The organism is Streptomyces mayonensis (assembly GCF_018982965.1).
Classification (GTDB): Bacteria; Actinomycetota; Actinomycetes; order Streptomycetales; family Streptomycetaceae; genus Streptomyces; species Streptomyces mayonensis.
Genome location: NZ_JACBYP010000070.1, coordinates 1 through 42,946 on the forward strand (window position 1 = coordinate 1; position 42,946 = coordinate 42,946).

At 73.2% G+C, this 42,946-nt stretch carries 35 protein-coding genes and 1 pseudogene; 19 read left to right on the top strand and 17 right to left on the bottom strand.

Translation table 11 applies throughout. The features are described from left to right. From HZS56_RS23920 to HZS56_RS23940, 5 genes are all read left to right on the top strand, one after another. The coding region (locus tag HZS56_RS23920) for a hypothetical protein (RefSeq protein WP_216722832.1) at positions 1 to 2,217 on the top strand (2,217 nt) is incomplete at its 5' end. Positions 2,218 to 2,373: 156 nt separating this feature from the next. Continuing rightward, entirely contained in the window at positions 2,374 to 3,087 is a 714-nt protein-coding gene (locus HZS56_RS23925) for an eCIS core domain-containing protein (RefSeq protein ID WP_308408144.1), read from the top strand. A 91-nt stretch (positions 3,088 to 3,178) separates the two neighbouring features. After that, entirely contained in the window at positions 3,179 to 4,597 is a 1,419-nt protein-coding gene (locus HZS56_RS23930; protein ID WP_216722833.1) for a hydrolase, read from the top strand. 103 nt (positions 4,598 to 4,700) lie between these two features. After that, a complete protein-coding gene (locus HZS56_RS23935; protein WP_216722834.1) occupies positions 4,701 to 6,125 on the top strand; it encodes an RICIN domain-containing protein in 1,425 nt (474 codons plus the stop codon). 158 nt (positions 6,126 to 6,283) lie between these two features. Then, a complete protein-coding gene (locus tag HZS56_RS23940; RefSeq protein WP_216722835.1) occupies positions 6,284 to 7,720 on the top strand; it encodes an RICIN domain-containing protein in 1,437 nt (478 codons plus the stop codon). Positions 7,721 to 7,777: 57 nt separating this feature from the next. Here HZS56_RS23940 and HZS56_RS23945 read toward each other — a convergent pair whose 3' ends face one another. The 3 genes from HZS56_RS23945 to HZS56_RS23955 form a co-directional block, all read right to left on the bottom strand. Continuing rightward, on the bottom strand, positions 7,778 to 9,814 hold the full coding sequence (locus HZS56_RS23945) for an ATP-binding protein (protein ID WP_308408148.1): 2,037 nt from the start codon (positions 9,812 to 9,814) through the stop codon (positions 7,778 to 7,780). A 338-nt stretch (positions 9,815 to 10,152) separates the two neighbouring features. Beyond that, on the bottom strand, positions 10,153 to 10,830 hold the full coding sequence (locus HZS56_RS23950) for a Pvc16 family protein (protein ID WP_216722836.1): 678 nt from the start codon (positions 10,828 to 10,830) through the stop codon (positions 10,153 to 10,155). A 172-nt stretch (positions 10,831 to 11,002) separates the two neighbouring features. Continuing rightward, positions 11,003 to 11,605: a helix-turn-helix transcriptional regulator gene (locus tag HZS56_RS23955; RefSeq protein WP_216722837.1), complete on the bottom strand. Its 603-nt coding sequence runs from the start codon at positions 11,603 to 11,605 to the stop codon at positions 11,003 to 11,005. 546 nt (positions 11,606 to 12,151) lie between these two features. On the opposite strand from HZS56_RS23955, the gene HZS56_RS23960 reads away from it, so the two are divergent. Then, complete coding sequence (locus tag HZS56_RS23960; protein WP_216722838.1) at positions 12,152 to 15,712, top strand: AAA family ATPase; 3,561 nt, start codon at positions 12,152 to 12,154, stop codon at positions 15,710 to 15,712. 22 nt (positions 15,713 to 15,734) lie between these two features. On the opposite strand, the gene HZS56_RS23965 is transcribed toward HZS56_RS23960, so the two are convergent. Then, positions 15,735 to 16,616 (bottom strand): aminoglycoside phosphotransferase family protein, encoded by an 882-nt coding sequence (locus HZS56_RS23965; protein ID WP_216722839.1) that lies wholly within the window; start codon positions 16,614 to 16,616, stop codon positions 15,735 to 15,737. 197 nt (positions 16,617 to 16,813) lie between these two features. Between HZS56_RS23965 and HZS56_RS38430 the strand changes: the two genes are divergently transcribed. Further along, a complete protein-coding gene (locus HZS56_RS38430; RefSeq protein ID WP_253914764.1) occupies positions 16,814 to 16,954 on the top strand; it encodes a hypothetical protein in 141 nt (46 codons plus the stop codon). 24 nt (positions 16,955 to 16,978) lie between these two features. Here the strand turns inward: HZS56_RS38430 and HZS56_RS23975 are convergent, their stop codons facing one another. Both HZS56_RS23975 and HZS56_RS23980 read right to left on the bottom strand, forming a co-directional pair. Then, positions 16,979 to 17,833 carry an NAD(P)H-binding protein gene (locus HZS56_RS23975; RefSeq protein ID WP_216722840.1) on the bottom strand — a complete coding sequence of 285 codons (855 nt, stop codon included), beginning with the start codon at positions 17,831 to 17,833 and terminating at the stop codon, positions 16,979 to 16,981. Beyond that, entirely contained in the window at positions 17,830 to 18,270 is a 441-nt protein-coding gene (locus HZS56_RS23980) for a nuclear transport factor 2 family protein (RefSeq protein WP_308408145.1), read from the bottom strand. Before HZS56_RS23980 ends, HZS56_RS23975 begins: the two co-directional genes overlap by 4 nt. Positions 18,271 to 18,360: 90 nt before the next feature. On the opposite strand from HZS56_RS23980, the gene HZS56_RS23985 reads away from it, so the two are divergent. Further along, entirely contained in the window at positions 18,361 to 18,942 is a 582-nt protein-coding gene (locus HZS56_RS23985) for a TetR/AcrR family transcriptional regulator (RefSeq protein WP_216722842.1), read from the top strand. A gap of 88 nt (positions 18,943 to 19,030) precedes the next feature. Here the strand turns inward: HZS56_RS23985 and HZS56_RS23990 are convergent, their stop codons facing one another. The 3 genes from HZS56_RS23990 to HZS56_RS24000 all read right to left on the bottom strand — a co-directional run bounded on the left by HZS56_RS23990 (position 19,031) and on the right by HZS56_RS24000 (position 22,981). Then, positions 19,031 to 20,533 (bottom strand): MFS transporter, encoded by a 1,503-nt coding sequence (locus tag HZS56_RS23990; protein WP_216722843.1) that lies wholly within the window; start codon positions 20,531 to 20,533, stop codon positions 19,031 to 19,033. A gap of 218 nt (positions 20,534 to 20,751) precedes the next feature. After that, positions 20,752 to 21,732 carry a zinc-binding dehydrogenase gene (locus HZS56_RS23995; RefSeq protein ID WP_216722844.1) on the bottom strand — a complete coding sequence of 327 codons (981 nt, stop codon included), beginning with the start codon at positions 21,730 to 21,732 and terminating at the stop codon, positions 20,752 to 20,754. An 88-nt stretch (positions 21,733 to 21,820) separates the two neighbouring features. Beyond that, entirely contained in the window at positions 21,821 to 22,981 is a 1,161-nt protein-coding gene (locus HZS56_RS24000) for an FAD-dependent oxidoreductase (protein WP_216722845.1), read from the bottom strand. Positions 22,982 to 23,122: 141 nt separating this feature from the next. On the opposite strand from HZS56_RS24000, the gene HZS56_RS24005 reads away from it, so the two are divergent. Further along, positions 23,123 to 23,848, top strand: a complete 726-nt coding sequence (locus tag HZS56_RS24005; protein WP_216722846.1) for a pentapeptide repeat-containing protein — start codon at positions 23,123 to 23,125, stop codon at positions 23,846 to 23,848. 134 nt (positions 23,849 to 23,982) lie between these two features. Then, positions 23,983 to 24,507 (top strand): hypothetical protein, encoded by a 525-nt coding sequence (locus HZS56_RS24010; protein ID WP_216722847.1) that lies wholly within the window; start codon positions 23,983 to 23,985, stop codon positions 24,505 to 24,507. Between the two features lie 22 nt (positions 24,508 to 24,529). Here the strand turns inward: HZS56_RS24010 and HZS56_RS24015 are convergent, their stop codons facing one another. Next, complete coding sequence (locus tag HZS56_RS24015; protein ID WP_216722848.1) at positions 24,530 to 25,030, bottom strand: hypothetical protein; 501 nt, start codon at positions 25,028 to 25,030, stop codon at positions 24,530 to 24,532. A 260-nt stretch (positions 25,031 to 25,290) separates the two neighbouring features. Between HZS56_RS24015 and HZS56_RS24020 the strand changes: the two genes are divergently transcribed. Further along, complete coding sequence (locus HZS56_RS24020; protein ID WP_216722849.1) at positions 25,291 to 27,051, top strand: protein kinase domain-containing protein; 1,761 nt, start codon at positions 25,291 to 25,293, stop codon at positions 27,049 to 27,051. A 93-nt stretch (positions 27,052 to 27,144) separates the two neighbouring features. Here HZS56_RS24020 and HZS56_RS24025 read toward each other — a convergent pair whose 3' ends face one another. After that, complete coding sequence (locus tag HZS56_RS24025; protein WP_374201199.1) at positions 27,145 to 27,741, bottom strand: TetR/AcrR family transcriptional regulator; 597 nt, start codon at positions 27,739 to 27,741, stop codon at positions 27,145 to 27,147. 108 nt (positions 27,742 to 27,849) lie between these two features. Between HZS56_RS24025 and HZS56_RS24030 the strand changes: the two genes are divergently transcribed. Further along, entirely contained in the window at positions 27,850 to 28,944 is a 1,095-nt protein-coding gene (locus HZS56_RS24030) for an NAD(P)-dependent alcohol dehydrogenase (RefSeq protein WP_216722850.1), read from the top strand. A gap of 19 nt (positions 28,945 to 28,963) precedes the next feature. Here the strand turns inward: HZS56_RS24030 and HZS56_RS24035 are convergent, their stop codons facing one another. Further along, positions 28,964 to 30,376: a M1 family metallopeptidase gene (locus tag HZS56_RS24035; protein ID WP_216722851.1), complete on the bottom strand. Its 1,413-nt coding sequence runs from the start codon at positions 30,374 to 30,376 to the stop codon at positions 28,964 to 28,966. Between the two features lie 161 nt (positions 30,377 to 30,537). Continuing rightward, positions 30,538 to 31,113 carry a TerD family protein gene (locus HZS56_RS24040; RefSeq protein WP_216722852.1) on the bottom strand — a complete coding sequence of 192 codons (576 nt, stop codon included), beginning with the start codon at positions 31,111 to 31,113 and terminating at the stop codon, positions 30,538 to 30,540. A 212-nt stretch (positions 31,114 to 31,325) separates the two neighbouring features. Here HZS56_RS24040 and arfB point away from each other — a divergent pair, with 212 nt between their 5' ends. After that, positions 31,326 to 31,763, top strand: a complete 438-nt coding sequence (gene arfB, locus HZS56_RS24045) for an alternative ribosome rescue aminoacyl-tRNA hydrolase ArfB (RefSeq protein WP_216722853.1) — start codon at positions 31,326 to 31,328, stop codon at positions 31,761 to 31,763. Positions 31,764 to 32,027: 264 nt separating this feature from the next. On the opposite strand, the gene HZS56_RS24050 is transcribed toward arfB, so the two are convergent. Then, positions 32,028 to 32,627 carry a flavin reductase family protein gene (locus HZS56_RS24050; RefSeq protein ID WP_308408146.1) on the bottom strand — a complete coding sequence of 200 codons (600 nt, stop codon included), beginning with the start codon at positions 32,625 to 32,627 and terminating at the stop codon, positions 32,028 to 32,030. A 367-nt stretch (positions 32,628 to 32,994) separates the two neighbouring features. Between HZS56_RS24050 and cdgB the strand changes: the two genes are divergently transcribed. Continuing rightward, entirely contained in the window at positions 32,995 to 34,659 is a 1,665-nt protein-coding gene (gene cdgB / locus HZS56_RS24055; protein WP_216722855.1) for a diguanylate cyclase CdgB, read from the top strand. Positions 34,660 to 34,780: 121 nt separating this feature from the next. Then, complete coding sequence (locus HZS56_RS24060) at positions 34,781 to 35,758, top strand: CBM35 domain-containing protein (protein WP_216722856.1); 978 nt, start codon at positions 34,781 to 34,783, stop codon at positions 35,756 to 35,758. 286 nt (positions 35,759 to 36,044) lie between these two features. On the opposite strand, the gene HZS56_RS24065 is transcribed toward HZS56_RS24060, so the two are convergent. The 3 genes and pseudogenes from HZS56_RS24065 to HZS56_RS24075 form a co-directional block, all read right to left on the bottom strand. Further along, positions 36,045 to 36,977, bottom strand: a complete 933-nt coding sequence (locus HZS56_RS24065) for a 1-phosphofructokinase family hexose kinase (protein ID WP_216722857.1) — start codon at positions 36,975 to 36,977, stop codon at positions 36,045 to 36,047. A 168-nt stretch (positions 36,978 to 37,145) separates the two neighbouring features. Next, positions 37,146 to 38,291 (bottom strand): N-acetylglucosamine-6-phosphate deacetylase, encoded by a 1,146-nt coding sequence (gene nagA / locus HZS56_RS24070; RefSeq protein WP_216722858.1) that lies wholly within the window; start codon positions 38,289 to 38,291, stop codon positions 37,146 to 37,148. 221 nt (positions 38,292 to 38,512) lie between these two features. Beyond that, positions 38,513 to 39,439 (bottom strand): annotated as a pseudogene (locus tag HZS56_RS24075) (ROK family protein); the annotation flags it as partial. 111 nt (positions 39,440 to 39,550) lie between these two features. On the opposite strand from HZS56_RS24075, the gene HZS56_RS24080 reads away from it, so the two are divergent. From HZS56_RS24080 to HZS56_RS24095, 4 genes are all read left to right on the top strand, one after another. Beyond that, positions 39,551 to 40,816, top strand: a complete 1,266-nt coding sequence (locus HZS56_RS24080) for an ABC transporter substrate-binding protein (RefSeq protein ID WP_308408147.1) — start codon at positions 39,551 to 39,553, stop codon at positions 40,814 to 40,816. Positions 40,817 to 40,900: 84 nt separating this feature from the next. After that, the gene (locus HZS56_RS24085) at positions 40,901 to 41,134 is read left to right on the top strand and encodes a DUF3263 domain-containing protein (RefSeq protein ID WP_216722859.1); all 234 of its coding nucleotides are present in this window, start codon (positions 40,901 to 40,903) and stop codon (positions 41,132 to 41,134) included. Positions 41,135 to 41,368: 234 nt separating this feature from the next. Next, positions 41,369 to 42,250, top strand: coding sequence for a trehalose-phosphatase (gene otsB / locus HZS56_RS24090; protein ID WP_216722860.1), 882 nt, complete (start codon positions 41,369 to 41,371; stop codon positions 42,248 to 42,250). A 137-nt stretch (positions 42,251 to 42,387) separates the two neighbouring features. Next, positions 42,388 to 42,870, top strand: coding sequence for a hypothetical protein (locus tag HZS56_RS24095; protein WP_216722861.1), 483 nt, complete (start codon positions 42,388 to 42,390; stop codon positions 42,868 to 42,870). The last annotated feature ends 76 nt before the right edge of the window (positions 42,871 to 42,946 follow it).

A 42,946-nucleotide genomic window follows, 5' to 3' on the forward strand; every position in this document is an offset into this window, starting at 1 on the left:
GAGCAGCGCCTGAGGCTGACGGCGGGTGGGACACGGCGGAACTCCGTGGACGGCAGCAGCAAGGGGAGGCCCGCGGGGCCGGCCGGCCGTGGGCGGTCCGGGTCCGTCTCGGAGGGCGTGGGCACGGAGGGCGCCGTGCCCGCGGGCGCCGAGCGGGAGCAGTGGGCGCGTTGGCAGGAGGAGGCCGAGGCCACCCGGCAGCGTGAGGAGGCGGAGGCGCAGCGGCTGCGGGACGAGGCGGAGGCGAAGGAGCAGCGCCTGAGGCTGACGGCGGGTGGGACACGGCGGAACTCCGTGGACGGCAGCAGCAAGGGGAGGCCCGCGGGACCGGCCGGCCGTGGGCGGTCCGGCTCCCTCTCCGAGGGCGCGGGCACGGAGGCCGCTGCGCGGCCGGGAGACGGCCGGGAGCAGTTGGCCCGCTGGCGTGAGGAGCGCGAGGAGGCGAGGCGACAGGAGGAGGCCGCGGCGGCGGCCCGGCAGCGGGAGGAAGCCGAAGCCGCCCGGCAGCGGGAGGAGGCCGAAGCCGCGAGGCGGCGGGAGGAGGCCGAAGCCGCGAGGCGGCGGGAGGAGGCCGAAGCCGCGAGGCGGCGGGAGGAGCCCGCGGCGTCACCGCAGCAGCAGGAGCAAACGGCGGCCCCGCAGCAGCGGGTGTCGGCCGAAACCACCAGGCAGCGGGAGCCGGCCGAAGTTGCGAGGCAGCGTGAGGAGGCCGAGGCGGCGGCCCGGCAGCAGGAGGAGGCCCGGGCGGCCCGGCAGCGGGAGGAAGCCGAAGCGGCCCGGCAGCGGGAGGCGGACGAGGCACGGACCGCGGAGACGGAGCAGGCCGAGCAGACCGAGCAGGCGGAGCAGACCGAAGCGGCCGCGGAGGCGCACCAGTCGCAGGAACAGGCGAAGACCGGTGCGAACGAGACGATGAAGAAGATCAAGCAGATCTTCAGTGTCACCAACTTCAAGAAGAGGATCGACCCCGTCGACACGGCCGTCCTCCGCGGCAGTGCGCCGGTCGGCAGCGGACTGCGCTCGGACGGGCACAACACCGCGGCCCAGGGCCAGTTCGAGACCGGCGTCAACATGCTCAGCACCGGGGCGGGACTCTTCAACGACGTGCGCGGCTTCATAGCCGCCGTCAAGGACCGCAAGAAGACGGGGCCGGAGGGCCACCAGGCCGACAAGGACATCAAGGGCAAGTCCGCGGGCGCGGTGACGAACACCCTGATGGGTACGGGTGACGTCTCGAAGGCGACCGACAACGGCCTGCGCAACTCCGGCGCGGCCCTGGACGGCGTCGACGCGCTCGCCGGTGTCGCCGGCGGCACCTCCGTGGCGTTCTCCGGGATCATCATGGGACGCGACGGCGCCGTGATCGGGAAGACCGTCCAGAAGTGGAAGCAGCTCGAACAGCACGCCCGTGACAACTCCCAGAACGTGACCGCGGGCCGGCAGTTGATCCTCGAGGTGGTCCTCAACGACCTGGGGAGCGCGAAGACCAGGCTGGACGAGGAGAACGCCAAGCTCGCGGCGGCGGCCGCGGAGTCGGACGAGGCGAGAGCGGCGCAGGGCGCCGTTCAGCAGCTCCAGAACGAGATCGACGTCCGCAAGGAGATGCTGAGGGGCCACCTCGCGGCCCTGAACCAGTACGTGATCGGCAAGCAGAAGAACAAGATCATGAAGCGCTCGGTCAACATGGGCGGAAACCTGGTGCGCGCCGTGGGCGGTGTCCTCACGATCGTGACCCTCGCCGGGGCGATGGGCGGTCCGGCCGCCCCCATCACGGGCGGCGTGGCGGCGGGCATCATCGGCGGAGTCGCCGTCTACAAGGGAGTGAAGGGAGGCACCAAGCGCTACAACTCGGTGCGGCATCCCGACCAGTACGCCAGGACCACCGCCGCCCAGGAGGGCAAGGAGCAGCCCGTCAAGCCCGACAACGCCCGACGGCGCGACGGAATGCTGGAGGCCGTGAAGGTGACGAAATCCGTCGAGCAGGGCGAACGCCAGCTCATGGCGCAGGAACTCTATGCGCTCGCGGCGGGGCCGAACGTCCCCGTGGGCGCCAACGTCCCCCCGGAGATCCGTGCGTCGGCACGCGACCTGCTCGTCAAGATCAAGTGCGGCCCGGAGAAGCACCGGCAGACCCAGGAGCAGTGGGACGAGTCCCTCAACGACCCCGAACGGCAGGACACCTGGGAGAAGACCATCGCCAAGCAGATCGCCTCGTGACCGCGCGCCCTCCCCGGCGCCCGCCGGCGGCGTGGCCCCGGGCGTCGCGCCGGGCGTTGCCCCCTGGTCTTCCCGCGGCGGCCCTGCCCCCCGTGTTGCCCTCGGGGACCTGACGGCGGGTGCGTCGATCCGGTAAGGCTGGTGGACACACGTCCGGTGTCGAAGGGAACCACGGTGCACGCCCACGAGGAAGCTGGCGACCAGAAGGCCGCGAAGAGCGGTCGGGTGCCGCACCGGGCCGTGAGCGGACCCGCCGCGGCGACCGCGGGCCGGGCAGCCGGAGCGAGTGGGGCCCCGATGACCCCGGCGGCCGTCCTGGCCCTCCAGAGCTCCGCCGGCAACAACGCCGTCCAGCGCCTCATCAACCAGGACGAGCACCAGCACGGTGCCGGCTGCGGGCACGACGGGTTCGACGACAAGAGCCCCGAGGGGCAGAGCCAGCTCCTGGCCGCCGCCAAGGAAACGCCGAGCTCGCCGCTCCCCGGGGCCTTCCTCTCCAGGGCGACGTCGTTCTTCCAGAACCCGAACATCGCCGCCGGCCGCGTCCATTCGGACCCCGTCGCCCAGCGCGCGACGGCGGCCATGGGCGCCGAGGCCATGACGGTCGGCATGGACGTGTTCCTCGGCCCGAACGCCATCGGCAACGAGGAGATCCTCGCCCACGAGGCCAGCCACCTCGACAAGAACAGCAGGGGAATCCAGGAAACGGGCAGCCACAGCGGCGCGGGCGGCCCCGCCGTCACCGACCCGGGGCAGAACTCCGAGGTCGCGGCGGTGAACGACGGCGCGGCCTTCAAGTCCGGTGCCGACGTCGCCCCGTCCGTCGTCGCCCAGCGGTCCGTGGCCGACCACGCGGACGAGGCGGAGTAGCGCGCCCGCGCCACGCCGCCGGTCCGTCGGGGCAACGTGTCCTGCCCGAAAGTGCCCTGACATGCCGTCGACTCGTCCGTATTTTTACGACGTGAGCCTGTGGACCTCTCTGGAGCCCGCGTCCGCGACGGTGGACCCTGGCAGTAGTACGCGTGTGCGCCTGAGGGTGCGTAATACCGGTGACGTGGTGGATGAGTACCGGTTCGAGCCGTTCGGGGAGGTGGCGCCCTGGACGACGATCGAGCCGCAGATGCTGCGTCTGTACCCGGGGACGACGGGCACGGTGGAGCTGACCTTCGCCCCGCCCCGTACCTCGGACGCGGTGGCGGGTCCGAACCCCTACGCGGTGCGGATCACGCCCACGGAGCATCCGGATGCGGTGACGGTGCCGGAGGGGAATCTGACGATCACTCCGTTCACCGAGGTGCGTGCGGAGTTGGTGCCGCCAACGGTGAAGGGCCGTTTCCGGGGGCGTCCGCGGCTGGCGGTCGACAACGTGGGCAATACGAAGGTCACGGCGTCGATCGGGGGCAGTGACAACGGCGATCACCTGTCGTATGAGATCCGTCCGGGGAATGTGCAGATCGAGCCGGGGCGTGCGGCGTTCGTCGAGACGACGTTGAAGCCGAAGCAGGTGATCTGGTTCGGGTCGAAGGAGGAGCGGCCGTACACGCTGGCGGTGCGGCGGTCGGGTGTGGATCCGACGGAGGTTGAGGGGACGTACGTTCAGCGTGGTTTTCTGCCGCGGTGGCTGGCGACGTTCTTCGGGATCGGGCTCGCGTTGAGTCTGGCGTTTGTGATGATCTGGATCGCGTACAAGCCGCAGGTCTCCTCGAAGGCGACCGAGCAGACCGAGCAGGCCGGTGCCGCGCTCGCCCCCAGCCCCAGCGCCGAACCGGAGACCCTCCCCAGCGCGGCCGATACCGCTCCCGCCGAGACGCCCGAGCCGCAGCCGGTCACCCAGGAACCCAAGGACGACGGCGGCGGCGACAAGGGCGACGCGGACAAGGGCGGCGGCGAGGCCAAGCCTTCCAAGCCGCCCGTGCGCACCGCGGCCACCGCGGTGAAGGAGGTCGCCGCCCGCAGCGAGGGCCGGCACGTCTGCTACCGCGCCTACGTGGCGGACCAGGGCTGGCAGGACCCGGTGTGCGACGGCGCCGAGGCCGGCACCGTCGGCAAGGGGCTGCCGATCAAGAAGCTCAACATCGCCGTGGCCAGGACCGGGGGAGTACACGGCAACGGGGCCCATGTCGTCGAGGGGTGGCTGACCGGAAGCAAATGGTCGAGCGCCGACGACAAGGACGACATGTACCTCGGCAGTACCAAGGAGGCCGTCTCGCCCCTGGAGGGGTTCACGCTCGCTACCGGGGACGGCGTCATCTGTGTGGACACCAACGTCAAGGACAAGGGCTGGCTCGGCCAGGGCTGCACCAAGCCGGAATGGCGGTATTTCGGCAGCAACATGGAGAACGACAAGCTCCAGCTGGAAGCGGTGCGCCTCACCGTCTGAACGTCTCGAGGGTGACGGCTGACGGCTGACGGCGTGTGCAAGGGCAACCGTGTTTGCCCTTGCGTCTCCTGACGTCGAGCTCGCCGACAACTAGCCTCGCGGCGTGAGCCTTTGGACTTCCCTGGAGCCCGCGTCCGCCACCGTCGACCCCGGCAGCACCACTCGTGTGCGCCTGAGGGTGCGTAACACCGGTGACGTGGTGGATGAGTACCGCTTCGAGCCGTACGGGGACGTGGCGCCCTGGACGACGATCGAGCCCCAGACGCTGCGTCTGTACCCGGGGACGACGGGCACGGTGGAGCTGACCTTCGCCCCGCCCCGCACCTCGGACGCGGTGGCGGGTCCGAACCCCTACGCGGTGCGGATCACGCCCACGGAGCACCCCGACGCCGTGACGGTGCCGGAGGGGAATCTGACGATCACCCCGTTCACCGAGGTGCGTGCCGAGCTGGTGCCGCCGACGGTGAAGGGCCGTTTCCGGGGGCGTCCGCGGCTGGCGGTGGACAACGTCGGCAACACCAAGGTCACCGCCTCGATCGGGGGCAGTGACAACGGCGATCACCTCTCGTACGAGATCCGTCCGGGGAACGTGCAGATCGAGCCGGGGCGTGCGGCGTTCGTCGAGACGACGCTGAAGCCGAAGCGTGTGATCTGGTTCGGATCGAAGGAGGAACGGCCGTACACGCTCGGGGTGCGGCGTTCCGGCGTCGACCCGACGGAGGTTGAGGGGACGTACATCCAGCGTGGGTTCCTGCCGCGCTGGCTGGCGACGTTCTTCGGGATCGCGCTCGCACTGAGCCTGGCGTTCGTGATGATCTGGATCGCGTACAAGCCGCAGGTCACCTCGAAGGCGACCGAGCAGACCGAGCAGGCCGGCGCCGCGCTCGCCCCCAGCCCCAGCGCCGAACCGGAGACCCTCCCCAGTGCCGGAGAGTCCGAGGCCGCCGAGTCACCGGAACCGGACTCCTCCAAGGACGCCGACGGCGACGGCAAGGGAGACGGCGGCGGTGGCGGAGGCGGGGAGTCGGAGAAGCCCAAGACGAAGTCCGTGCTGCCGGCCATGAACATCATGCTCTTCAACCCCACCACCAAGATGTGCGCGGACATCCCCGGATTCGGCAAGGGGAAGATCAACGGCCGGGTCCAGCAGGCCAACTGCCACCCCAAGGGTGACAACGAGCGCTGGAACCTGGAAGTGAAGTACGAGAAGGGCGGCCCGCAGGGCGCCAAGCTGTTCCAGATCCGCAATGTCACCGACAAACTCTGCATGGACCTCGGCGAGTACGGGGCCCGTCCCGTGGGAACGCCCATCATCGAGTTCCACTGCGACGGCACCACCGCGGACAACCAGCTCTGGTGGCTCGACAAGCAGGAGAGCGGCGACTACTGGATCCGCAACTTCGCCAGCAACAACAAGTGCCTGAACGTGAAGGGCAAGGACGCTCCGACCGAGACCACCCTGAACATCTCCGACTGCACCAACCTCGACGACCAGGAGTGGCGGATCGTCAACCCGAAGGAGGAGTGACAGCAGGGGAGTGACGGCAGGGGAGTGACAGCAGGAAGGACGGGAGCGGGAAGGGCGGCAGCAGAGGGCCGGGAAGCCTTCCCGTCAAGCACCTCGGGGCACGCAGTACTGCCCCGGGGTTCGCTGACGTTCCACGGGATCATCTCTAGCCTCGCCCCGTGAGCCTGTGGACTTCCCTGGAGCCCGCGTCCGCGACGGTGGACCCTGGCAGTAGTACGCGTGTGCGCCTGAGGGTGCGTAATACCGGTGACGTGGTGGATGAGTACCGGTTCGAGCCGTTCGGGGAGGTGGCGCCCTGGACGACGATCGAGCCGCAGATGCTGCGTCTGTACCCGGGGACGACGGGCACGGTGGAGCTGACCTTCGCCCCGCCCCGTACCTCGGACGCGGTGGCGGGTCCGAACCCCTACGCGGTGCGGATCACGCCCACGGAGCATCCGGATGCGGTGACGGTGCCGGAGGGGAATCTGACGATCACTCCGTTCACCGAGGTGCGTGCGGAGTTGGTGCCGCCAACGGTGAAGGGCCGTTTCCGGGGGCGTCCGCGGCTGGCGGTCGACAACGTGGGCAATACGAAGGTCACGGCGTCGATCGGGGGCAGTGACAACGGCGATCACCTGTCGTATGAGATCCGTCCGGGGAATGTGCAGATCGAGCCGGGGCGTGCGGCGTTCGTCGAGACGACGTTGAAGCCGAAGCAGGTGATCTGGTTCGGGTCGAAGGAGGAGCGGCCGTACACGCTGGCGGTGCGGCGGTCGGGTGTGGATCCGACGGAGGTTGAGGGGACGTACGTTCAGCGTGGTTTTCTGCCGCGGTGGCTGGCGACGTTCTTCGGGATCGGGCTCGCGTTGAGTCTGGCGTTTGTGATGATCTGGATCGCGTACAAGCCGCAGGTCTCCTCGAAGGCGACCGAGCAGACCGAGCAGGCCGGTGCCGCGCTCGCCCCCAGCCCCAGCGCCGAACCGGAGACCCTCCCCAGCGCGGCCGATACCGCTCCCGCCGACCGTCCCGAGCCGGAGGCCTCCAAGGAGCCGGAGGCCGAGAAGAGCGCGGGCGGTGGGGACGGCGGTGATGGTGGCGGGGAGTCCAAGAAGCCCGAGCCGAAGTCCGTCGTGCCGGCCATGAACGTGCTGCTGCGCAACACCACCAGCCACATGTGCGCCGAGCTGCCCGGCCGGGAGAAGGGCACGCTCGACGGCCCCGTTCAGCAGGCGGTCTGCGACGACACCGACGGGGACAACCAGATCTGGAACCTGGAAGTGAAGTACGAGAACGGCGGTCCGGGCGGGGCCGCGCTCTTCCAGATCCGGAACATCAAGGACAAGTACTGCATGGACCTCCCCTACTACGGAGCCCAGCCCGTCCAGTCGCCGGTCACCGAGTTCCACTGCGACGGGACCAAGGGGGACAACCAGCTCTGGTGGGTCGACAAGCAGGAGAGCGGCGCCCACTGGATCCGCAACTTCGCCAGCAACAACAAGTGCCTGAGCGTGGACGGTGAGAACGGCGGCCAGCTCTTCTCCAAGCTGACCATCGACGACTGCACGAACATCGACGACCAGGAGTGGGAGATCATCAGCCCGAAGAAGGACTGATCAGAAGGACTGGTCAGAAGGGCTGGCAGACAGGACCGGCAGAGGGACTGCGGCCCGTCACCAGCCGCCTTCGCCGGGCACCAGCCGCCCGGCCTTGCGGTACTCACGGCGGGCGCCCTCGAGGAGGTCGTCCGCCGTCACCGTGTCGTCGCGTCCGGCGGCGAGGTAGGCGGCGGTGACCACCGCGCTGCGGATCGAACCGCCGGCCAGCTCGAACTCCCGGGCCAGCGGCTCCGGGTCGATGCCCTCGGCGGACGGGACCCGGGACAGGCAGTGCCGCCACAGCGCCAGGCGCTGGTCGGGGTCCGGGAACGGGAAGTCGACCACCAGGTCCAGACGCCGCGTGAACGCCTCGTCGATGTTGGCGCGCAGGTTGGTGGTGAGCAGGGCGATGCCGTCGAAGGACTCCAGCCGCTGGAGCAGGTAGGCGCTCTCCATGTTGGCGTACTTGTCGTGTGCGTCCTTGACCTCGGAACGCTTGCCGAAGACGGCGTCGGCCTCGTCGAAGAGGAGTACGGCGTCGGTGCGGTCGGCCTCCGTGAAGATCCGTTCGAGGTTCTTCTCCGTCTCGCCGACGTACTTGTCGACGACCGACGACAGCTGGACCACGTAGAGGTCGAGGCCGAGGTCGGCGGCGACCACCTCCGCCGACAGGGTCTTGCCCGTGCCGGACTCGCCCGCGAACAGGCCGAGGACGCCCCGGCCCCGTCCGCCGCCCGCGCTCAGCCGCCAGTCGCCGAGCACCCGGTCCCGGTGGCGGGCCCGCAGGGCCAGCTCGCGGAGCTGCACCAGGGGCTTGTCGGGCAGGACCAGGTCCCCCCAGTCCACGTCGGGACGGATCCGCCGGGCATGGCTCTCCAGGCCGGACGCCGACTGCCGGCGGGCGGCGAGCCGCACGTGGTCGGCGGTGAGCGGAACACCGTCGAAGGCGGCGAGGGCGCGGGCGGTGTGTGCGGCCCGCTGGATGCGGTCCCCGCCGAGCCGGTACGGCGCGACGGCCGAGGCCAGGTCGAACCCGTCGGCGTCCGGGCCCAGCGCCGCCCGCCACACGGCGGCGCCACCGGCCCGGCGGCCCGGCGCGTCCAGGACCAGCGGGTCGTCCGGGGCCCAGTGCGGGTCGTAGGGGCGTGGGTCGGTCAGCAGCACGGTCACGTCCGTCGCCGCGGTCAGCGCGCGCACCAGCGGCCCCGGCTTCTCGGGCAGGCCCGGCACCACGACCGCCCGGCCGCTGAGGCGGGCCTCGCGGAGCAGTTCGGGCACGTGGTCCTCGGCCTCGGAGCAGCGCAGCGCGGCCAGGCCGGCGGCGTCCAGGACGGAGGCCAGCGCGGCCAGGCCGTCGCCCTCGCGCGGCTCGCGCAGGTAGGCGGTGAGCGGGCCCTCCTTCAGCCGCGCGGCCAGTCGCCGTACGAAGTCGTCGGCGCCGGTCTGGGGCAGCGCGTCCGGCATCGGGCGCAGCAGTCCGAGGAGCGCCGGGTCCGGGGTGTCGTCGCCGAGGAGGTGGCCGATCAGCCGGTCCGGGACCCGCAGCGAGCGGGTGAGGAAGGGCCGCTCCGGGTCCTCCACCTCCAGCAGGCCGAGGGCGCGCAGCGGCGCCGAGGCGTGGAACCGGCCGCGGGCCGCCGCCAGGTGGGCGGGCACCCCGCACAGTTCGAGGGCGAGGCTCACGGTGGCGCGCCGGCGGCTGACGTCGTTGTTGAGGTAGCCGTAGAGCGGTTCGAAGGTGCGGTCGACGTCCGGGGCCAGGGCGATGAGCAGGACGGCCGTGTCCAGCTCCGTCAGGTTCGTCCGGCCGGCCAGCCGCGCCAGCCGGTCGGCGGAGCCGGTGTGGTGATCGGCAGAGGCCGGTGCTGTGGAGGCCGGTTCGGCGGAGACCGAGCCGGTGGAGGCCGAGCCGGAGGAGGGGGGTGCGGTGGGAATCCGTCCGGCGGGCGACTGCTCGTCGCCGGACGGCCAGGTGCGCAGCAGGTGCTGGACGGCCTCGTCGGACAGGTACAGGCCGCGCAGCGGGTCGTCGGCCGTGGGGTCGGCGTCGGCCCGCTGCTCGACCAGCGCGGCCACCGGCTCGCGCAGCGCGGCGAGGCGGGCGGACAGCACTTGGGCGGGGTCGCCGTACGGGCCGCGCTCCGGGACGGGCCGCGGGCCGGGTTCGGCGCCGGGTTCCAGGGCGGGCTCCAGGCCGGGATGCGGAGCGGGCTGTGGGCCGGGTGCCGGAACGGGCTGTGGGCCCGGTTCCGGGAGGGGCTCCGGGAGGGGCTCCGGGTCGTATGGCGAGGCGTTCTCCGGTGCGTCGTGCTGTGGTGTGTCGTGCTGTGCCGCGTCGTGCCGCCGGTCGTCGTGCCGCCGGTCGTCCTGCCGCAGGCCGTCGTGCTGTGGTGCGTCGTGCCGCGGTGCGTCGGGGGCCGCGGTGCCCGGTGGTTCGGTGCGGGGAGCGTTCACAGCCGTCCCGTACCGCGGTCCGCCTGGCCCTTGCGGGCGGCGCGGGCCGCCGCCACCTGGTGCGGCCGGTGCGAGCGTCCCTCGGCCATCGGCGGGTCGCCCTCCATGCCGCCCACCCGGACGGTCGCGCCCTCGGTGACCGGGGGACCGACGTCGTACTCCGGGAAGGCCGGGAAGGGCGCGGTCACCACCAGGTCCAGGGAGGGCTTCAGTTCGCCGCCCAGGGCGGACCAGATCTCGGCGAGGGAGCGGGCCTCGGTCTGGATGCCGGCCACCGTCAGCGGCACGGACAGGCCCAGCGCGCCCAGCGAGCCGGGGAGTTCGGAGGGGGACAGGAGCTCGCGCGGCAGCAGCGTCGCCATCACCGCGGACAGCAGCCGGTGTTCGTCCTGCGGGGTCTTCGTCCAGGCCGTCACCAGGTACGACAGCCGGAACCAGCGCGGCGGCTGACGTCGCTTGACGACGATGGCGTCCTCGTCGCGCACGGCCATCTGCCCGCGCTGACGCCGGTTCACGTCCTCACGGATGTCGTACAGATAGGTGTTGACCACGGGTGCGTTGCGCCGGGCAGCCCAGTCGCGGGTCGGCGCCTCGAAGGCCACGTCGATGCCCGAGCCCGTCAACGCCCCGCCTTTGAGGAGGGTTTTGAGGACCTCGTCCACCTCGTGGATCACGCTCGCGCTCCTGCCCTGCCCGCACTCGAGTACCGGTCGGCCCGTACGGGACCGTCCCTGTCACCGATCGTGCCCCGGGTGCCGTCCCGTCCGCAGGCGCGTCGGGGACGGCGGCCGGGCAGGAGAGCCTGCCCTCGCGGTCCCAGGGGTCCCCGCTCGATTGCCCGTTCGGTCAGATGTAGCCTTCCCTGAGGGCATAGGCCACGGCGTGTGCGCGGTTGCGCAGATGGAGTCGTGTGGTGAGTCCGTGCATGACGTTCTTGACGGTGCGTTCGGAGTAGGACAACTTGCCGGCGATCTCTCCGGTGTCGAGACCCTCGGCGACCAGGCGAAGGACGTCCACCTCCCGGGGCGCGAGGCCCAGTGAGGGGGCGCCCGGGCGGCCTGCCGCGCCGCGGTGCAGCGTGCCCACCTGGCTGATGAGCCGGCCCAGCAGGTCGGCCGGCAGGTCGCCGTCGCCGCGGGAGGCGGCCAGTACCGCCTGCACCAGCCGGTGCGCGGTGGCCTCGTGCCGCCAGACGATGGCGCCGACGCCGCACTCGACGACGTCGAGCAGTTCGCTCTCGCGGATCGTGCCGGTCACGAGCACGGCGCGCGCGCCCTCGCTGCGCACGATCCGGCGCAGCCGGGTCAGTGCCGCGTCGTCGAGCGCGTCCTCGATGAGCAGGGCCACCGTGCCGGGCCCGGTCTCCTCGCGGAGGTCGATCTCCGGGTGTCTGCGCAACTGGCTGATCGCGCCCTCGCGGCTGATCGGGTCCGGGGCGGTGACCGCCACCGGTACGCGCCGGTCGGTGACACCGGGGGTCCGGCCGAGTTCGCGAGCGGTCGCACCGGTCGGCGCTGCCGGCCGGGTCGGTCCGGATGCACCGGTCGTACCGGATGCGCGGACGGACGCAGCGGTTGGAGCGGACGTAACGGGTGTAGCGGATGTAGCGGATGCGGTGGTGTCCCGGGGTGAGTTGAGCAACCGTTTCCCCCCTGTTCACGAGCCCGTTGCCTGGCACAGGCCAGTAGCGGATGTGCATGTTCCACACTTCTGTGACTGGTGGGACTTCGCAATCGTGGACCACCACGAGGCACACCACGAGACCGGCGCCGCAGTCGCCACAAGCGGCCTGCCGACGGGTGTTCCAGCAGGTCAGGAGGGTGCGCGCAAGGAGGCGCGGGCCTGCGGGGACGGCCGGGCACCACCGTGAGCCCCGCCACAGCCGTCGTCCGTCCCCGGGAGGATTTTCCCGGAGCCGGGCCGGTTCATGCAGCCCAACCGCAGAATCACACGTCTCAATGGCCGGGGGAGCACCATCCACCACAGGAGGCACCGATGACCGGACCGCTCCGGGAACGCGACGACGCCCACGCGCTGTTGGCGGCCGAGATGGAGCGGGCTCTGGCCGGCACCGGCGGCCTCGTCCTCGTGCGCGGCGCCAGCGGTACCGGCCGGACCGCCGTGCTGGAGTCGGCCGCCCGGTGCGCGGCGGACCGCGGGCTGCGGCTGCTGCGGGTGCGCTGCTCCCCGGAGGACACCGCGGTCCCCTTCTCCACGGTGCTTCAGCTGCTCGGCCCGGTACCGGAGTTCACGGACCTGGCACCCGGCGACGACGACCGGGGCAGCGCCGCCCGGCTGTGGCGGGTGCTGCGCTCCTACGCGGCCGAGAGCCCGCTCCTGGTGGCGGTGGACGACGTCCACCTCGCCGACGAACCCTCGCGGCGCTGGCTGGCGGAGGCGGCCCGGCGCATCGACCGATTACCGGTACTCCTGGTCGCCACCGAGCGCAGCCAGTACGACATAGACCCGCGGCCCGCCGGACTCACCCAGGAGCTGTCCCCCTCCCTCGTGCGCACCCACACCCTCGCCCCGCTCAGCGACCGGGCGGCGGCCGGGCTGGTCCGCGACGCCTTCCCCGAGGCGTGTGCGACGTGGGCCGCCGAGTGCGTACGGGCCGGCGCGGGGAGCCCGCTGCTCCTGCACGCCCTGCTGGACGACCTCGGCGGCACCCCGCACCCCGGCGGACCCCCGCCGGTGCCGGACACCTGCGCGTCGCTGTATCCGGGGTCCTATCCGGCTGCCGTCTCGTGGTGGCTCAAGAGCGCGGGTGCCGCCACGGCCGAGGTGGCCCGCAGCCTCGCCGCCCTGGAGCAGGCCTGGCCCTCGGGCCCGGCGCCCCGCCGGGGCGAGTACCGGCATGCCTTCCCGCACCCGGAGACGGCACCGCCCGTCACGGCGTACGGGCCGGTGCCCGAGACACCGGCGGCGCGTGCGCGCAGGGCCGGTGACACCGCCCCGGGCTGCCGTGACGTCCGGAGCGCGGAGCACGACACGGACACGGGCCCCGGGGACGCAGGCGCCCCGGCGGAGCCCGGCGGCGCGGGCCGGAACACGCCGGACGCGTCCCTGCCGGTGCCGGGCGCGCCGTCGTACGGGCGGGGGGAGTCGCCGTACGGGCGGGAGGTGGCGCCGTACGGGCGGGAGGTGGCGCCGTACGGGCGGGAGGGATCGTCGTACGGGCGGGAAGGGTCGCCGTACGGGTGGGACGTTTCGTCGTATCCGGAGGACGTGTCGCGGTACCCGGACGACGCGTCGCCCTACGGAACACCCGCTCCGCCGTACGGAACGGCGGCCGTCGGCCCCGGCGTACCGGACCCGGACCCGTGCGCGGAGCCTCCGGGGCCGCATCCGCACCCCGCGGAACCCGCCGACGCGGTGCGGGACTCGGCGTACCAGCGGCACCAGCAGTACCCCCGGCACCAGCAGCACCAGCAGTACCCGCGCTACCCGTGGTACCCCTTCACCGCCCCGAACGAAGGCCGGCCGTCCCCCGCGTCCGACGCCGCCCGCGGCCCCTCGGGACCGCCCCCGTACGGGCCGGACCGCACGCCGCGGTGGCACACCCCTGCTCCGTCGGCTGCGTCGGCTCCGCCGCCGGCCGGGGAAGGGGCCGGGGATCCGGTCGACGTGCTGGCCGAGGCCGTCGGGGCCGATCCCGCGCGGATCGCCGGCTGGCTCGCCGCCATGACACGGCTCGGTCTGCTGCGCCCCGACGCAGGCGGCCGGCCGCGCTTCGCGCACCCGCTGCTGCGCGACGCCGTACTCACCGGCTGGCCCCGGCCGCGCCGGGAGGCCGTGCACCGGGCGGCGGCGGAGGCGATGCTGCGCCGCGGCGACCGGGTCGAGGCGATCGCCCGGCACCTGCTGCGCACCCCCGCCGTCCGCCTGCCCTGGGCCCTGCGTGTCCTGCGGGACGCCGTGACCGTCGCCGTGCACGACGCCCGGCCCGCCGACGCCGTCGCCTACCTGCGCCGCGCCCTGGACGAGCCGGTCTCCGACGGCCTGCGCCAGCGGCTGCTGACCGAACTGGGCTCCCTGGAGTACGCGTCGGCGGACACGCCCGCCGCCATCGCCCGCCTCGCCGAGGCCCAGCACCTGCCGGCCGACCCCCGCAACCGGGTGCGCACGGCCGTCGCGCTCGGCACCGCTCTGGCCGGACGCGGCGAGATCCGCACGGCGATGGAGGTGCTGCGCCGCACGGAGGGCCGGCTGGCCGGACACCCGGACCTGGCCCGCACGGTGCAGACGGCCGGCGCACTGCTCTCCGACGAGGACGTCGCCACCCGGCGGGAGGTGTACCGGTGGCTGTCCGAGGCCGGCCGGAACTCCCCGGAACTGCTCGGCACCGCCGGGCAGGCGCTGTTGGTGCGGTACGCGGCGACGGCCGCGCTGATCTCCGCCGACGAGGCGATGGCGCGGGTACGGGACCTGCTCGCGCAGCCAGGCGACCCGCTCGCCGAGCCGTTCCTGCTGGGCACGGCCGCCTCCGTCGCCCAGTGGGCCGACCAACTCGACGAGGCCGACCGGCTCGTGGAGCGCGGTCTGGCCGGGCAGCACCCCGCCCTGCTGCACCCGATGCAGCACGCGCTCCTCAACACCCGCGCCGACATCGCCGCCGCCCGCGGCGACCACACCCGCCTGCTCGCCGTCGCCGGACACGGATCCGGACACGGATCCGGTCCCGGCGCCGGGCCCACCAACCGGGACGCCCACGCCCTGATGGCTTTCGTCCACACCGGCCGCACCGACGAGGCGCTGCGCTTCGCCGACCGGTTCGACCTGCGGGAGGTGCCGGAGACCTGGGAGCTGAACCGCTACCTGTACGCGCGGGGCGTCCTGCGCGCCGCCACCGGCGACCCGGCGGGCGCCCTGCACGACTTCCTGGAGTGCGGGCGGCGCCAGGGGGCCCGCGAGGTGGTCAGCCCGGTCGTCACCCCGTGGCGTACGGCGGTCGCCGAGTGCCGGCTGGCGCTGGGCGGCGGCCCGGAGGCGCTGGCCCTGGCCGCGGAGGAGCTGCGGCTGGCCAGGGTGTGGAACACGCCGCGCACCGTGGGCCGCGCCCTGCGCGTGCTCGGCACGGCGACCGGGGGCCGCCGCGGCCTCGAACTGGCCGAGGAGGCCGTACGGATGCTGCGCGACGCGCCCGCCGGCACCGACATGGAGCTGATCCCGGCGCTGCTCGCCCAGGGCCGGCTGCTCCTGGCCGCCGGGGACCGCAGCCACGCCCGCGCCCGCCTGCGCGAGGCGGCGGAACTCGCCGAACGCAAGGGGGCCCTGCGCTGGCTCGCCGAGGCCGACCGGTCCCTGCGCGAGGGCGGCGCCCGCCGTCCCGTCGCCACCCGCACGGGTGCCGGGGCGCTGACCGGCAGCGAGCGCCGGATCGCCGAACTGGCCGCCGACGGACGTACCAACACCGAGATAGCCGACCTGCTGCACCTGGCCCGCCGCACCGTCGAGACCCACCTGACGAGCACCTACCGCAAGCTGCGGATACGCCGCAGAACGGAACTGCCCGGAGCACTGCGGCACGAGGCCCATCCCAACCCGCAGTGCTGATGCGACGTCCCGGGCCGGCGGCTCATCCGCCGAGCAGCAGCCGCCCGATCTCCAACTGCTCGGTCTCCAGCGGGTCGCCGTCCTCGACGTTCCACAGGCAGTTCTGCAGGACCCGCCCGAGGGTCCAGGCGCGGGCGCGCTCCCGGTCGAGCCCGAGGACGTCCGTCATGGCGTCGAAGCGCCACCGGGTCTCGCCCGGGTCGTACCGGTTGTGCAGCGCGGGCAGCACGTCGAAGCCGGGGTCACCGGCCAGCGGTTTGGGATCGATGGCGAGCCAGGGCGCCCGCTCGGAGGCCAGGACGTTCTCGAAGTGCAGGTCCCAGTGGAGCAGCCGGTCGCCGGGCTCGGCGGCCACCTCGCGCACGGCGGCGGCGCAGTCGGCGACCAGCCGCCGGTCCGCCGGGTCCGCGATGCGCTCCAGGACGTGGGGCGTGCGCTCCAGCATGCGCGGCGCGATGTCGGCGAGGCGGCGCATGCCGGTCGGTGCCGGGCACGCGGTGAGGCGGGCGAGCAGCCGGGCGATGACGAGCACGGCCTCCCGGGAGTCCTCGACGTGACGGAGCGAGCGGCCCGGATCCAGCCGCTCCAGCAGCATGGTGCCGGTGTCCGCGTCGTGGTCGAGCAGCCGCACCGCCCCGTCCCCGTCCCATGCCCGCAGGGCGAGCGGCTCGCCCGCGCTCTCCTCGTCGCGGATCTGGAGCTTCAGCACGGCGGGAGCGCCGTCGCGGCGCACGACCGGCAGCACCAGCGCCGTCCACCCGTGCATCGACGGCCCGTCGAGCCGCAGCCCCCACCGCCGGAGGAACCCGGCCGCCAGCTCCGGCAGCCCGTCGACGAACGCCCGCCCCGCCGCCCCGTTGTACTTCACCTGCGTCGCCACAAGCCCGTCCGGAACCTCGATCATGCGCCCCGACGGTACCGGGCGGCCCGCCTCCGGTCACTCCCACGTGAGCCGCTGTCCGTCGGGGCGCTCAACAGGTCGGCGCGTTTCCAAACTGCTTGGAAGGACGGGTAGTTGAACGCATAATCGAACCATCGGCGCAGTCGAACGGTGAGTCCTCGAACGGCCTTGAGCGGTTCGGGCGCGAGGTGGAATCCGCCTTGGCGCACAAGGGAGCGAACCAACGCCAACTGGCCGACGCCACCGGCTGCAAGGAGACGTACGTCTCCAAGGAGCCGTACGTCTCCAAGGTCAAACACGGCAGGGCCCTGCCGTCGCGGTACGCCAAGCACCACGGGTGATCAGCGGTCGCGCATCCCTGAGCGTCAGAGTTGCCGGCGGGACTGTCGGGCGTCCTCGAAGTGCGCCCGGAAGCTGCGCGGTGCCTGCCCGGTGACGCGCCGGACGGTGTCCGTGACGCGGTCCTCCGCCCCGGCGGCGATGGCACTGTCCAGTCCGGCCAGCAGCTCGGCGAACCGGGCCGGGACCTCTCCCGCAAGGTGCTCGGCCAACTGCTCCACGGACAGCCGGCGGTGGACCACGGGCCGGCCGGTGACCTCGGTGGCGATCGCGGCGATGTCGTCGTGACTGAGCGTCTCGGGCCCGGTGAGGACGAGATCGGTGCCGGGGACCCGGGCGTCGGTCAGGGCGCGGACGGCGACGGCGGCGATGTCCCCGGCGTCGACGAAGCCGACCCGGCCGTCCCCGGCGGCGGTGCGGACGACGCCCTCGTCGCGGATGCCGCGGGCGTGCGCGTGCGTGCCGGTGAAGTTCTGCATGAACCACGAGGGCCGCAGGACCGCCCACTGCTCGAAAAGACCGGGCAGGGCCTGGTGCACCGCGCCCACCGCCGGGCCGCCCGCGGGGACGGCCGAGGAGCTGAGCAGCACCGCGCGGCGCACGCCGGCGGCGCGGGCCTGCCGCAGGAACGGCAGCATGACGGCCGCGGGTTCGGGGTCGCCCACGGGCGGTACGAGGTAGACGCGGTCGGCGCCGTCGAGGGCGGCCGGGTGGGTGGCGGGCTCGTACCAGTCGAAGGCGACCGGTTCGGCTCCGGCGACCGGCGTCGCCCGCCGGCTGGCGGCTCTGACCCGGTGCCCGGCGGCCGTCAGACCCGCGGCGGTGCGGCTTCCGGTGGTGCCGGTGGCGCCGATGACCAGGGTGGCGCCGGCGGCCGTCACCGGGCGCTCCCGGTGAAGTCGGCACCGGGCTCCTGGACGCCGAGCGGGTTCCAGTAGTCGCGGCAGGAGGCGATGCGCCCGTCCCGGACGGTCATGACCTGGACGTACCGCATCTCGAAGGGGGCGCCGGTCTTCACCAGGCTTCCCACACCGCGCAGTTCGGCGACGACGGTCTGCGGGTCGGTCGTCTCGTGGATCCGCACGTCGGGGAAGTCCCGCAGGTCGATGTGGTCGGGGTAGTGGCGCAGGTACGCCGCGACGGCCTCCCTGCCCTCCAGCCGCCGGGGCCAGCCCTCGGGGGCGAAGGGGAACTCCATGAGCGCGTCCTCGGCCCACAGGCCGGCGAAGGCGGACATGTCCTTGTCGAGCAGCAGGCGCAGGCCGTGGCGGAGGAGTTCCGCCGGGGAGGCCGGTGCGTTCGGTGCGGGTGCGGACACGGGTATCCTCCGGTTCATAGAATGCGGACCTGGGGTCCGTTTCGACAGACGATACGGACTGAGGGTCCGTTTTGCAAAGGGAGGAGCAGCATGCCGGAGCACAGGTCCCGCAAGGACGCCGCACGCAACCGGGAGGCCGTCCTCGCGGCCGCCGACGCCCTCTTCGCCCGGCGCGGGAGTGCCGAGGACGTCACCACGGCCGAGGTCGCGGCGGAGGCCGGGGTCGGCAAGGGCACGCTCTTCCGGGCCTTCGGCGACCGTGCGGGGCTGCTCCGCGCGCTGTACGAGGCACGGCTCGCACCGGTCAGGGAGGCCGTCGAGTCCGGCCCGCCGCCCCTGGGGCCCGCGACGCCGCCGCGGGAGCGCGTGCCCGCCCTGCTCGACGCGGTCCTGTGCTTCAAGCTCGACAACCGGCGCCTCGTGGTGGCCCTGGAGGAGAGCGCGAACGGGAGCGCCAGCCCCTATCAGGCGTCGCACTATGAGTGGCTGCACCGGCTGCTCCGGGACGTGCTGGAGCAGATCCCGGGCACGCCCGGCAGCGACTTCACCGCCCACGCCCTGCTCGCCGCCACGCGGGCCGACCTGGTCGAGCACCTGGCGGGCAGGGAGGGCGTACCGCGCGAGACCCTGCGGGCACAGCTCGCGGACTTCACCGCCGGGCTCCTGGACTGACCGGGACCGGGACCGGCACGGGGCCAGGACCGACCGACACAGAGGCAGGACCGGTACCGGACCGGCACCGGCAAGGGCCCGGCTGCCCTCAGGACACCGGTTCCGGCACCGGCCGGTCGGCGGGGGTGCCGTGCTTCGGGGCCTTGGCCGTCACCATCAGGCCCGCGACCAGGCCCGCAAGCAGCATGACCCCCGCGGCCACCCAGATGGCGACGGTGTAGCCGTGGACGATGCCCTCCCGTACGACCCGCTCGCGCTGGGAGGGGTCGGTGAGGTGGGCGGTGATCCAGGACGCGCTGGTGCTGGTCGCGATGGTGTTGAGCAGCGCCGTACCGATGGAACCGCCCACCTGCTGCGAGGTGTTGACGGTCGCGGAGGTCACCCCGGAGTCCCGCGGGGCGACGCCCGCGGTGGCGGTGGAGAAGACCGGCATGAAGGTCAGGCCCATGCCGAGGCCCATCAGCAGCAGCGCGGGCAGGATCTCGGAGACGTACTCCGAGCGCACGGTCATCTGCGTGAGGATCACCATGCCGCCGGACGCCAGCAGCATCCCCGGCACCATCAGCATCCGCGGGCTCACGTGCGGCAGCAGCCGGGCCGCGATCTGGGTGGAGCCGACGATGATCGCGACGGTCATCGGCAGGAACGCCAGCCCGGTCCGCACCGGCGAGTAGCCGAGGATGACCTGGAGGTAGTACGTCATGAACAGGAAGAGGCCGAACATGCCGATGACGGCCAGCATCATCGTCAGGAAGCACCCGGCGCGGTCGCGGTCGCGGATGATGTGCAGCGGCAGCAGCGGCATCGGTGCGCGGGTCTGCCACCACACGAAGGCGGCCAGCAGGACCACCGCCAGGGCGAACAGCGCAAGGACCAGGGCGTCGGTCCAGCCGCGGGGCTGCGCCTCGCTGAAGCCGTAGACGAGGGCGACCAGGCCGCCGCAGCCCAGGATCACCCCGGGCACGTCGAGGCGGGCACCGGCGTGGCCGGGGCGGTCGTGCAGCAGGAGCAGGGCACCGATCACGGCGACGACGGCGACCGGGACGTTGACGTACAGGCACCAGCGCCAGTTCAGGTACTCGGTGAGCACGCCGCCGACGATGAAGCCGATCGCGGAGCCGCTGCCGGCCAGCGCGCCGTAGATGCCGAACGCCTTCCCGCGTTCCTTCGGGTCGGTGAAGGTGGTCGTCAGCAGGGACAGCGCGGACGGCGCGAGGACGGCGGCGAAGACGCCCTGGAGGGCGCGGGCGCCGAAGAGCATCATCGAATTGACGGCGGCGCCGCCGATCGCGGAGGCGGCGGCGAAGCCGACCAGCCCGATGACGAACGTGCGTTTGCGCCCCACGAGGTCCGCGACCCGGCCGCCGAGCAGCAGGAGCCCGCCGAACGCGAGGGTGTACGCGGTGATCACCCACTGGCGGTTGCCGTCGGACATGTCCAGATCGCGCTGCGCGGAGGGCAGCGCGATGTTCACGATCGTCGCGTCGAGGACGACCATCAGCTGGGCGAGGGCGATCACCACCAGTCCCCACCAGCGGTGGGGATCGGCGTCGCCGGGCGCGGCCGGGTCACCTGTCCGGGTGGAACTCACCCGGACAGAAGACCATGAATCGGTACGTATCGCATCCTGCGTCCCGCGCCTCCCCGTGTTCCCGCGCCCCGTGTCCCGCTGCCCGGTCCGGCGCCGTCCGCTCCGCTCGCGTGCTCCGGTCGCGTGCTGTGGTCGTGTGCTGCGGTCGCCTGCTTCGCTCGCCTGCCCTGCCCGTGCTCCGGACGCACCAACAGCGTCCGTGCTCCGGCCGGGGCGCGTCACGGCTCCAGGACCACCTTTCCGGTCGTCCCCCGGTTCTCCAGCGCGCGGTGCGCGGCGGCCGCGTCGGCGAGCGGGAAGCGCTGCACGGCCGGAACGAGCCGGCCCTCGGCCGCCTGCGCCAGGGCCCGCAGTTCCAGGGTGCGTACGGGATCGGCGCCGCCGGCCCGCTCCATCATCACCGGACCCAGGACCTGCTCGGACACGCCGTCGACGAGGTACGGGGCGCCGTCGTGCAGGCCCTGGCCCGACCAGCCGAAGACCACGTGCCGGCCGCCGGGCCCGAGCAGGGCGACGGCCTCGCGGGCGACGTCCCCGCCGACGCCGTCGAAGACGACGGTGGCGGCTCCGGCACCCAGGTGGGCGCGGACCTTCGCGGGCCACCCGGGGTCCCGGTAGTCGACGGCGAGATCGGCGCCGTTCGCGGCGACACGGGCGGTCTTCTCCGGTCCGCCCGCGAGGCCGACCACCGTGGCACCGGCGTTCTTCGCGTACTGCACCAGCAGCGTGCCGATGCCGCCCGCGGCGGCCGGGACCACGGCCACGGAGCCGGGGCCCAGGTCGGCGAACTGCACGATCCCCATCGCCGTACGCCCCGTGCCGATCATGGCGACGGCCTCCGCGAAGTCCAGGCCGGCCGGGATCCCGTGCAGGCGGGAGAGATCGGCGACGGCGAGTTCGGCGTAGCCGCCGGGCGCGAAACCGAGGTGGGTGACGACCCTGCGCCCCAGCCACTCCTGCGGCGTGTCCGGTCCGAGCGCGTCGACGACCCCGGCGACCTCGCGTCCGGGAATCGTGGGCAGTTCGACGGGCGCGGGCATCGGGCCCCGCAGGCCCTCGCGCAGGGCGGTGTCCAGGAGGTGGACGCCCGCCGCGCGGACGGCGATCCGGACCTGGCCGGGTCCGGGTGCCGGGTCCCCGACCTCCTCCAGGACGAGGTTCTCGGCAGGTCCGAAGGCGTGCAGACGGATGGCGAGCATGGGAACTCCACGAGGTGTCGGCCGGACCGGGACGGGTGTGTCCCCCGGACCCGGAAACCGCTGGTCGCTACGCACCCACCCAACGGCCTCAAGCGCGCTTGAGGTCAAGTTCCCTGCGGCCGAGGGCGAGGGAGACCGCCGTCAGGGCGCTGTTGAAGGAGACCTCGGAGAGGAGCCCCGGCGCGGCCACCTGGTCACCGGCCAGGTACACCCCGTCGCCCCGGTCCACGGCCGGCCGGTCGCGCCAGGTGGTGCCGGGCGGGTCGACGGCGCCGGTACGGCCGTTCGCCACCGCCTCGCGCCGCCAGGTCAGCCGCCCGCGCCAGCCGGGAAACCCCAGGTCGAGCAGGTCCTCGGCGCGGGCGACACCGTCGGCCTTCGACTCGTGGGGCGCGATCGGCACCTGTCCCTGGATCAGCTGTTCGCCCGTGGGTGCGAGCGTCCGGTCCTGCGCGGTGAACCGTTCGATCCAGCCCGGTGCGTCCAGGTCGGAGACCGCGAAGGCGTCGCCGCGCCGGGTCCGTACGGCCAGGTCGATCAGGGCGGTGCGGCCGCTCGGCCAGGTCAGCGCCGGGTCGTCCAGCAGGCGGCGGGCCGCGTCGAGGGAGGTGGCGACGACGACCGGGGTGCCGGTGGGCAGCGCGTCGACGCGGGACAGGGTCTCCACCCGCACCCCGAGGTTCCAGGCCCTGGCCGCCATCCGGTCCACCACCCCCTCCCAGCCGCCGCGCGGGTAGCGCGCCTCGGGCGGCAGCTTGGCGGCCCGGCGCAGCCGTTCCTGCACGAAGGCGGCGGACAGCGAACCGGGGTCGTGGTGGAACAGGGCCACGGCGCAGTAGTGGGCGGCCGCTTGCGCGCCCTCCTCGCCCGCGACGCCCCTCGCCCAGGTCAGGAAGTCGGTGTCGACGGGCGCCGGTCCGACACCCCGGCGCAGCAGCCTGAGCATGGCCAGGGGCGGGGTACGGCGCAGCACGCCCCGGTACCTCAGCCGCAGCCGCGCCGCGTCCAGCGCCGGGACGGGCGCGATCGGGCCGATCAGATCGCGCTGCGCGAGCCACGACCAGTGCGGGCCGCCCCGGTAGAGGGCGTGGGGGCCGTCGTTGGTCCGGTAGGGGCCCTCGGCCGTCCGGGCGCGGCCGCCGAGCGTGTGGTGGGCCTCGTACACGGTGACCTTGGTGCCCGCCTCGGCGGCGGTGATCGCGGCGGTCAGTCCGGCGAGGCCGCCGCCGACGACGGTGATGCGATGCATGGCTCGGGGTCTCCCTCGGGTCGGGGTCGCCTGTCGTGAGTACGACGTCCGGGGGTGGCCGGAATGTGACACGCCGCCGGTGGGCCGGGCGTTCGCACAGGTCAGAGCCCGTTGTCGGTGGCGGGGTGCAGCATGGGGGGCATGGTGAGGAGAGCGGCGGGCGGCGGCGGTGCGGGTACGGGTACGGGCAGAGGCACGGGGGCGGCGAAGGTGCGGGCGCCGCGGCGCCCCGGACTGCGCCTGCCTCCGCTGGAGCCGTACGAGGAGGCCGGCCGGCTGGAGCCGGACGGGGACTACGACGCGCTGGAGTTCCGGGAGACGGACCTGTCCGGTCAGGACGGTGCGGGCGCCCGCTTCATGGACTGCGCGCTGACGGGCTGTGTGCTGGACGAGGCGTCGCTGCGCCGCGCCCGGCTGCTCGACTCGCTCCTGACCGGCGTCCGCGGGGTGGGCACGGATCTGGCGGAGGCGACCCTGCGCGACGTCGAGCTGCACGACGCCCGCCTGGGCGGCACCCAGTTGCACGGCGCCGTGCTGGAGCGGGTCCTGGTCCGCGGCGGCAAGATCGACTATCTGAACCTGCGCCGGTCCCGGCTCAAGGACGTCGTTTTCGAGGGCTGCGTCCTGGTCGAGCCGGACTTCGGGGGCGCCCGCCTGGAGCGGGTCGCGTTCGTCGACTGCGCCCTGAAGCAGGCGGACCTCAGCGCGGCCACCCTCACCGACGTCGACCTGCGCGGCGCCGCCCCGCTCGACGTCACCCGCGGTGTCGACCGACTCGCGGGCGCCGTGATCAGTCCGTCCCAACTTCTCGACCTGGCACCGGTACTGGCGGCGGAGTTGGGGGTGCGGGTGCAGGGGACGGATTGAAAACCCTTGGAAGACGGGGCGGGAGTTTCCGAAGAACGAGAAGTGGCGCTCGGTACAACCCTTCTCCCGCGCCGTCTGTCTTCCCTACTGAAATCGGCCCTCGGCCGGTATCCATCAACTCAAGGGAAATGCTTATGCGTTCACGCCGGATTGTCACGGCGGCCATTGCCGCGGCCTTCGTCATGCTCCCGGCCGGCACCGCTCTGGCCGGCAGCGGACCCGCACCCGCACCTTCCGACCGTGCCGCGTCGAAGTCCACCGCAGCCGCCCCCGCAGGCAATCCCCTGAGCGTGAGGGCGCAGGCCTCCGGCGTCTGCGACGACGCCCACCAGATCGGGGAGACCGCCTACATCAGGTACAACGCCGAGCCCATCGCCTCGGTGAAGCAGTTCTACTCGCCCAAGTGCAAGGAGAACTACAGCTACATCTGGCTCTGGCAGTCCTTCATCGACGAGGAGGACGACTACCTGGTCGCCGCCAAGATCTGGAGCTATGACCAGAAGGAGGAGTTCGGCAGGAAGGTCTGGCTCGAGGACAACGGCCAGGAGTACTGGTCCGAAGGTACCGACACCGTGCAGGAGTGCACCTCCGCCATGGGCACCGTGGAGCCCAAGGACTCCCACCTGACGCTCACGGTGACCTCCGAAATGCGCTGCTGAGGCCCGGACTCCGAAGGGCCTGTCACGCAACCCGCGGAAAGCGGGCCTGCAAGGTCCAGATCGCCGGGTTGTGGGACAGGCCCTCGTGGAGATCCGTGAGGTCGGCGAGCAGGTCCTGGAGGAAGTCGCGGGCCTCCCGGCGCAGTTCGGTGTGGGAGAAGGACAGCGGGGGCTCGGAGGCCGGCAGCCACTCCGCCTCGATGTCGACCCAGCCGAAGCGCCGCTCGAAGAGCAGGCGGTCGGTGGACTCGGTGAAGTCCAGCTCCGCCCGCTGCGGCCGGGCGGCCCGGGACCCCGCCGGGTCCCGGTCGACCTGCTCCACGATGTCGCACAGCGCCCACGCGAAGTCGAGCACCGGCACCCATCCCCAGGCTGTGGACAGCTCCCGGTCCGCCCTGGCGTCGGCGAGGTACACGTCCCCGCAGAACAGGTCGTGCCGCAGGGCACGGACGTCCGCGCGGCGGTAGTCCGTCTGGGGAGGGTCCGGGAAACGGGTGGAGAGGGCGTAGCCGATGTCGAGCACGCGGTGATGGTGTCACGGACGCCGGGCCGGACGCCGACGCGGAGGGCGGGGGCCGTTCGCGGCGCGGCTGGCCGGGAGTGCGGTGGCCGTTCACGGCCCGGGTGGCCGGGAGCGCGGGGGCCGTTCACGGCGCCGGTGGCCGGGAGTGGACGAGCGGCTCAACCGTCCCGGGCGTACCGGGTTTTCCACAGTTAACTCCTGTCCCTATCCTCGTGCGTAATCCTGGTGCGCACGGTGTCGCCGGGGGAGAGGGAGCAAGCATGGACGGGTTGATACCGGGCGATCCCGAACGGATCGGCAGGTACCGGCTGCTCGGCAGACTCGGCGAGGGCGGGATGGGCCGGGTGTACCTGGCGCGCTCCGACCGGGGCCGGACGGTGGCTGTCAAGACCGTCCGGGAGGAGCTGGCCCGCATGCCGGACTTCCGGCGGCGCTTCGCCCAGGAGGTGAAGGCGGCGCAGCGCGTCGGCGGCGAGTGGACCGCGCCCGTGCTGGACGCCGACACCGAGGCGTCGACCCCGTGGGTCGCCACCGGATACGTCGCCGGGCCCTCGCTCGCCGAGGTCGTCGACCGGCAGTACGGGCCGCTGCCCGCCGCCACCCTGCGGGTGCTTGCCGCGGGGCTGGTGCGGGCGCTGCAGGCCATCCACGCCGCCGGCCTCGTGCACCGCGACCTCAAGCCCTCCAACGTCCTGGTGACCATCGACGGCCCCCGCGTCATCGACTTCGGCATCGCCCGCGCGCTGGACGTGTCCACGCAGTCCGCGGAGGGACTCACCGCGGCCGGTGCCGTCGTGGGCTCTCCCGGCTTCATGTCGCCCGAGCAGGTGCGCGGGGAGAAGGTGTCCTACGCGAGTGACGTCTTCTGCCTCGGCGCGGTGCTGGCCTACGCCGCCACCGGCCGGATGCCCTTCGGCACCGACGAGAGCGGGATGCACGCGCTGCTCTTCCGCATCGCGACCGAAGAGGCGAACCTGACCGGGATCTCCGAGCCCTGGCAGGGACTGATCGCGGGCTGCCTGGCCAAGGACCCCGAGAAGCGCACCACGCTGGACGACTTGCTGACGGCGATCGAGGACATGGAGGGCGCGGAGGCCGCACAGGGGCGTGCCTGGCTGCCCGGCGAGGTGCTGGCCGAGCTGGGCCGGCACGCCGTCCAGCTCCTGGACAGCGAGGACCCGGAGGACCGGGTCCCGGTCGGGGCGCCCGCCGGGGGCTTCGGCCCACCGCCCTCGCCCTACAGCCCGTCGACGCCGCCGCCGTGGCAGGGGCCCTCGCCGTACGCCGCCGGCCCCGCGGCCGCCCAGCCGTCGCCGTACTCCACCCCGCCCCCCGGGCCCGGCCGGGCCGCCACTCCCTCGCCGTACGCCTCGCCGGCGGCCGTGCGCTCGGCGAAGCCGCTCGCCACGGCGCTGCAGGTGCTGCTCATCCTGTACACCGGGCTGGCCCTGGCCCGGTTCAACCTCCTCACCGAGACCTACAGCCGGCTCAACGGGCTGCCCGGCGGGTCCCGCACCAACGCCGTCGGCAACTTCACGTCGCTGCGGGCCCTGAGCTACTCGGCCGACATCCTGATCGGGATACTGCTCTTCGCGGTGGTGGTCGTGTGGGTGCTGTGGTTCCGCCGCGTGCGGCGGAACGCCGAGACCTTCGCGCCGGGCCGCATCCGCTACCGGCCCGGTCTGGCGGTGGGCTCCTGGTTCATCCCCTTCGCCAACCTGTTCATGCCCAAGCAGATCGCCAACGACATCTGGACGGCGACGACGGGCAGTCCGACGGGCGCCGGGCGGTGGCTGGTCCACGCCTGGTGGTGGCTGTGGCTCGTCGAGTTCCTGACGGAGCTGAACGACTACCGCAGCTGGGACGAGGCGCAGTACGCCCGGGACGCCATGTCGAGTGCCCTCAGCGGTCAGGTCAACAGCGCCGTCGGCGTCGCGAGCGCCGTCTTCGCCGTGCTCTTCGTCACCCGGCTCACCGCGCTCCAGCGCAAGCGCGCCGCCGGGACTGCCGGGACCGGCTGAGCGCCCCACGCGCGCCCCCGGGCCATGCGTGCCGCGCCGCCCGTCATGTGCCGGTGCGTCACGCGGCGTGCGGCGCGCGGGACGCGGAGGGTTTCAGTCCGGCGCCGTGGCGCGCCGGACCGCGTCGCGGAGCAGGGCGCGGCGGCGTTCGTGCACTTCGGCGGGTTCACCGGCGGTCGCCGTGTAGACGTTGCTGACCGGTGACCAGGCCATGGACATGGCGATGACGACCGCCATCACGTCGAACGGGTCCCCCGGGCGCACCCGCCCCGCCGCCTGGGCCTCGGCGATGGCGCGCAGCTTGGCGTCGTCACGGCGGTCGGCGTCGTCGACCAGATGCCCGGCCGGACGCCGCTCCAGCCGCGCCCAGGTGGCCAGCCGGATGAGGTCGGGGCGGCGCAGGTACTCGTCGTAGAGGCGTACGGCCCAGTCCGCCAGGTCGTCGGCGTCGATCGGGACGACGTTCACGATCCGGTCCAGCGAGGCGAAGAAGATCGCGTCGAAGAGCCCGTCCTTGCTGCCGAAGTAGGCGTAGAGCTGCGCCTTGTTGGTGCGCGCGGCGGCCACGATCCGCTCGATCCGCGCCCCCGCGATCCCGTGCTCGGCGAACTCCCGCGTCGCGACGTCGAGGATGCGCCGGTGGGTGGCGGCTCCGCGTGAGGTCAGGGGCTGGTCAGGCAGGTCAGGCATGCCCGCAGGCTACCGCACGGTCAAACAGAACAGTTGGTTTGCTTTCCCCGGTGAGCGCGCTACTCTCGAATAGACCGACTGGTCTGTCTGGAGAGCGGGAGAGACGTCATGAGGACCACTGCGGGCTGGCAGGCGAAGAGGACGGACGGTGCGGCGACGACCTTGCGGCGGACGTCGCTGGAGCGGCGCGACCTGCGCCCCGACGACATCGCCGTACGGGTGGACCACTGCGGTGTCTGCCACACGGACCTGCACGCCGTCCGGAGCCGCGACGCCGACGGCGGCCAGGACGGCCCGCTCGTCCCCGGCCACGAGTTCACCGGTGTGGTGACCGCCACGGGACCCGAGGTCACCGGCTTCCGCCCGGGTGACCCGGTCGCGGTCGGCAACATCGTCGACTCCTGCGGCACCTGCGCGATGTGCCGGGTCGGTCAGGAGAACTTCTGCCACGCCTTCCCGACCCTGACCTACGGCGGGACCGACCGCGTCGACGGCTCCACCACCCTCGGCGGCTACTCCCGCGAGTACGTCGTCCGCGAGCGGTTCGCGTACGCCCTCCCCGCCGGCCTCGACCCGGCCGGCGCCGCGCCCCTGCTGTGTGCCGGCGTCACCGTCTGGGAGCCCCTGCGGGCCCTCGGCGCCGGACCCGGCACCCGGGTCGCCGTGGCGGGGCTCGGCGGACTGGGCCACCTCGCGGTGAAGCTCGCCGTCGCCCTCGGCGCCGACACCACCGTGATCACCCGCTCACCGGACAAGGCGGAGGACGCGCGCCAACTCGGCGCCCACTCGGTCGTCGTCTCCACCGACCCGGAGCAGATGGCCGCCGCCCGCGACCGGTTCGACATCCTCGTCGACACCGTCCCCGCCGCGCACGACCTCGGCCCCTACCTCCGCCTGGTGGCCCTGGACGGCACCCTCAGCAGCGTCGGACACCTCGGGCCGGTCACCGTCGAGACCTTCGACCTGCTGGCGGGCCGCAAGAAGCTCAGCTCCGCGGGCAGCGGCGGCACCGGCTCCACCGCGGCCATGCTGGCCTTCTGCGCGGCACACGGCATCACGGCCGACATCGAACTCCTCCCCTCCGCCCGCGTGAACGAGGCCCTCGACCGCCTGAGCCGCGGCGACGTACGCCACCGCTTCGTGCTCGATCTGTCCGACCTGGACGACCTGTCCGACCTGGACGATCTGTCCGACCTGGACTGACCGTGCGAGGCCGCCGTGCTCACGGCCGCCGGGGGCGGCCCTCGCCCCGCAGCCAGGTCCGCCAGATCTCCGTGAAGTCCTCGTCCGGCGCCGACTTCTCCACGTACGCCGTGAAGTCGGCGGTGTCCGCGTTGCCGTGCCGGTGGGCGTCGGCCCAGCCCCGCAGGAGCGAGCGGAAGGCGTCGTCGCCGACGGCCTGGCGGATCTTGTGGAGGACCATCGCGCCGCGCTGGTAGACCGGGCTCGCGGAGATGTGCGCGGCGTCCGGCGGGTCGGCGGGCGGGAAGGACCAGACAGCGTCGTTCGCGGCCTCGTCCGGGTAGTACGTCCCGTCGTGGAGCGCGTCGAACGTCTTCTGGGCGCTGTCGCCGCCGTGGTCCTCCTGCCACAGCCACTCCGCGTAGGTGGCGAAGCCCTCGTTCAGCCACATGTCCCGCCAGGTCTTCGGGCTGACGGAGTTCCCGTACCACTCGTGGGTGAGCTCGTGGACGAGCAGCACCGTGTCGGGGGCACCGGGGAAGTAGGGGCGGTTCTGGGTCTCCAGGGCGTACCCGGCGTCCTCGGGGCGGTCGACGATCGCGCCGGTGGAGGAGAAGGGGTACGGGCCGAAGTACTCCTGCGCCCAGTCGATGATCTCGGGGATCCGCGCCAGGGCCGCCCGGCCCGCGTCGGCCTGCTGCGGGTCGACGGCCGTGTGGACCGGCAGACCGTCGGCGGTGCGGGAGCGGTCGGTCTCCCACTCGCCGACCGCGACCGTGACCACGTGGCTCGACATCGGCTCGGCGGTGTGCCAGGTGAACGTCGTACGGCCGTCGCGGGTCCGTTCGCCCCGCAACTCGCCGTTGGAGACCGCGCCGAGCCCCTCCGGCACGGTCACCGCGAGGTCGTACGTCGCCTTGTCGGAAGGGTGGTGACTGCCCGGGAACCAGGCCATCGAGCCCGTCGGCTGCCCCAGCCCGACCGCGCCGTCGGCGGTGTGCAGCCAGCCCTCTTCGGAGCTGTCGGGGTCGGTGATCGTCACCGGTTCGCCCGAGTAGCGGACGGTCACCCGGAACGTCTCGCCGGCGTCCAGTTCGCCGGCCGGGCGGACCGTCAGTTCCTGCCCCGCGCGGTGGGAGCGGGCGCCCCGGCCGCCGACCGTGACCTCCTCGACGTCCAGGCCCTTGAGGTCCAGGTTGAAGGCCGACAGGTCACGGGTGGCGCGCGCCGTGATCGTCGCCGTGCCGGTGAGGTGGCCCGTGCCCGGGTCGTAGTCCAGCTTCAGGTCGTAGTGGCCGACGTCGTAACCGCCGTTGCCCGCCTTGGGGAAGTACGGGTCGCGCGCACCCGGGCCGCCGGGGCCGCCCTCGACCGCGCCCCCGCCACTGCACGCCGCGAGGGTGGCGAGGGCGGTGAGGGCGGCGGCCGATGCGAACGGGCGGGAGGTGCGCACATCGTGATCCTATGGGGGGTTTCACGTGAAACGCCCGTTGGGGCGAGGCGGGGAGGGGTGAGGGCCGGGCGTTGTCCTCCGGGCGGCGGTCGAGCATGCCGAAGGCCCCCCGGCCGGACATCCGGGAGGCCTTCGAACGGAGTGGAACTGCCGGGCGAACGTCAGACGTTCACGCCGAAGTCCTGGGCGATGCCGACCAGGCCCGAGGCGTAGCCCTGGCCGACGGCGCGGAACTTCCACTCGGCGCCGTTGCGGTACAGCTCGCCGAAGACCATGGCGGTCTCGGTGGCGGCGTCCTCCGACAGGTCGTAGCGCGCGATCTCGGCGCCGCCGGCCTGGTTGACGATGCGGATGTAGGCGTTGCGCACCTGGCCGAAGTTCTGCGAGCGGTTCTCGGCGTCGTAGATCGAGACCGGGAAGACGATCTTGTCGATGTCGGCGGGCAGGCCGGCCAGGTTGACGTTGATCGCCTCGTCGTCGCCGTCGCCCTCGCCGGTGCGGTTGTCACCGGTGTGGACGATGGTGTTGTCGGGCGTCTGCTTGTTGTTGAAGAAGATGAAGTGGGCGTCGGAGTAGACCTTGCCCTCGGGGTTGACCGCGATCGCCGAGGCGTCGAGGTCGAAGTCGGTGCCGGTGGTGGTGCGGACGTCCCAGCCGAGCCCCACGGTGACTTCGGTCAGGCCCGGAGCCTCCTTGGTGAGCGAGACGTTGCCACCCTTGGACAGGCTTACAGCCATTGTTGGGAGTCCCTTCCCTCGTTTACGTACGGCAAGAAAGCTACAGCTACCTCCATGAACGCGAGAGGGGTCCGCAAGGTTCCACCTCTCTTTACTTTCTTTACCGAAGACCGGAGGGCGGTGTACAGAGGGCCGGCGGGCGGCGGAGCGGGCGGGGGAGCGGCCGGCGGGCGGGGATATTCGGGTGACGTGGGACGCCCGGGAACGGGAACATGGACGGCATGTCCGGTCCCCATGTCATCCGCGGCTCCGTCCTCCTGCCGGAGGCCGAGCTGGTCTGGCGTTTCTCCCGCTCCTCGGGGCCCGGCGGCCAGCACGTCAACACCACCGACACCGCGGTGGAGCTGCGCTTCGACCTGGCGCGCACCGCGGCCCTGCCCGAGGTGTGGAAGCGGCGGGCGCTGGAGCGGCTGGCCGGCCGGCTGACCGACGGCGTCGTCACCGTCCGCGCCTCCGAGCACCGCTCCCAGTGGCGCAACCGCGAGGCCGCCGCCGTACGCCTCGCCGCCCTCCTGGCTGAGGCCACCGCTCCGCCGCCTAGGCCGCGCAGGCCGACCCGCATACCGCGCGGCATCAACGAGCGCCGCCTCAGGGAGAAGAAGCAGCGCTCGCAGACCAAGCGGGGGCGCTCCGCGCGGGACTGGGACTGACCGGACGGGGACTGTTCGGACGGGGACTGGCTGGACGGGATTGACCGGACGGGACCGGCTGGACGGGATTGACCGGACGGGGACTGGCAGGACGGGGACTGATCGGACTGGCGCCGACCCGGGAGGGGGTGCCGGCGGTGAGGTTCGCGGAAGTGATCGTCTTCGGGGCGGCCGCGCGGGGAGGTGTGGGGCCCTGGGCCCGGCCGGCCGACCTGGGTGCGGCGCGGGCGGACGGGCGGACGGTGCCCGCGTCGGCCCCGGTGCTCAGCCCAACTGCCGGTAGCGGCCGCGGAAGTACGCCAGCGGCCCCCCGTCCGCGCTCGGCAGCGCGGCGGTCAGGACGCGGCCCACGACGAGGGTGTGGTCCCCGGCGGGCACCCGCTGTTCCGTGCGGCACTCCAGGGTCGCGAGGGCACCGCCCGCCAGGGGCGCGCCGGTCGCCCCGCCGCGCACGTACGGGATGTCCGCGAACAGGAGGCGGTCGCTGACCCTGCCCTTCATCGCGAAGCGGCCCGCGATGTGCCGCTGGCTCTCGGAGAGCACGGAGACCGCCCACAGGGGCTGCTCGTCCAGCAGGTCGTCCATCCGGGACCCCTCGCGCAGGCTCACCAGGACCAGCGGCGGGTCCAGGGAGACCGACATGAAGGCGGTGGCCGTCATCCCGACGTCCTCGCCGCCCGGCGCCAGCGGGTCGTCGGGGTCCAGCGGCGGCTCCTGCGCGGTCACCAGGACCACGCCGGAGGCCAGCCGGGACATGGCCGCGCGGAATTCCTCGTTGCTCACCCCCTCAGCATGCCCGGAGACGGGCGAGGGCAAGGGGGGAGTATGGGACCCGGGTGACGTGAGAGGGGGAGTGTTCGGCACGCCGCCACGCTAATCTCCGTGGCACCGGCCCGGCATCGGCCCCCGGTCCCAACCGGGACCTAGGACCATGGAACGAGGGGGGCGGCGAGGGGCAGTAAGGGAGGGGAACGAGGGGTGTGCACAGGTACAAAATTTGCGTTCAGGAAACGCACAGGGAAAGCGCGGAAACAGCGCTCAATTGTTCATCTTTCGCTGTGACTTGAGTCACAAGAAGCGGTAATTGTTGACCCTGTGTACCGAGTGGGCAGCGCGCTGTGATTCAGTGGCGGAGAACCTGAAAGGCACCATCAGTACGGCAAGGGCACCATCAGTAAAGGCGCCGAAGAGAACCCTTGATTCGCTGCGAGGTCTCGGGGGGAGGGCGAGCATGGAGACCGAGTCGGAGCCCTATGTCCGCCTTGCGTCCCTGCGGCAACTGCACCAGGCCATGGCCGACATGAACAAGGCCCGCAGCCTGGCCGACACCCTGCAGGCCGTCGCCGACGGCGTCGTCCAGGCCCTGGGGTACGAGCTGGCCTGCATCAACCTGGTCCGCCCCGACGGCGACCTCGTCGTCGCCGCGTTCGCCGGGAACCAGGCCGCCGAGGCCCTGATCACCGGCCGGGCGGGCTCCCGCGAGTCCTGGGACCGGCGCCTGGCCATGGGCGAGCAGTGGGGCGACCTGATCTTCATACCCCACACCGAGGGCTGGGTCCTCGACGACGACGACGTCCCGCAGTGGTACACCGACGGGCCCGCGCCCCGCTTCGAGGACGAGTGGCACCCCTCGGACCGCCTCTTCGCCCCGATGTACGCGCCCGGACCGCAGGGCGGCGGCAACAGCGGCGAACTGATCGGCGTCCTGTCCGTGGACCGGCCGCGCAACGGCCGCCGCCCCGGCGCCTGGGGCCGCGAGGCGCTCCAGATGTACGCCTTCCAGGCCGCCATCGCGGTCAGCAACGCCCGGCTCCGCTCCAACATGCAGCGCGCCCTGGTCCGCCTGGAGCGCGACCAGCAGGCCCTCAGGGCGAGCGAGGAGAGCTTCCGGCAGGCCTTCGAGTACGCGCCCTCCGGCATGGCCATCGCCGAGATGGGCGGCGACCAGCACGGCCGCATCCTGCGCACCAACGACGCCCTGTGCCGCCTCCTGGGCCGCCAGGCCTCCACGATGCGCCGCTACGCCTTCTCCGACCTCGTCCACCCCGAGGACATCGGCACCCTGCTGCGCACCTCCGCCGAGGGCGGCCGGGCCGAGCTGCGCCTGTGCCGCCGCGACGGCACCTACGTCTGGGTCTCGCTGCGCAACAGCGTCGTCGCCGACGCCGCCGACGGGCCCCGCTTCCTGCTCACCCACGTCGAGGACATCGAGGAACGCAAGCGCCGTGAGCTCCATCTCGCCCACCGCGCCTCCCACGACTCCCTCACCGGCCTGCCCAACAGCGCCGAGCTGCGCTCCCGCCTCGCCGCCAAGCTGTGCCAGCGGCCCCAGTCCCCGCACGCGGCCGTGGCCGACGCCATGGACGCCGCCTACGGGAACTCCGCCGTGTTCGACTCCGGCGGCCACACCTTCGACTTCGGCGCCGCCGCCGAGCCGTACGGCGGCTTCGACCACCACGTGCACGCGGTCGCCCCCGAGGACGGCCGCGACGACGGCACCAAGGGGCTCGCGGTCCTCTTCTGCGACCTGGACGGATTCAAGTCGATCAACGACCGGTTCGGGCACAACGCCGGCGACGCCGTGCTCATCGAGGTCGCGCGGCGGCTCAGCGGCGGTGTCCGCGACGGCGACACCGTGGCCCGGCTCGGCGGCGACGAGTTCGTGATCCTCGCCAACGGGCTCGGACTGGCCGACGCCCAGGACCTCGCCGTACGGCTGCGGGGCGAGATCATCCAGCCGATCCGGGCCGAGGGCCGGGCCGTGCGCGTGGGCGCCAGTTTCGGCATCGGCTGGGCCCACTGCGGCATGACGGCGGACGAAGTCCTGAAGTCGGCCGACGAACGGATGTACGTCGAGAAACGATCTCGTCCCAAACAGCACCGCCGAGCCGGATGACCGCCAGGTCAGCGCGCTGATGCGGCCTGAGTCACCCGTTTGGGTCAGGGGAACCGGGTAGGCTCGCTCTCTCATACACCCGTATCGCACCACGCACCGCATCTGGTTAGGAGACCTAGGGATGACGCCCGGCAACAACGGCGCGAGCACGCCCGAGGACGACGACCCCTTCGGCTACCTCTACGCCGACGGGCAGGCCAACGGGGCCCAGCCGCCGTCCGGTGGCTACGGCTACCCGAACTCCGTCAACCGGGTGCGTCCCGTCGGCACACGGCAGTACGGGGCGACGCAGGGCCAGGGCGCGCAGACCGCCGCCCACGGCCAGGCCGCCCCGCCCCAGCAGGGCGCCTACGGCCAGCCGCAGGGGGCGTACGGGCAGCCGAACGCACACTACGCCGCGCCGGAGACCTTCCCCGGTGGCGGCGGTCCCGGAGCCCCGCAGCAGCCGACCGGGCACGGTGGGGGCGGCGGGCGCCGCGGCCCCAATACCAAGGGCCTGCTGATCGGCGCGGTGGCGGTCGTCGCCGCGGTGGTCATCGGCATCGCCGTGGCCATGACGAGCAGCGGTTCCGAGGACGACGGCGGCGGCGACGAAGCGGGCGGCGGCACCGCCCCCACCCAGTCCCAGAGCACCGGCCCGAGCCCGTCTGCGAGCGACGGCGGCGAGGAGGAGAGCGCCGAGCTGCCCGCCGTCGACGCCAAGGCGCTGCGGCTGGGCGGCTCGGCCTCCCTCGCCTCCGACATCGACGGCGCCGAGTCGGAGGGCGGCGTCTACGTCACCGGCTTCAACCAGGTCGGAGCGAAGGTCACCTGGACCGTCAACGGCGTCGAGAAGGCCGGAAGCTACCGGCTGAACGTGCGCTACGGCACCCCGGGCACCGACGCCGACGCGACCCTGGTGGTCAACGGCGAGGCGTCGTCGCGCCCGCTGAACATGAAGAACTTCGGCGGCACGCCCGAGGGCGACTGGGAGAAGGGCTGGAAGACCACCTGGTCGAACGTGAACCTCACCGAGGGCACCAACACGATCGAGCTGGCGTGCAACGAGGGCAACAAGTGCGACCTGATCCTCGACCACCTCTCCCTGTCCACCGAGTAGCCGGTCTCGTCGCCGGGTGACCGGGCGTGGCGGCGGGTGGCCGCCGGGCTTGTCGCCGGGTGACCGGGCGGCGGGGCATCGGGTGGCGGCCGGGCTCGTCGCAGGGTGACCGGATCCGCCGTCGGGCAGCCGGACCCGCCGTCGAGTGACCGGGCTCGCCGCCGAGTAGCCGGGCCTCGCCGCCGGACAGCCGGGCCCCACCGCCGAACAGCTGCGCCCCGCCACTGAACAGCAGGCCCGGGCGGCGGGCCCGGGCCTCCGCCGTACCGGCCTCCGCCGTACCGGCTTACGCCGCGCCGGCCTCCGCCGTCACCTCGACGCCGCGGTCGAGCAGTTCCTCGTACGCCGCCCGGTCGAACTCGCCCGCCACCGGCGCCAGCACCGTCGCCGCCGACAGGGCCACCGCGCGGGCCAGCCGCTGCGGCCACGGCAGGTGCTCGACCAGGCCGGAGAGCAGGCCCGCGACCGCCGAGTCGCCCGCGCCGGTCGGGTTGCCGCGCACCTGGGCCGGCGGTGCCGCGCGCCAGCGGCCCTCGGGCGTCACCGCGAGCAGACCCTCGGGGCCCAGCGAGGCGACCACGGAACGGGCGCCACGCCGCCGGGCGGCCTGCGTGGCCCGCAGCGGCTCGTGGGAGCCGGTCAGCTCGGCCAGTTCGTCGGCGTTCGGCTTGATCAGGTCCGGGCGGGCCGCGAGCCCCCGCCGCAGCGGCTCCCCGCTCGTGTCGAGCAGTACCGGCACACCCGCGGTCCGCGCGGCACGCACCAGCCCGGCGTACGCGCCGACGGGCACGCCCGGCGGCAGGCTGCCGCACAGGGCCACGGCGTCGGCGCGGGTCAGCAGGTCCTCGTACGCCTCCTGGAAGGCGTCCCACTCGGTGGGGGAGACGGCCGGTCCCGGTTCGTTGAGCTGGGTGGTGTCGCCGGTGCGCTCGTCGACGACGGCGATCGTGCGCCGGGTCGACCCGGCCACCGGCACCAGTGCGTCGCTCACCCGGTGGACGCCGGTCAGCCCCGCGCGCACCACGTCACCGGTGGTGCCGCCCGCGAAGCCGGTGACGGCCACCTCGTGGCCGAGGGCGGCCAGTACGCGGGCCACGTTCAGGCCCTTGCCGCCGGGCCGCTCGGTCACCTCGGTGATCCGGTGCGAGGCGTGAGGTCTGAGGCCCTGGACGCGATAGGTGATGTCGAGCGCGGTGTTCAGTGTGACGGTGACGATCACCTGGGCCGACCTCCCCCGCTCGCCCGCGGCTGTGGTGTGTGCGTGTGCGTGTCCGTGTTCATGTGCGGAAAGGCGTGTTCCGCGGACACGATCATGCCAAATGGACGGCGGCGGGCCCAGTCCCCGGTCGGCCAGTGTGGGCCGGGCGGGGTGAAAACGGGGGACGGATCAGGGCAGTTGGGGATCGACCACCCAGGTGCCCCGGCGCATCACGCCCACCAGGTCGAAGGCGTCGTCGAGGACGACGAGGTCGGCGTCCTTGCCCGCTTCCAGCGAGCCGACCCGGTCGGACAGGCCGAGCAGCCGGGCCGGGTTGGCGGAGATCGCCGCGACGACGTCCTCGACGGGCAGCCGGTCCACCGTCACCGCCCGCTTGAAGGCGCGGTCCAGGGTGAGCGTGGAGCCCGCGATCGAGTTGCCCTCCACCAGGCGGGCGACGCCGTCCGCGACCTCGACCTCGAGCGGGCCGAGCCGGTAGCGGCCGTCGCCGAAGCCGGCCGCGTCCATCGCGTCGGTGATGAAGGCGACCCGGGCGGCGCCCGCGTGGTGGAAGGCCAGTTGCAGCGCGGCCGGGTGCAGGTGGGTGCCGTCGTTGATCAGCTCGACGGTGATCCGCTCGTCCTCCAGCAGCGCCGTGATCGGGCCGGGGGAGCGGTGGCCGAGCGGCGGCATCGCGTTGAACAGGTGCGTCGCGACGGTGGCGCCCGCGTCGACGGCCTGCAGCGTCTGCTCGTACGTCGCGTCGGTGTGCCCGACGGCCGCGATCACGCCGTGCTCGACGAGCAGCCGTACGGAGTCCAGGCCGCCCGGCAGCTCGGTCGCCAGCGTCATCATCTTCGCGTGGCCGTGCGCGGCGTCGATGAGCTTGCGGACCTCGGCCGGGTCGGGGTCGCGCAGCAGCTGCTCGTCGTGTGCGCCCTTGCGGCACGGGGAGATGAACGGCCCCTCGAAGTGGATGCCGGCGACGTCGCCCTGCTGGGCCAGCTCGGCGAGCACCCCGGCGTGCCGGGCGAGGAAGTCCAGGTCGCCGGTGACGGCGGAGGCGACCGTCGTGGTGGTGCCGTGCCGGCGGTGGGTCTCGACGCCCTTCAGGATCTCCTCGGCGGTGCCGCCGGCGAAGGACGCGCCGCCGCCGCCGTGGTTGTGGATGTCGACGAAGCCGGGGACCACCCAGTGGCCCGACACGTCGACGACCTCGGCCTGCGGGGGCGCCGTCTGTGCGATCCGCGTGCCGTCGACGATGACACGGCCGTCGTCGACGGTCCCGGTGGGCAGCACCACCCGGGCACCGGCCAGAACCTTGCTTGGGGCCATGGGGGCCATCAGGTGGTTACCTCCGGGGGAGTCACGGTCGTGGGAGTGGTGCTGCGGTGCGGGCCGGTGCCGTGCGAACCGGTGCCGTGCGAGCCGGTGCCCTCCGGCCCGGACCCGCGCGGCCCGGACCCGTGCGGTTCGCCGCCGTCCGGCCCGTTGCCGTGCGGCCCGCCGCCGTCCGGACCGGTCCGCTGTGGTCCCGGCCGCTGCGGCCCGGGGCCCCGCGTACCGGTGCCGAGGAGGTCCCAGGCCATCAGCCCGGCACCCAGGCAGCCGGCGGTGTCCCCCAGCGCCGCGGGGACGATGTCCGGCAGCTCCTGGAAGGTGACGCGGCGCCGGACGGCTTCCCGCAGCGGTGTGAACAAGGTTTCCCCCGCCTCGGCGAGGCCGCCACCGATGATCAGGACGCGCGGGTCCAGCAGAGTGAGCGCGGTGACCAGCCCGTCGGCGAGCGCGTCCACCGCGTCCTGCCAGACGGCGAGCGCGCGGGCGTCGCCCGACGCGACGGCCTTGGCGCAGTCGGCGGCGTCCGCGGCCGGGTCCCCGCACGCCTCGGCCCACGCCTGGCCGACCGCCGACGCGGACGCGTACCGCTCCAGGCAGCCGCGCTGCCCGCACGGACACGCGGTGCCGCCGGGGCGTACGACGACGTGGCCGATCTCGCCCGCGAATCCGTGGGCGCCCGACTCCACCCGCCCGTTCATGCCGATGGCGCCCGCGATGCCCGTGCCGAGCGGCACGAACAGGAACCGGTCGGCGCCCTCGCCGGCCCCGATCCGCCCCTCGGCGAGCCCGCCGGTGCGCACGTCGTGGCCGAGGGCGACCGGCACGGAGCCGAGCCGGTCGCCGAGCAGCGCCCGCAGCGGCACGTCGCGCCAGCCGAGGTTGGCCGCGTACACGGCGACGCCGCGCTCGTCGTCGACGATGCCGGGGACGGCCACGCCCGCGGCGACGGCGGGTTCGCCGAACCGGTCGGCGCCGTAGGCGCGCAGCTCGGCGGCGAAGTCCAGGATGCCCGCGACCACCGCATCGGGCCCGCGCTCACGGCCCGTGGCCCGGCGTGCCTGGTGCAGCAGTTCGCCGCCCGGTCCTGCCAGGGCGGCCTTCATCCCGGTGCCGCCCACGTCGAGGGCGATGACATGTCTCACGGGGACAGTGTGGCCCGTTGACCCACGAGAGGTCTAGTCCACTTCCGTGGTGTAGACCTTAATCCGTTAAACGGACAAGTGCATGAGCAAATGCAGGGTTGGGGATCAAGGGTGCAGCGGCGTAGGACAGGAACGATCGCGGTGGTGTCCGCACTGGGCATGACGGTGGTCCTCGGCGGCTGCGGCCTGACCGGCGGCTCGGACGAGGTGACGCTGAAGCTCGTCGCCGCCGACTACGGGGACAGCAAGGGGAACAGCTCCCAGGAGTACTGGGACGAGCTGGCCGAATCCTACGAGGCCAACCACCCCGACGTGCACGTGGACGTCACCGTGTACTCCTGGAACGACGTCGACCGCAAGGTCCGCGAGATGGTCGAGGCCGGTGAGGCGCCCGACATGGCGCAGATCGGCGCCTACTCCGACTACGCGGACAAGGACCTCCTCTACCCGGCCGACGACGTGCTGTCGATCCCGGTCCAGGCCAACTTCGTCTCGCAGCTCGCCGGGGCCGGCCAGGTCAAGGGGACCCAGTACGGGCTGCCCTTCGCCGCCTCCACCCGCGTGCTCTTCTACAACAAGGCCCTGTTCGACAAGGCGGGCGTCACGCCGCCCAAGTCGTGGGACGACCTCGCCGAGGCCGCCGAGGCGCTCAAGGACGAGGGCGTGAAGTACCCGTACGCCCTGCCGCTGGGCCCCGAGGAGGCGCAGGCCGAGACGATGCAGTGGATGCTCAGCGGCGGTGGCGGCTACACCGACGACGTCGGCACCTACTCCCTCGACTCCGCGCAGAACGTCGACACCTTCACCTGGCTGCGGGACGAACTGGTCGGCAAGGGCCTCACCGGCCCCGGCGCCCCCGGCAAGCTCAACCGCGCCGACGCCTTCGCGGCGTTCGCGAACGGCGACGTCGGCATGCTCAACGGCCACCCGTCGCTGATGAAAATGGCCTCCGACAAGGGCGTGAAGTACGGCATGGTCACGACGCCCGGCACCGACGGCGAGAGCCAGAGCACACTCGGTGTCTCCGACTGGATGACGGCCTTCAGGGCGGGCGGCCACCAGGAGGAGATCGGCGACTTCCTCGACTACGTCTACAGCGACGAGAACGTCCTCGACTTCTCCCGCAAGTACGACCTGCTGCCGGTGACCACCTCCGCCTCCCAGGCGATGAGCACCTCGGAGAAGGACAGGAACCTGAAGCCGTTCCTGGACGAGCTGCTGCTCTCCGAGCTGTACCCGGTGGGCAAGACCTCCTGGGCGGCGGTCAGCGCGGACGTCAAGAAGCAGATCGGCCAGGCGGTCGCCTCCGGCGGCAACCCCGAGGACGTGCTCGCCCGGATCCAGACCACCGCGATGCAGGCGGGCAGCGCCGAGTAGCCGAGGAGCCGAGGAGCCGAGTAGCCGAGGGGGCCGGGCAGCGGGACGGGCGCGGTGTCGGCGGCGGGCGCTACGGTGCGGTACATGGACGTGGGGCAGCTGGCCGTCAGGGAGCGGAACATCCTCGCGCTGGAACGCCGGGGGTTCTCCGGCCCCGGCGCGAAGGAGCGCGCGATCCGTGAGGAGCTGGGCCTGGCCCCCGTCCGCTACTACCAGCTCCTCAACGCCCTCCTCGACGACCCCCGCGCCCTGGCCGCCGACCCGGTGACGGTCAACCGCCTGCGCCGCATACGCGACTCCCGCCGCAGGGAACGGTGAGCGGTCGCCCGCCTCCGGCGTGCCCTGCCCGAGATGCCGCCGGGCCTGTCGGGTGGCGGTGGCCTCCCGGGTGCGGACCCGGCCGAACACGGACCGCCCGAGCCCGCTCCGGTGGTGTCCCCTACGGACTACGCCAGGCGGTGGGCCCGCCGTGACCGGGGTGGCCCGCCGCGATCCGGCCACCGCGCCCGTCGGCGGCGCGTGGGGCGGGGCGGTGCGGGATAGGTTCGCCGTATGGGCAGCCACCAGGACTCCACCCGAGACGACTCCCCACACCCCCTGCCGAACCCCCTGCCGACGCCCGCGACGGCGGCCGGACGCGAGGGGCTCGACGCCCTCCTCGCCGATCCCGGCCGCGCGGTCGTCGCGCTGGACTTCGACGGCACACTCGCCCCGATCGTGCCCGACCCCGACCGGGCCCGCGCCCACCCCGGCGCCGTACCGGCCCTCGCCGCACTCGCCCCGAAAATCGCGTCGATCGCCGTGATCACCGGCCGTCCCGCCGAGGTCGCCGTCCACCACGGAGGCTTCGCGGACATCCCCGGCCTCGACCACCTCGTCGTCCTCGGCCACTACGGCGCCGAGCGCTGGGACGCCGCCACCGGCACCCTCACCACGCCCGAACCGCACCCCGGCGTCGACGCCGTACGCGCCGAGCTGCCGGGGCTCCTGGAGCGCTCCGGGGCCGGGCAGGGCACGTGGACCGAGGACAAGGGCCACGCCGTCGCCGTGCACACCCGCCGCGCCCCCGAGCCGCAGGCCGCCCTCGACGCCCTGCGCGCCCCGCTCACCGACCTGGCCGCCCGCCACGGCCTGATCGTGGAACCGGGCCGCATGGTCCTCGAACTGCGCCCGCCCGGCATGGACAAGGGCGCCGCCCTGCGCGCGCACGTCCACTCCCTCGGCGCCGGGTCCGTCCTCTTCGCCGGCGACGACCTCGGCGACCTCCCGGCCTTCGCGGCGGTCGACACCCTCCGCGCCGAGGGCACCCCCGGCCTCCTGGTGTGCAGCGGCAGCGACGAGGTGACGGAACTGAGGAAGCGCGCGGACGTGGAGGTGGCCGGGCCGGCCGGAGTGGTGGCCCTGCTGGCCGCCCTCGCCCGCCGGCTGCCCTGAGACAACGTCACGGGCGGTTGCCCTGCCCGTCACAGGCATGTCCTGACGTGACGGGCAGGGCAACCGGGTACGCCGCCGCCACGGTCCTGGAGACCGTAAGCCTGCTCAAGGGGCCCTGAACCGTGGAGGAGTACGTCATGGCCGCTCGCAAGACTCCGGTGCTCGCCCTCGCCGCCGTGGCCCTCGGCCTGGCGCTGACCGCCTGCGGCGGCAACGACGGCGCCGGCGACGACGCCGCACCCGCCACGCCCGCCGCCACCGCGACGGGCACCGCGCAGCCCCCCGCCCCCGCGGACACCGCCGCAGACGGTACCGGCGGCGCCGCTTCGGACACGGCCGCCCCCGAGGAGGAGCCGCAGGACACGGCGGACGCGGCCAAGTGCACGGACCGGATCGACTACGCCGGTGACCCGAGGCCCAATGCCGAGATCAACTCGATCGGCGAGGAGACCGGCACCTGCCCGGAGCCGCAGTCGGACGGCACGCCGTCCGGCACCCCGAAGGAGGACGGGGTGAAGTGCACGGACCAGGTGAACTACGCCGGCGACCCGCGGCCCAACGCGGAGATCAACTCGATCGGCGAGGAGACCGGCACCTGCCCGCCGGTGCAGGGCCAGTAGGGGCCCCGTACACCCCGGCACCTCCCAGCCCGCTCCCTCCGGGCCCAGCTCCCCGGCCCTCCCCTCGCCTCCCCTC

Excerpts from the sequence above, each read along its gene's own strand:
- HZS56_RS24020 (WP_216722849.1), top strand. The coding sequence starts at position 25,291 with ATGGACGGGTTGATACCGGGCGATCCCGAACGGATCGGCAGGTACCGG.
- HZS56_RS24025 (WP_374201199.1), bottom strand. The coding sequence starts at position 27,741 with ATGCCTGACCTGCCTGACCAGCCCCTGACCTCACGCGGAGCCGCCACC.
- HZS56_RS24030 (WP_216722850.1), top strand. The coding sequence starts at position 27,850 with ATGAGGACCACTGCGGGCTGGCAGGCGAAGAGGACGGACGGTGCGGCG.
- HZS56_RS24005 (WP_216722846.1), top strand. The coding sequence starts at position 23,123 with ATGGTGAGGAGAGCGGCGGGCGGCGGCGGTGCGGGTACGGGTACGGGC.
- HZS56_RS23995 (WP_216722844.1), bottom strand. The coding sequence starts at position 21,732 with ATGCTCGCCATCCGTCTGCACGCCTTCGGACCTGCCGAGAACCTCGTC.
- otsB (WP_216722860.1), top strand. The coding sequence starts at position 41,369 with ATGGGCAGCCACCAGGACTCCACCCGAGACGACTCCCCACACCCCCTG.
- HZS56_RS24095 (WP_216722861.1), top strand. The coding sequence starts at position 42,388 with ATGGCCGCTCGCAAGACTCCGGTGCTCGCCCTCGCCGCCGTGGCCCTC.
- HZS56_RS23965 (WP_216722839.1), bottom strand. The coding sequence starts at position 16,616 with ATGATCGAGGTTCCGGACGGGCTTGTGGCGACGCAGGTGAAGTACAAC.
- HZS56_RS24085 (WP_216722859.1), top strand. The coding sequence starts at position 40,901 with ATGGACGTGGGGCAGCTGGCCGTCAGGGAGCGGAACATCCTCGCGCTG.
- HZS56_RS24000 (WP_216722845.1), bottom strand. The coding sequence starts at position 22,981 with ATGCATCGCATCACCGTCGTCGGCGGCGGCCTCGCCGGACTGACCGCC.
- HZS56_RS24010 (WP_216722847.1), top strand. The coding sequence starts at position 23,983 with ATGCGTTCACGCCGGATTGTCACGGCGGCCATTGCCGCGGCCTTCGTC.
- nagA (WP_216722858.1), bottom strand. The coding sequence starts at position 38,291 with ATGGCCCCAAGCAAGGTTCTGGCCGGTGCCCGGGTGGTGCTGCCCACC.
- arfB (WP_216722853.1), top strand. The coding sequence starts at position 31,326 with ATGGACGGCATGTCCGGTCCCCATGTCATCCGCGGCTCCGTCCTCCTG.
- HZS56_RS23960 (WP_216722838.1), top strand. The coding sequence starts at position 12,152 with ATGACCGGACCGCTCCGGGAACGCGACGACGCCCACGCGCTGTTGGCG.
- HZS56_RS24040 (WP_216722852.1), bottom strand. The coding sequence starts at position 31,113 with ATGGCTGTAAGCCTGTCCAAGGGTGGCAACGTCTCGCTCACCAAGGAG.
- HZS56_RS24060 (WP_216722856.1), top strand. The coding sequence starts at position 34,781 with ATGACGCCCGGCAACAACGGCGCGAGCACGCCCGAGGACGACGACCCC.
- cdgB (WP_216722855.1), top strand. The coding sequence starts at position 32,995 with ATGGAGACCGAGTCGGAGCCCTATGTCCGCCTTGCGTCCCTGCGGCAA.
- HZS56_RS23985 (WP_216722842.1), top strand. The coding sequence starts at position 18,361 with ATGCCGGAGCACAGGTCCCGCAAGGACGCCGCACGCAACCGGGAGGCC.